General features: G+C 41.4%; 35 protein-coding genes and 1 tRNA gene. 8 read left to right on the top strand and 28 right to left on the bottom strand.

Annotated elements, in window-relative coordinates; genetic code table 11:
- From H3V01_RS10125 to phoB, 5 genes are all read right to left on the bottom strand, one after another.
- On the bottom strand, positions 1-1666 hold a 1666-nt coding region (locus H3V01_RS10125), incomplete at its 3' end, for an ESPR domain-containing protein (protein WP_198186720.1).
- A gap of 1670 nt (positions 1667-3336) precedes the next feature.
- Positions 3337-3654, bottom strand: a complete 318-nt coding sequence (locus H3V01_RS10120) for a DUF3761 domain-containing protein (RefSeq protein WP_198186719.1) — start codon at positions 3652-3654, stop codon at positions 3337-3339.
- 1105 nt (positions 3655-4759) lie between these two features.
- Positions 4760-4835, bottom strand: a tRNA-Lys gene (locus H3V01_RS10115).
- A gap of 13 nt (positions 4836-4848) precedes the next feature.
- Positions 4849-6210, bottom strand: coding sequence for a phosphate regulon sensor histidine kinase PhoR (phoR, locus tag H3V01_RS10110; RefSeq protein WP_198186718.1), 1362 nt, complete (start codon positions 6208-6210; stop codon positions 4849-4851).
- Positions 6211-6248: 38 nt separating this feature from the next.
- Positions 6249-6935: a phosphate regulon transcriptional regulator PhoB gene (gene phoB / locus H3V01_RS10105; RefSeq protein ID WP_084552673.1), complete on the bottom strand. Its 687-nt coding sequence runs from the start codon at positions 6933-6935 to the stop codon at positions 6249-6251.
- An 823-nt stretch (positions 6936-7758) separates the two neighbouring features.
- Here phoB and H3V01_RS10100 point away from each other — a divergent pair.
- Together H3V01_RS10100 and H3V01_RS10095 are read left to right on the top strand one after the other, a co-directional pair.
- A complete protein-coding gene (locus H3V01_RS10100) occupies positions 7759-11367 on the top strand; it encodes an autotransporter outer membrane beta-barrel domain-containing protein (RefSeq protein ID WP_198186734.1) in 3609 nt (1202 codons plus the stop codon).
- 1538 nt (positions 11368-12905) lie between these two features.
- The gene (locus H3V01_RS10095; protein ID WP_198186717.1) at positions 12906-13319 is read left to right on the top strand and encodes a hypothetical protein; all 414 of its coding nucleotides are present in this window, start codon (positions 12906-12908) and stop codon (positions 13317-13319) included.
- Between the two features lie 307 nt (positions 13320-13626).
- On the opposite strand, the gene proB is transcribed toward H3V01_RS10095, so the two are convergent.
- The 15 genes from proB to H3V01_RS10020 form a co-directional block, all read right to left on the bottom strand.
- The gene (gene proB, locus H3V01_RS10090) at positions 13627-14760 is read right to left on the bottom strand and encodes a glutamate 5-kinase (RefSeq protein ID WP_198186716.1); all 1134 of its coding nucleotides are present in this window, start codon (positions 14758-14760) and stop codon (positions 13627-13629) included.
- 129 nt (positions 14761-14889) lie between these two features.
- A complete protein-coding gene (nuoN, locus tag H3V01_RS10085) occupies positions 14890-16332 on the bottom strand; it encodes an NADH-quinone oxidoreductase subunit NuoN (RefSeq protein ID WP_078474497.1) in 1443 nt (480 codons plus the stop codon).
- 10 nt (positions 16333-16342) lie between these two features.
- The gene (locus tag H3V01_RS10080; RefSeq protein ID WP_084550434.1) at positions 16343-17836 is read right to left on the bottom strand and encodes an NADH-quinone oxidoreductase subunit M; all 1494 of its coding nucleotides are present in this window, start codon (positions 17834-17836) and stop codon (positions 16343-16345) included.
- A 37-nt stretch (positions 17837-17873) separates the two neighbouring features.
- Positions 17874-19898: an NADH-quinone oxidoreductase subunit L gene (nuoL, locus tag H3V01_RS10075; protein ID WP_198186715.1), complete on the bottom strand. Its 2025-nt coding sequence runs from the start codon at positions 19896-19898 to the stop codon at positions 17874-17876.
- 26 nt (positions 19899-19924) lie between these two features.
- On the bottom strand, positions 19925-20230 hold the full coding sequence (gene nuoK, locus H3V01_RS10070; RefSeq protein ID WP_025329732.1) for an NADH-quinone oxidoreductase subunit NuoK: 306 nt from the start codon (positions 20228-20230) through the stop codon (positions 19925-19927).
- Positions 20227-20883, bottom strand: coding sequence for an NADH-quinone oxidoreductase subunit J (locus tag H3V01_RS10065; RefSeq protein ID WP_198186714.1), 657 nt, complete (start codon positions 20881-20883; stop codon positions 20227-20229). The genes nuoK and H3V01_RS10065 overlap by 4 nt, the downstream gene beginning before the upstream one ends.
- 9 nt (positions 20884-20892) lie before the next feature.
- Positions 20893-21372: an NADH-quinone oxidoreductase subunit NuoI gene (nuoI, locus tag H3V01_RS10060; protein ID WP_025329730.1), complete on the bottom strand. Its 480-nt coding sequence runs from the start codon at positions 21370-21372 to the stop codon at positions 20893-20895.
- A gap of 18 nt (positions 21373-21390) precedes the next feature.
- Positions 21391-22440: an NADH-quinone oxidoreductase subunit NuoH gene (gene nuoH / locus H3V01_RS10055; RefSeq protein ID WP_084547581.1), complete on the bottom strand. Its 1050-nt coding sequence runs from the start codon at positions 22438-22440 to the stop codon at positions 21391-21393.
- Between the two features lie 2 nt (positions 22441-22442).
- Positions 22443-24695 (bottom strand): NADH-quinone oxidoreductase subunit NuoG, encoded by a 2253-nt coding sequence (gene nuoG / locus H3V01_RS10050; RefSeq protein ID WP_198186713.1) that lies wholly within the window; start codon positions 24693-24695, stop codon positions 22443-22445.
- A gap of 32 nt (positions 24696-24727) precedes the next feature.
- Positions 24728-26023: an NADH-quinone oxidoreductase subunit NuoF gene (nuoF, locus tag H3V01_RS10045; protein ID WP_025329727.1), complete on the bottom strand. Its 1296-nt coding sequence runs from the start codon at positions 26021-26023 to the stop codon at positions 24728-24730.
- Positions 26023-26496 carry an NADH-quinone oxidoreductase subunit NuoE gene (gene nuoE / locus H3V01_RS10040; protein ID WP_025329726.1) on the bottom strand — a complete coding sequence of 158 codons (474 nt, stop codon included), beginning with the start codon at positions 26494-26496 and terminating at the stop codon, positions 26023-26025. Before nuoE ends, nuoF begins: the two co-directional genes overlap by 1 nt.
- Positions 26496-27749: an NADH-quinone oxidoreductase subunit D gene (locus H3V01_RS10035; protein ID WP_025329725.1), complete on the bottom strand. Its 1254-nt coding sequence runs from the start codon at positions 27747-27749 to the stop codon at positions 26496-26498. The genes nuoE and H3V01_RS10035 overlap by 1 nt, the downstream gene beginning before the upstream one ends.
- Positions 27742-28329: an NADH-quinone oxidoreductase subunit C gene (locus H3V01_RS10030; RefSeq protein ID WP_084552676.1), complete on the bottom strand. Its 588-nt coding sequence runs from the start codon at positions 28327-28329 to the stop codon at positions 27742-27744. Before H3V01_RS10030 ends, H3V01_RS10035 begins: the two co-directional genes overlap by 8 nt.
- A gap of 13 nt (positions 28330-28342) precedes the next feature.
- On the bottom strand, positions 28343-28822 hold the full coding sequence (locus H3V01_RS10025; protein ID WP_025329723.1) for a NuoB/complex I 20 kDa subunit family protein: 480 nt from the start codon (positions 28820-28822) through the stop codon (positions 28343-28345).
- Entirely contained in the window at positions 28813-29169 is a 357-nt protein-coding gene (locus H3V01_RS10020; protein ID WP_025329722.1) for an NADH-quinone oxidoreductase subunit A, read from the bottom strand. Before H3V01_RS10020 ends, H3V01_RS10025 begins: the two co-directional genes overlap by 10 nt.
- A gap of 475 nt (positions 29170-29644) precedes the next feature.
- On the opposite strand from H3V01_RS10020, the gene H3V01_RS10015 reads away from it, so the two are divergent.
- Positions 29645-29911, top strand: a complete 267-nt coding sequence (locus H3V01_RS10015; RefSeq protein ID WP_198186712.1) for a chorismate mutase — start codon at positions 29645-29647, stop codon at positions 29909-29911.
- A 45-nt stretch (positions 29912-29956) separates the two neighbouring features.
- Here the strand turns inward: H3V01_RS10015 and murJ are convergent, their stop codons facing one another.
- Positions 29957-31495: a murein biosynthesis integral membrane protein MurJ gene (gene murJ, locus H3V01_RS10010; protein ID WP_084561948.1), complete on the bottom strand. Its 1539-nt coding sequence runs from the start codon at positions 31493-31495 to the stop codon at positions 29957-29959.
- Between the two features lie 248 nt (positions 31496-31743).
- On the opposite strand from murJ, the gene asd reads away from it, so the two are divergent.
- Positions 31744-32859: an aspartate-semialdehyde dehydrogenase gene (gene asd / locus H3V01_RS10005; protein ID WP_198186711.1), complete on the top strand. Its 1116-nt coding sequence runs from the start codon at positions 31744-31746 to the stop codon at positions 32857-32859.
- Between the two features lie 227 nt (positions 32860-33086).
- Here asd and H3V01_RS10000 read toward each other — a convergent pair whose 3' ends face one another.
- A complete protein-coding gene (locus tag H3V01_RS10000; RefSeq protein WP_198186710.1) occupies positions 33087-34475 on the bottom strand; it encodes an L-cystine transporter in 1389 nt (462 codons plus the stop codon).
- A 395-nt stretch (positions 34476-34870) separates the two neighbouring features.
- Here H3V01_RS10000 and thrB point away from each other — a divergent pair, with 395 nt between their 5' ends.
- On the top strand, positions 34871-35791 hold the full coding sequence (gene thrB, locus H3V01_RS09995) for a homoserine kinase (protein ID WP_110413736.1): 921 nt from the start codon (positions 34871-34873) through the stop codon (positions 35789-35791).
- A gap of 28 nt (positions 35792-35819) precedes the next feature.
- On the opposite strand, the gene H3V01_RS09990 is transcribed toward thrB, so the two are convergent.
- Entirely contained in the window at positions 35820-36572 is a 753-nt protein-coding gene (locus tag H3V01_RS09990; protein WP_110413735.1) for an SDR family oxidoreductase, read from the bottom strand.
- An 88-nt stretch (positions 36573-36660) separates the two neighbouring features.
- On the opposite strand from H3V01_RS09990, the gene H3V01_RS09985 reads away from it, so the two are divergent.
- Positions 36661-37002, top strand: a complete 342-nt coding sequence (locus H3V01_RS09985; RefSeq protein WP_084561953.1) for a winged helix-turn-helix transcriptional regulator — start codon at positions 36661-36663, stop codon at positions 37000-37002.
- Positions 37003-37364: 362 nt separating this feature from the next.
- Here H3V01_RS09985 and H3V01_RS09980 read toward each other — a convergent pair whose 3' ends face one another.
- Complete coding sequence (locus tag H3V01_RS09980) at positions 37365-39962, bottom strand: autotransporter outer membrane beta-barrel domain-containing protein (protein WP_198186709.1); 2598 nt, start codon at positions 39960-39962, stop codon at positions 37365-37367.
- 761 nt (positions 39963-40723) lie between these two features.
- Between H3V01_RS09980 and H3V01_RS09975 the strand changes: the two genes are divergently transcribed.
- Complete coding sequence (locus H3V01_RS09975) at positions 40724-43102, top strand: membrane-bound PQQ-dependent dehydrogenase, glucose/quinate/shikimate family (RefSeq protein ID WP_198186708.1); 2379 nt, start codon at positions 40724-40726, stop codon at positions 43100-43102.
- 109 nt (positions 43103-43211) lie between these two features.
- Here the strand turns inward: H3V01_RS09975 and leuS are convergent, their stop codons facing one another.
- From leuS to H3V01_RS09955, 4 genes are all read right to left on the bottom strand, one after another.
- Positions 43212-45851 (bottom strand): leucine--tRNA ligase, encoded by a 2640-nt coding sequence (gene leuS, locus H3V01_RS09970; protein WP_198186733.1) that lies wholly within the window; start codon positions 45849-45851, stop codon positions 43212-43214.
- A 344-nt stretch (positions 45852-46195) separates the two neighbouring features.
- Positions 46196-47953: a phosphoenolpyruvate--protein phosphotransferase gene (gene ptsP / locus H3V01_RS09965; protein ID WP_037391768.1), complete on the bottom strand. Its 1758-nt coding sequence runs from the start codon at positions 47951-47953 to the stop codon at positions 46196-46198.
- Complete coding sequence (locus H3V01_RS09960; RefSeq protein ID WP_198186707.1) at positions 47953-48222, bottom strand: HPr family phosphocarrier protein; 270 nt, start codon at positions 48220-48222, stop codon at positions 47953-47955. The genes ptsP and H3V01_RS09960 overlap by 1 nt, the downstream gene beginning before the upstream one ends.
- Position 48223: 1 nt before the next feature.
- Positions 48224-48628 (bottom strand): PTS sugar transporter subunit IIA, encoded by a 405-nt coding sequence (locus tag H3V01_RS09955; RefSeq protein WP_198186706.1) that lies wholly within the window; start codon positions 48626-48628, stop codon positions 48224-48226.
- 406 nt (positions 48629-49034) lie between these two features.
- Between H3V01_RS09955 and H3V01_RS09950 the strand changes: the two genes are divergently transcribed.
- Positions 49035-49279 (top strand): tRNA (cytidine(34)-2'-O)-methyltransferase (locus H3V01_RS09950; RefSeq protein ID WP_304944970.1); only part of this gene is annotated, 245 nt, incomplete at its 3' end.

Genomic DNA, 49279 nt, shown 5'->3' with positions numbered 1-49279 from the left:
ATACTGTTTCAGTACTGGTTGCCTTTACCTTTCCGTTAATTTCAATATTAGTAGCACCTGATCCATAATTATTAACTTCAATACCACTATTAAAACCAGTTATATCTCCATCTTTATCTTTATCTTTATCTTTCTGGATAACATTAATCCCCTCAGATGAAGCCAGACTACTATCTGCAATGTTTTTGCCAGCTAATTTCTGACTATTGTACCAATCATCTATGCTTACATCATCTGCATCAGCTGTACCTGAAACCGCCAGAATACCTGCACCGGCATTACCTGTTACCTGACCGGATGTTTCCACTGATACTGCTCCGCCGGTCGTATTTATTGCACTGATACCATCAGTACCGCCTGTAATGCTTCCTCCGGTCTGATTTACTGCTATACCTCTTTTCTCACCAGAATCCGCCCAGTCAATATTAGTTGCCTGTATACCAGCACCACTAGTACCTGTTACATCACCTCCGGTTGTGATTTTGGTATCACCTTTACCTAAATTTGTCGCAACAATTCCGGTTTCCTTACCTTTAATACTACCTGTTTCCTGAGTGATATTGATTGCATTCGCTGTTTCACCATTGAAAACAGAAATGCCGGTACCATTCTTCTCCGGTCCATCTGCAATCACCGTACCCACTGTGCTAATAGTTGTAGATCCGGTACCGGAATTTACCGCACTGATGCCTGTTGCTGTACCCTGAATTCTACTGCTTTCTTTTAATTGCTTAATATTGATATCAGTCGCATTTTCTTGATTTTCAGCAATAATTCCACTACCAGTATTAAATATGTCACCATTCGGATTCATCGGATCTATGGGATCATCAGTATCCACAGGTACTGATCCGGTTCCCGTTCCTTCACCTGTAACATTTCCGCTAATATTGATATTGATAGCATCAATACCCTGATTATTCACCACGATTCCATTAACTGAACCTTCAATATTGCCTGTTTCAGCCTGATTAATATTAATTGCTTTTGAGTTTTGCCCATTATCTGCATAAATACCCACCTTAGCTTGTACCGTACCAGCAACATTTATATTGGTAGATCCTTTATCGCTATTATTAGAAGTTGTAATACCAATATTTTCACCCTTAATAGTACTGCTGCTTGCAGTCTGGTTTACAGTCAAATTGGTAGCATCTTCAGAATTGGTTATTGAAACAGCATCGTCAAATTTTGGCGTATCTGTATCACCAGGTATCATTTCATTTCCTGACGAAATGACATCCCCAGAAATATTGACTGTTGTTTCGCCTGTTCCGGAATTTATTCCCCAAATACTGCCTTTCTGTCCGGTACGCTCGCTTTCAACTTTTATATTTTGACCATCTGCCAAGCCAAAAACTTCAAAAACCTCTACCTGTGAAATAGTTGGATCATCAGAAGGAATACCAATGAATGCAATATCCTTGCCATCAGGTCTGTCCCGATCTGAAATGACAACTTCCTTAGCTGCATTAGTACATATTTGATTTTGCTCCGAAGTAGAAACACACTGAGCCTGAGCTACATTTGCAGTTAAAGCCAGTGCACCAATCACTGTTGTGACAACCTTGGCTCCCACTACTTTCCCGCTTTTGCGAGCCAACTCAGAAGTCACAACATAAGCCTGTTCTCTGGCATTCCAAATCAGTTTGTATATTTTATTCATTTGGCAATCAATCTTTAATATTAAGTTAACTTAAGTTAATGCTTATCACATTTAATGCATTTGATATTAACATGCTATAACCTTAATAATCAATTGTCTTATATAGATAAAATTAGATTATTTTTTGTTATAAATCAAATTAAATTATTTTAGATTATTTATATTTATTAAATAATATGTTGCTTAATATCAAATGACTTTACATTTATCTCATTCAAAATAATTTCATCTAACAAAGCATGAAAATAGCGAAAAGTAGAGGATAAAATATAACTTTAAATCATTAATTTAATTATAAATTTTGAGATTTTATGAGCAGAAAAATAAAATATTGTGTTGAAATAGTTAGAAACGATTTTAATAAATCTAAATATTCTATAATATATAGAATAAATTTAATAATAATTACAAATACTATAATTAAGTATATAAATTTTGACAAAAAAATGACCAATCATCAAACTGATAATTTAAAGAATAAATAGTCATTGATAAATTAATAAAATTATAATAATAAATTTATATTATAAAATATTTAGTTAAATTTTTAATATAACAGATAATTGATGGGTTATGAGCGATTCGAACGCTCGACCAACGGATTAAAAGGTATACATAATCAACTCACTTGCACCAGCCGGAACAATGAAGCAGACGTGGAAAATTAGAATGAAAAGAAACTTCAAGATAAAAGAAATACGTCGCCAGATAAATAATTTATTACAGGAAGCAACCTAAAAGAACGAGCTCAGCAAAAAGCGTGAAGTACTTAATATTGTACTCTCTATATCCGCCAGAGCACTGCCAGATACCTCAAGAATGGCAGTAAAATAATTTTACAGTTAAAGATCATCAGTATTTATTTACCTTACATATGTAGGAATATCGAACAGATGAACTGCCATTTCACATATACATCATTGTAATTTTATGGTATATGAATTTTATTTATATGTTTAATCTACATAAAAATGATTTATGTGTATAGCATTTTCACTTTGCAGAAAAATGCGTGAACAAGTTATACCCTGTGCGACTACGCACTGCCAGCATAGAGAAGTAATCATTAAAGAAAAGAATCTATATCATATTCCATGCATAAATATGGATATGTAAGCAATGTTTCTAAATAAATAGTAAAATAGCCTATTGAGGCGATACAACGCAATGAAAGACCAGCTCACACATTCTAAAGGAAGCTGTCACAATTCAAACTTAAATCGTCAGCAACGATCTGCCCCAATAGCCAGAAAATTGTATAAGAATTAATATAGAACAGATCAAGAATTATCAGTAAATTAACATCTAAAACCTCTAATATTGAATTTACTACACGGGCGCAAGCAATTTTTGATAAATTTGTGCAATGATTTAATTCAACACCAATCACACAATAATATCGTTTATGATATTGAAGGCTAAAAATTAACAATGATATTTATTTACCTGGCAGTCAATGGTAAAAATGAATCCACATTAAATCAGCTTCAAATGTACTTTTAATTAAACTTATCAGGATTTAAATCTCATTATACTTTTACTCATTACTTTGGTTGCACAGACAACCAAAGTAATTGTATAAAAGCGGCAGTAGCCTTTCTTAAAATTAAATATTTTTAAGTGCAGAGTACTACTTTAAAAATATCATTCTCACACTATTGCTTAAATTTCTATCGTGCTATTCCACCATGTCGCGAACAAGTCCCTTTTCCTGCTTTAGTTGAAGTTCCATCTTTACATTTAATAGTATTTTTTGGTTGTTCAGTTTTAGGTTTTTTATTTGATTTTCTTCTTGTTGGCAAATCATCATAAACAACCCCGCCATGATGAGAACATGTACCCCTTCCAGTTGAAGTTGAATATGTGCCATCTGCACATTTTGACTTCACTTCCGGATCATTTGCATTAGTTATGATTCTTGCAAATCCTGATTGTGAGAAAAAAAAGCATAAGAAAAGCATGGCAAATCTGCTACTGATTTTTATCATAATTTCTCCGTAATTTACATAATTAAAATATAAATAATTTCTAACATATGTTTATTATAAAAATCAAATTTTCAACCAAATTATTTATATAATTTCAAATTTTAATTATTAAGAAATTATTTATACAACATTCAGTCTATACTTGGTATATTTAATATTATTCTTATTAATAAATTTTACGGTTCTACTGCTCTGTAACAACGGTTCCAATTTTCTAGTCAAAGTAGTAGCTGATAAAATTAATCATTCTTAATCATTTCAACTACTGTATTAATCAAATCAGAACCATATTCCAGCAGAAACCTTCAAATAATAAAAAACCAGTAACTTAGCCTTCTCCGGCTCTTCAGCATAAGCAGTATCTGGCAAATAGCTCTGCTTTACTGGCTGTTGCCTATCTGGAGCGGGAGCGAATTTAGTTTAAAAGTCCTTATTCTTAATTTGTTTTTTAGTCATTTTTCAAAATACTCAGGAAATAAAGACTTAAATCAGCAAATTTTTTGAGTTCAAATCAATTTAATTATCTTATCTATTTTAAGGATATATTTTTTAAATTTTTATAACTGAGAATTAGGTTATGGGGATTTCAGCTGAAGAATTTATAAAATTACTATGGAAAAATCTTTTAAATTTTAGCGATTTAAAAGTAACATTATTAAATTGATACAGGCTAAAGTATCTAATGTAAACATATTTGGAATTAAACGGCCTACAAACAAGTGTAGTGAATTTTAATTATTACTTAAAAATACAATATGGGCTTAAACAGCTCGGATCTAGAAATACTATTACTGGTAGCACTGAAATCAGGAATACATGACCAGCAGAAGCTTTGAGTGAAAATTCAACCGGCATGATTCATGACATACATGGGCTACTAGGCTAGTTGAAGATGGTGTTTCAATGCATGGCATTAGATATGAGTGGCTGGAAATCTCTAGAGATAGGTGCAAAGATATGCTCATTTAGTACTGAAGCATTTAATCCAGCCTGCATTAAAGATTAACAATATCATGACATCAAAATGGCACAGTTTTGTCACAACAGATAATACAAGGGAAGAAATGATAAAATGCGTAGAATATTAGAATATATGGAGGAAAAATGGTGGGTCGTGAGCGATTCGAACGCTCGACCAACGGATTAAAAGTCCGCTGCTCTACCGACTGAGCTAACGACCCAAGAGCGCGCATTTTAGGCAGGAGTGCGGCTGCTGTCAAGTATTTTGCTATTATTCATTTGCGGTAATATGGCACTAAAAGTGCTGCCTTTCCCGGTAATACTTTCAATCTGTAATTTACCGCCATGTTCTGCCAGAGCGTGTTTAGCAATGGCCAGCCCAAGACCTGTACCACCGCTCTCGCGTGAGCGGCCTGAATCTACACGATAAAAGCGTTCGGTAAGATGAGGAATATGCTCCGCAGCGATACCATGACCCGTATCGCTCACTTGAAATACAATTTGCTGACTACAATCCGGCACATTCTGTTCCATATAGAGCCGGATAGTAATAGTTCCATATTGCGGAGTATAGCGTACAGCATTAAACAGAAGATTACTGAATGCATTATATAAATCCTGCTGAATTCCCTCTACCCAGATATCTGCAGCTATTTCACAGATAAAACGATGTTTATTTTCAGACAAAATTTCAGCTTCATATACCACCTGCTCAACCAGAATACTCAGGCACAACGACTGTTTACATAAAGATGCAGTAACCTGATTTTCCAGTCGTGATAAGGTTAATAAATCTGCCAGAAGATGATTCATGCGGGTTCCTTCTTTACTCATCAGTGCAATAAATGACTGACGCTGTTCCTGCGGCAAATCCGGCATATCAGTTAAAGTTTCCAGAAAACCATTGATTACAGTTAAAGGAGTACGCAGTTCATGTGAAACATTGGCCACAAATGCTGTTCTGGTAGCATTCAATTGTTCGGCAGCAGTAATATCCTGAGTAATAATCAGTGTTGCCTGTTCATCAAACGGAGTACGGATAATATTTAATACACGTGGTAATCCGCTATTTATATTTTCAAGTGTAAGCTTTCTATTCACCGATTCTGTTACCGGCTCATCCAGAAATCGCCGGAAATCACTATTTTCAATCAGATCAGCTAGCATACTTTTATTGTCTTGTTCAGCAACCAGATTCAGATGGATTGCGGCCAGATGGTTCAGCCACTGAACATGTCCATCCTGCCCGAGGATTAATACGCCCTCTGGTATGGTTTCAGCAATGCGGTTAAAGCGTAACAAGGCAACACCCAGTTTCTGTTTGCGCTTTTTACGGCTACGTGCCTGTAGCATCAAAGTATTGAAAATATTGTTCCAGATCCCGATCCCCTGTGGCACATTACGTAATTTCGGTCTTTCCAGCCACCGAACCAGTTTAAATAAATGATACCAGTAACCCGCCAACCACAAAAAAAACAGGCAGCACAAGCTGATCAGCATGAATTGCAGGCCGCCAGCCAGCAATGACGCTACGACAACCACTATCAAGGTTGCCAGTATTAAATATAAATGATGACGCAGTTCAGACAGAAGCATATCATTTCACAGAAGATAAATTTAAGAAGTATTTCCGGCTATGGTGAAAAGCGATAACCGCTGCCACGCACTGTTTGTATAAGGTGGTCATGCCCCACTGTTTCAAGTCCTCGTCTTAACCGGCGAATATGAACATCTACCGTACGCTCCTCAACAAACACATGATCACCCCAGACAAGATCAAGAAGCTGGCTGCGGGTGTATATACGATCCGGATGTGTCATAAAGAAATGTAATAACTTAAATTCACTGGGGCCGAAGGGAATGGTTTGTCCGTTTACTTGTACACGCTGCTCCTGCGGATCGAGTTCCAGACCATAAATACGCAGTGGTACACTGGTTTTTTGCGGTGCACGCCGGCGCAAAAGTGCATTAATTCGCGCAATCAGTTCTCGTGGTGAGAAAGGTTTAGTAATGTAGTCATCTGCACCTAGATTCAGCCCCTGCTCTTTATCTGTTTCTTCACCTCGTGCTGTTAATAGAATAATGGGTAAATCACGGCTGCGAATATCATTCCGCAGCTGCCGAATAAAATCAAGACCGGAAAGTCCGGGTAACATCCAGTCCACTAGCAGCATGTCAGCCAGCCTGGATTGCAATAACGGCTGTGCTGCTTCTACACTAGATACACATTGAACAACAAAGCCGGCCTGCTCGAGAGTAAATTGAATCAGGGTAGAAATTGCAGCTTCATCTTCTACAACCAATACCATAACTTCTGCCATATATATTTCCTGACCAGATTAATTATCTATTGTGACAGATTAAGAAAATATAAAGCCAGCAACTCAGCCAAAACCTGTGCCACAACATTCTGTTGCCTACATTGAGTGCCGGACTGACTATTGCAAGGCTAGCAATACAATATAAGCTTACAATACATTAAGAAGCAATATATCCACAGCCATCCCATATTAATTGTATTGAGCAAACTCCACCATTTAATTTCTTATTATGAACATCAGTAATTAATAAATTTTGATTTATCGTGATTAATAGTATGATTTTCTCAATCAGTTTACTATAAATCTTCAGCCGTCTGCATTTATTAAATAATATGTAACCGGTTACGTTGTTCTACGGGTATAACGATAACGTTATTAAAAATACTGCAGATACTTTTGAAACCAATTTACAACAAATCAAAGATTTAAATTACCTGATTATTATTTTAATCTAATTCCATATTCATAAAATATAACTATTTACTCCCAAATCTGCTTACTAAAAAATACATTTCAACAAATATATTAATATAGATAAATATACCATAAACATAAAATATCAGACTAAGGCTTCAGTTATCTGCCATACCTCATAGAAATCCTAATTTTTTTATTTTATTTAATCATTATTATTATTTATATAACTAACAAATAATAACATTTTTTTATTAACTATCAAATAGTTAAATTTTTGACTTAATTGATTTTTTATTGTCGAATTAATACTGGATATGTCTTATTTCTTAATGTCCGATTAAATGATTGTGTAACTAATTGCTGTAACTAAAGCATTATTATTTTTTAACCTGACTATTTTATCAATATGAATAAAATCTACAAACTTATCTGGAGTGCACAAGTACAGGCATATGTTGTTACCTCAGAACTAGCCCGTAAAGTGGGTAAAGCAGCACAGCTCAGGCTGGTAAGCATTATAGGTATCGGCATAGCAACCTCTGGTCTGACTTACGCACAATGTCCACTTTCGTTTCAAAACAGCAAATTTTGTACAACATTCAGGTCAAATACACCTGGTATCAGTACATATGCGGATACCACTATCAGCAATAACCGTATTGAAAACCGGGATCCTTCCAGTCAGACTATCAATACATCTACCGATGAATTAAATCAGACACTTACCATCGTTAATCAAAATGGCGCAGGAAATTTAACCGTAAACGCAAACAATAAAAACATCACCAATATTGATGCAACAAATAATAGCCAGACAGGTGCGATTATCATTAATGCCACCCAAGATATGTTATCTGACTCTGTCAGTGGTATTTATATTAATAATGCAGGCACCGATGCTAAACTTTCAACAGCCTCTATTCATAGCAAACAGCGCAAAGGTATTAGCATTTATAACGGAGGCAGCGGTTCCACACAAATAACAGCTAATGGCACCATTATATCTGATAATGATGATGCCATTTATGCTATGAATAATACTGCAGCAAAAGATTTATTTATTACTACCGGAGCTGTTATTGGTAAGGCACATGGCATTTACGCATACAACAATGGTACAGGATCAGCGACACTTATCGTTAACCAAGTTATTGAATCAGGCACTACCGATGCTATCTGGGTTAATAATGCGAATGTATCAGCCAAAAACATAGCTATTACAACCAAAGATACCGTAAAAGGCAATACCAACGGTATTTATGCATACAATAGTGGTAAAGGTTCTACAACCATTACCACTAACAGCGATGTATATGCAAATAATGGTAATGGTATTTATACAGAAAATCATGGTGAGAAATTAACTGTTATCAGTAAAAGTGTTCAAGGTACAAATACCGGTATTTTCGCTATCAATTCTGGTACAGATTCTACTGAAATTACATCTGAAGGTAATATTTCCGCTACATCTGGTAACGGAATCTTTGTTAATAATGGCAATAATACAAAAGACCTGACTATTAATACTCATGCTATATCAGGTGCTGATAATGGCATATATGCAACCAATAATGGTACAGGCGCAACTACAATCCACAATAAGACATCCGTAACAGCAACCCGTAATACCGGTATCAGTGTAGTAAATGCAAACCAGGCTACGGGATTAAATATTGAATCAGCGGATATCAATGCCGGAACTAACGGTATTTATGCAATGAATCATGCGTATGGTGCAACAGAAATTATTTCTAACGGATCAATTACAGCTACAAACGGATATGGAATCTGGGCTGAAAACGGAGAACAGGCCACGGATGTCAAAATTACTCAGTTAGATGGAAGAATTAGCGGAGGAATCAGCGCAATTGAGATACACAATTCTGGTTCAGGTAGTACTACACTTACCCTGGCCAATCAAATAAGCGGAGGTACGGAAGCAGGTATTGTTGTTCTGGATAAACCAAACAGTACAACAACTATTACCCTTAATACCGGTACCAGTGTTTCAGCAACTTCTGGTCGGGCTATTCGTGATGGTGATGGTAATGCCAATGTTACGCTGAATAGCGGTTCAAACGTCATCGGGAGTATTGATCTGGGTAACGGTAGTGACACTCTTTCTATCAATCGCGGAGCCATTATCAGTAATATTACTGTAGTCGATGGCGGGGACGATACCAGCAGTAATGACGGAATGACTGATATACTGAATATTAATCAGTCTCTGACTGGTTCTACCACGGGTAATAATAATGGTATTGCTGGAAATATTGCTATTCGTAACTGGGAAAAAATAAATCTGGCTCAAAACAGTACCCTCAGCCTGAGCGGAGATTTGAATACTAATCAGCTTAATATCGGGAATGGTACCACAGTCAATCTTATCGACTCTCTAAGACAGGCACAGATTAATGGCGATGTGTTTAACTCAGGCAATATTAATCTCCATAGTAATTTCACCGGAGACAATTTAACGATTAACGGAAATTATCAGGGTAATGGCGGTAAACTGACTCTGGATCTGAAACTTAATTCTGCTTTAAAAGATAATGACAGCATTGCTGACAATACTGCCGATAAACTGACTGTTCAGGGTAATGTGACAGGTAAAACCACCATCAGGTTTGCAAGCATTGATGGTCTTGGCGGCGATACCGGAAATACTAATGGCATTGAATTAGTCCAAGTTAACGGTAACAGTACTGGGGATGCTTTTGCACTGGAAGGCGATCATTTAGACAGAGGTGCATATGAATACCATTTGTTTAAAGGTGATTTGCAGCAAAACGGGAATAACTGGTATTTACGCTCTCAAAAGCAAACAGACCCTGGTGATGATAATTCCGGTGGCGATAACTCAGGTGGCGATAACTCTGGTGGCGATAACTCAGGTGGCGATAACTCAGGTGGCGATAACTCAGGTGGCGATAACTCAGGTGGCGATAACTCTGGTGGCGATAACTCTGGTGGCAATAACTCTGGTGGTAACAACTCCGGTGGCAATAACGCCAGTAACGGCAGCTCTGGCAATAGTGGTACGACAACTAAACCATCAAAACTCAGACCGCTATACCGTAAAGAAGTACCATTATTTGCCGCAGTTGCCTCTCAGTTACGACAGGCTGACAGCCTTATGCTCGCTAATATGCATCAGCGTATCGGATCTACTCCTCTGCCTGATGAACGTATGAGCTGGGGCAGAGTGATTGCCAGCCGTACTGATATTCAGCAAAACGGGCCGGCCAATGCCCGTACTACCGGTAATTATGCCGGTTTACAACTGGGCAGTGATATCTGGAGCAGCAACGGCTGGCGTGCCGGCGGATATGTCGGCTATCTGCACGGTAATCTCGATGTTGACGGCTTTACCAGCGGTATTAATACCAGAGCAGGTAAAAACACAACCAAATCTTACTTTATCGGCGCATATGGTAATTACACCCGTGAAAATGGTGCTTATGCAGATTTTGTAGTACAAGGTGCCCGCCATCATGTTGATATTAAACCGGATAACAATCCGTCCAGTAAACAGAAAGGTCATGGCGTTACGGCTTCAGTAGAAATAGGTCAGCCGTTTACTCTGGGCAGCAGCAACTGGAAGCTTGAACCGCAGGCTCAGATTATTCATCAGTGGCTGGATTTAAATGATTCTGATATCAGCGGACGTACTACAGTCAGTCACTCACACAATAATGCCTGGCTCTTCCGCCTTGGCGGAAGACTCGAAGGCAACTATCAACTGAATAAAGGAAGTCTGCGACCCTATGCCCGGGTAAATTTCTTTTACTCACCTGATGGTGCCGACCATACCAGTTACATTACTAATGTAGCCACAACCAGATTAAATGCAGGTGCCTCTCATGCCAGCACTGAGCTGGCAATTGGCGGTACTTACGATATTACAAACAAAGTAAAAGCTTATGGTGAAATCGGCCATACATGGTCTAATGGTGGTGATGCACATACTAAAGCGCCGGTAAATGGTTCTGTCGGATTAAAGATTAACTGGTAAGGCTTAATAAATAAAGAAACTGGTAATTATTTCCAAACTGAATCTTTTTTCTTTGTAAAAAAACAATACAAATCATATTGGTTATTCTGGTATATGCAGAATAACCAATATGCATTATTATCATCTTTTTCATTTTATATTACTTAAAACAATTCAATACTATGCATTATTCCGTATCTAATATTAATTCATAATTTCAGCATCCGCCGGTTTTCTTTTAAAGAAGATATTTACTGCTTAGTATGAATTTATTTTAAATAATTTATTTACAGCCCTAATTATATAAGCGCCGGTTTAGTTGATCAGGCACAACATTTCATTAATTTTAATGACAATTGTGGCAAACTCATTTTTGTTAATGATATATTATCTATTTGACAATAATTTACCAATATATATGAATAAGCAGAAATCTAACAGAAAAAAGTATATTATAAATAAGTTACTTTATATCCTGCTTATAGCTTTTATTTTATTCCTTCCTTTGACATGTACCTCGAAACTTGCTAAACATTATTTATATGATTTAAATTATCAGAACATATTAATGAAATTTGACTGGGAATTCGATAGGTGTATTTTACAATCTGGAAAAAAATGGGAACCATCTGGAAAACCGGATTCTAAGTGTTCATGCGAGAAAATAATTTTTAAATACATCAATACTGAGCATAGTCAGTTTGACAAAGTTACTAATGATGGATATTTATATTTCGAATCTGAGCTAGTGGGTAAAATTGTGCTAATAAATAAACCTAGCTTCTTCAATGAAGAATCGTGGCGACTCGGTACAGGAGGTGGAAATTTGGCAATTATTGATTTAAAAACAAGGGACATTTGTTACTATTATTAAGTAGCCGATAGGTATAGCGATAAACGCAGCATCCATAACCTGAGAAGATATTTACTACCTATATAGTGGCAATCTGTCTACATGGCAGATTATGCTCAGATATCCATAAATTTACCTGATACTGAAAACGGCACTTTCTGATCGCACAGACAAATTTAATGATGGTATATGTATTTATCAGGCCACTTTAATCTGTTTTATTAAAAACAAATTGCCCTATACTATATCTTAGATTGGTGGCTATTTAAGCTTACAGCCTGCTGGTAAATATTATCTTCTTTATTGGATTTGGCAAATTTTTTCAATATCTGCTTCGGCCACAGCGTAATACCATATTATCCCGATAGATCAGTTCCTGTTCTGCCATATAGCCCAATAATTCTTCTATATATGCAGAAACACCATCTTTTTCATTTTATATTACTTAAAACAATTCAATATTATGCATTATTCCGGATTTAATATTAATGCATAATTCGAGCTTCCGTCGGCTTTCTTTTAATGTAGAAAGAAGAAATTTACTACTTAACATAAATTTATTCTAAATAATTTATTTATAGCTCTAATAAAATCAGCACCGGTTTAGTTGATCAGGCGCAACACTATATTAATTTTGATGGTAGTTATGACTAATAATTTTTTATTAATGATATATTATCTATTTGACAATAATTTACCAATCTAGATGAATAAACAAAAATTTAACAGAAAAAAGTATATTATAAAAAAGTTATTTTATATCCTGCTTATGGCTTTTATTTTATTTCTTCCTTTGAAATGTACCTCGAAACTTGCTAAACATTATTTATATGATTCAAGTTATCAAAACATATTAGTGAAGTTTCATTGGAGACTCAATATTTGTGACTCACCTTCTGAAAAATCGAAAGAAGAGTGTTCATGCAGAAATATGATTCATAACTATAAGAAAATTACTAATGATGGATATTTATATTCGGATACTGAGCTTGTGGGTAAAATGGTGATAATAAATAAACCTATTTTTTTCAATGAAGGAACAACATCTACAGGTGGTCGAATATCAATTACTGATTTAAAAACAAAAGACATTTGTTACTTTGGATCAATCAATATATAACTGCACCATAGCGATAAACGCAGCATCCACAGCCTGAGAAGATATTTTCTACCGATATAGTGGCAATCTGTCTACATGGCAGATTATGCTCAGATATCCATAAATTTACCTGATACTGAAAACAGTACTTTCTGATAACACAGACAAATTTAATGATGGTATATGTATTTATCAGGCCACTTTAATCTGTTTTATTAAAAACAAATTGCCCTATACTACAACTCAGATTGGTGGCTATTTAAGCTAACATCCTGCTGATAAATATTATCTTCTTTATTGGATTTGGCAGAATTTTTCAATATCTGCTTCAGTCACGGCGTAATACCATATTATCCCGATGAATCAGTTCCTGTTCTGCCACATAGCCCAATAATTCTTCTATAGCCTGAGACGGCTGCCGCAATAAACGCCCAATTTCATGGTCATTATAATTAACCAGTCCGCGGGCAATTTCTTTACCGGTCTGATTACATACTGCCACTAATGCGCCACGATCAAAATGACCACTGACAGCAACACAACCGATAGCCAGCAGACTGGAGTGCTGTGTTTTCAGTGCCTGTTCTGCACCCTCATCAACGGTTAGCTTACCAGCCAGTTGTACCTGCCCAAGTAACCATTGCTGGCGTGCGCTCAACCGGCTACCGGCCGGGGTAAATAAAGTACCCGTTTGTGCGCCTTCCAGTAACCGGACTAATACATTTTCAGCATACCCGTTGGCGATACAGGTTGCAGCACCGCTTAAAGCAGCCCGTCTTGCAGCCAGTACTTTGGTATACATACCTCCGGTGCCCACGCTGCTGCCTGCACCGCCGGCCATACTTTCCAGGTCTGGATGATTGGCAGCAATTTTATGAATCAGTCTGGCTTCAGTATGCTTACGCGGATCTTTGTCATACAGACCATTCTGATCTGTCAGAATAATCAGTACATCAGCTTCAATCAGGTTAGTTACCAGAGCACCAAGGGTATCATTATCGCCAAGTTTGATTTCATCAATGGTAACTGTATCATTTTCATTAATAATCGGTACTACTCCCTGCTCCAGCAGAGTGCGGATAGTACTACGGGCATTTAAATAGCGGGTACGGTGACTCAAGTCATCATGTGTCAGCAGAATCTGTGCTGTCCGGATACGCAGTGATTCAAACGCAATCTCATATGCCTGAGCCAGTCCCATTTGTCCCACTGCGGCGGCAGCCTGTAATTCATTAATTGCTTTGGGACGTACCTGCCAGCCCAGCCGTTTCATACCTTCTGCAATAGCACCACTGGATACCAGTACTACCTGAATACCATTTGCACGTAATTGCGCAATCTGCTGTGCCCAGTTTTTCAGAATATTCTGATCTACCCCATGTCCGCCATTGGTCACCAGACTGGAACCTACTTTTACTACCACACATTCAGTCTGGCAGATATCAAATTCTGAGTTATTCATGCTTATTATGCAGTTGTTATGTCAACGGTTGAACAGTTATTTTACCTGTGCGCATTTGTTTTGATAAGTGTGTACGGCTGTTATAAAAACAGCAGCCGTAGTGGCTGCTGTTGAAGGACTAAATTCAGATTAACTATGCAGTAATGCCTGTACACACCAGTTCATTACACCATCAGGCAAAATACCCCATAACAGCAATAATAAACCGTTAACAGATAAAACGATTTTACCGAGAAAAGTCATATTGAATACTGGTTCGGCAACAGAATCCGGATTATCGAAATAGATGGTTTTAACCACACGCAGATAATAGAAAGCACCAATCAACGACATTATTACTGCATACACAGAAACCCACAGATAGCCGCTGGCCAATAACGCTTTAATAACGGCCAGCTTGGCATAAAAGCCCATCAATGGCGGAATACCGGCCATTGAAAACATCGCCAGCAGCATTAAAAATGCATACCATGCATTTTTCTGGTTCAGACCGGCAAGATCACTGATATTCTGGCATTCAACATCCTTGCCGGAGAGCAGAACCAGAATAGCAAACGCTACAGAGGCCATTAAAGCATAGGTTATTGCATAATACATAGCTGCAGCACAGCCAGACTGACCGGACAGAAGAGCCAGCATAATGAAACCCATATGGGCTACTGTTGAAAAACCAAGCATACGTTTAATGTTGGTTTGCATGATAGCAGCCAGATTACCCACAAACAGTGAGGCAATACCCAGCAGCAACAGTAATTCACGCCAGCTCTCCCACTGAGTCAGCAGACCGTAAACCAGGATACGGAAAGCGAAGACTGTAGCCGCAATTTTCGGTGCTGTACCCACCAGTGCAGCGACTGCAGTCGGCGCACCCTGATACACATCCGGCACCCACATATGAAACGGTACACCACCCAGTTTAAATACAATACCGGCAACAATAAATACCAGCCCGAGTTTCAATAACCACGGATTGGTTGTTTCCTGGCTGGCAGCAAGCACCTGCTGCAGCTGTAATGTACCTGTTGCACCGTATATCAGTGAAATACCGTATAACAGTAAACCTGAGGCCAGTGCACCAAGCACAAAATACTTCAATGCGGCTTCAGCAGCACGGCCACTATCGCGCTGCAGGGCAATTAAAGCATAAAGCGCCAGCGAAAGCAGCTCCAGCCCGACATATAAAGTCAGGAAGTGGCTGGCTGAAACCATAATATTCATGCCCAGCAGTGCAAACAGGGTTAGCGTATAGAATTCACCCTGATAAATATGTTTAGCACGCAGATAAGTCTGGCTGTAAATAAACAAGGCAATAACCAGTACATACATGCATAACTTGGCCAGTTGAGCCATGCCGTCCAGTACAAACATATCATGGAAGGCATATTGCGGCTGTTCTTTCCATACCAGACACTGTACCGCTGCGGTCAGTATCAGACCGATAACTGACAGGGTACAGGTTATCCAACGTTGCCGGTCATTAAGCCATAAGTCCACCAGCAATACTGTAAACAGTACTACGGTCAGCACCATATCCGGTGCAGCGGGAAATATTGTTAAATCTGTCCAGTTCATTCACATTTCCTTACAGTTTGCTTTGTGCCGCTTGGACTATCAAATCATTTGCTGCCTGATGCACGACAGCAATAAACGGTTCCGGATACAAACCAAATCCCAGTACCGCTACAGCCAGAATCACCAGAATTAGCAGTTCGCGTTTGTTTACATCTTTTAATTGCGCAACTTCCGGATTTTTGATGGCACCAAAAACAACCCGTTTAAACATCCACAAGGTATATGCTGCACCATAAATCAAGGTTAACGCCGCCAGTGCACCAACCCAGAAATTGGTTTTTACTGCACCGACAATGACCATAAATTCGCCCACAAATCCTGATGTACCGGGCAAACCGGCATTAGCCATAGCAAAGAACAGCATGAAAGAAGCAAATACCGGCATACTGTTTACGACACCGCCGTAAGCTGAAATATCGCGGGTGTGCATCCGGTCATACATCACACCGATACTCATAAACATAGCGGCTGAAACAAAACCGTGCGAAATCATCTGCATAATGGCACCTTTAAAGGCCCAGTCGTTCAGATAGCCGCCGGTAAACAGGAAAAAGCCTAAAGTGACAAATCCCATATGGCTGATAGAAGAGTACGCCACCAGTTTTTTCATATCAGTTTGTACCAGTGCCACCATACCGATGTAAATTACCGCCACCAGGCTGAGCACGATGATTACCGGCGCAATATAACGTGCTGCATCCGGTAAAATAGGCAGAATAAAGCGCAGGAATCCGTAACCACCTATTTTCAGAGTAATTGCCGCCAGTACCATTGAACCACCGGTCGGCGCTTCTACGTGAGCATCCGGCAACCATGTATGCACCGGCCACATCGGCACTTTAACCGCAAAAGACAGGAAAAAAGCGATAAACAGCAGAATTTGCGCCGTCATCGCAAGGTGCTTGATATTGTGCCATGCTTCAATAGAAAAACTGCCGGTCTGATTAGACAGATAGACAAAACCAACCAGCATCAGTAATGAACCCATTAAGGTATACAGAAAGAATTTGATTGATGCATATACCCGTCTCGGACCACCCCAGATACCGATAATCAGATACATCGGAATCAGCATGCCTTCGAAGAATACATAGAATACGATGGCATCCATCGCTGCAAATGCGCCATTAATCAGTCCTGACATAATCAGGAAAGCGGCCATATACTGCGCAGGCCGTTTCTGGATTACCTGCCAGCCGGCCAGAACAACCAGTAAAGTAGTAAAACTGTTCAGAATCACAAACAGAACTGACAATCCATCCACACCTAATGCATAGTTGATGTTGAGACTCTCAATCCAGACATGAAATTCTTTAAACTGAAATCCGCCATTTAAACGGTCGAATTTAAAAAACAGCGGTAAGGTTATGAGAAAAGAAACCAGCGCCCCGATTAAGGCCAGCACTCTGGCTATACCTGCGTGCTTGTCTGAGCCGGTAGCCAGCACTGCGACGCCAGCCACTACAGGCAGCCAAATCGCCAAACTGAGTAAGTTATCGTACATATTTATAGCCTAAAGATACCAAGTTGAATGCCCGCAATTAACCGCCAAACATTGTTTTAAGCAACGGCCAGAAAGTCCATGCCACCAGTACAAATACACCCACAACCATTGCTGTAGCATAGGTATAGATGTATCCGGTCTGAATACGCCGTATCAGCGCTGCTACAGCAGCGACAACGCGTGCAGCACCATTAACAATTAATTTATCAATAATGAAAACGTCGCCAACTTTCCAGAACAACGTTCCCAGCAGACGGCTGCCTTTGGCAAACACGTTATAGTAAATAGTATCCAGATAATATTTATTATCCAGCAGGGTATAAACCGGACGTATAGATGCAACAATTCTGGCCGGAATCTGTGGTTTTTTCATATAGAAGAACCACGCCAGTACAACACCGGCAATCACCAGCCATAACACAGGAGTTGTCAGACTGTGCAGAGCCATGGCAAATATGCCGTGGTACTCTTCTTCTACGGATGCCAGTGCAGGATGTGCAGCACTATTAATAAAAATCACATGCTGATAAAAATCACTGAACAGCATCGGCTTCATTGTCCACATACCTACAAATACTGAAGGGATGGCCAGCAGAATCAGCGGAATGGTTACCACCAGCGGGCTCTCATGCGGATTATCCTGTGGTTTCAGTCCATGATGTTCTTCTGAATGATGATGTTCGCTATGTTCGGCTTTGCGCCATTTTTCTTCACCATGAAATACCAGGAAATACAATCGGAATGAGTAGAATGCGGTGACAAACACACTGGCTACCAGAGCTACATAGGCCACACTGCTGAATGGCAACGTTGACGCTTTTACTGCCTCAATAATTGAATCCTTGGAATAGAAACCGGAGAAAAATGGTGTGCCAATCAGCGATAATGAACCAATTAGCATACAAATCCATGTTACCGGCATGTATTTACGCAATCCGCCCATATGACGCATATCCTGATCATGGTGCATACCCATAATCACACTACCGGCGGCCAGAAATAACAGTGCTTTGAAGAAAGCATGGGTCATGACATGGAAAACAGCAATATTATAGGCAGAGGCACCTAAGGCTACCGTCATATAACCTAACTGTGACAAGGTTGAATAAGCAATCACCCGTTTAATGTCATTCTGAATCATACCCAGAAAGCCCATAAACAGCGCAGTAATGGTACCGGATACCATAATCACACCCAGAGCAGTATCAGACAACTCATACAGGGGTGACATACGAGATACCATGAATATACCGGCTGTTACCATGGTTGCAGCATGAATCAGAGCTGAAATCGGTGTCGGACCTTCCATTGAATCCGGTAACCAGACATGCAACGGAAACTGTGCCGATTTACCCATTGCGCCCACAAACAGCAAAATGCAGGTAACGGTAATCAAAGACCACGGATGACCGGGAATCAGTTCGATAGTGGCATTTTTAACCTGATCAATATGCTGAAAAACATCAGCATAGCGAAGGCTGCCGCCGAAATAAGCCAGTACCAGACCAATACCCAGTACAAAACCGAAGTCGCCGACACGATTAACCAGAAATGCTTTCAGATTGGCAAAAATAGCACTGTCACGTTTAAAGTAAAAACCAATCAGCAGGTAAGACACCAGCCCTACAGCCTCCCAGCCGAAGAACAACTGAATGAAGTTATTACTCATTACCAGCATCAGCATGGAGAAAGTAAACAGTGAGATATAGCTGAAAAAGCGCTGATAGCCGTCATCATCACTCATATAGCCGATAGTATAGATATGCACCATCAGCGATACACTGGTCACAATCACCAGCATAGTGGCAGTAAGGGTATCAATCAGAAACCCTACTGAGAAGTCCAGACCGCCCATAGTCAGCCATGTATACACATTTTCATCAAAGGGCTGACGGGTTCCGGTCATAAAACCATAGAGTACCCAGGCAGACAGTACTGCCGAAACGGCTACGCCTGCTATGGTAACGCTATGCGCACCTTTACGGCCGATCAGCTTACCGCATAAACCGGCCAGTAATGAACCGATGAGCGGAGCCAAAGCAATAATCAGATAAACACTCATAATTTTTCTCTCGTTCCTCTCACCTGTTAGCCTTTGAGGCTATCCAGATCCTGTACATTAATGCTCTGACGGTTACGGAAAATCAGAACCATAATTGCCAGACCAATAGCAGATTCGGCCGCAGCAACCGTCAGAATAAAAAAGACAAAAATCTGTCCGGCGGTGTCGCCGAGATAACGGGAAAAAGCCACAAAGTTAAAATTTACCGCTAATAGCATTAACTCGATTGACATCAGTAATACGAGTACGTTTTTGCGGTTCATAAATATACCCATGGCAGAAATAGCAAACAGTATTGCGCTGAGCACCAGATAATGGGTTAAGGTAATCATGCTTTCTGCTCCCCTTCAGTTGCTTCTTTACTTGCTTCTTCAGTTACCGGTGTAGCGATTTCAGGCTGCATTTTCACCATACGGAAACGATCTTTTGCCTGTACTTTAACCTGTTCGGCCGGATTGGTACGACGAGGATTGTATGTCTGCCGGTGAACCAGAGCTATTGCGGCCACCATCCCCAGCACCAGCAATACAGCCGCCAGTTCAAACGGTAACAGATAGGTTGTGTAAATCTGCATCCCCAGATCATGCACATTGCTGTAATCTGCAGGCAGCGGAGAATCCTTACCCAGACTCGCCAGATGCAGTTGAGGATTTACCAGAATAACAATCAGTAAGGCAGCAGTCAGGATACCCACCAGTGCTGCAACAGGTGCATGCCGCCAGAAGCCGGCGCGCATCTGCTCAACATCAATATTGAGCATCATGATGACAAACAGGAACAGTACCATCACCGCACCCACGTACACCACTACCAGTACAATGCCGAGAAACTCAGCCTGCATCAGAATCCACATCATGGCACTGGCACAGAATGTCAGAACCAGAAACAAAACCGCATGTACCGGATTTTTGGCAATAACTGTATTTATCGCGCCAAACAAAATCACGGCGGCAAATACATAAAACAGAATTAATGGTAAATTCATGACCACCTCTTAACGATATGGCGCATCTGCGGCTTTGCATTTAGCGATATCTTCTTCATAGCGATCGCCAATAGCCAGCAACATGGGTTTAGTGAAATATAAATCACCGCGTTTTTCACCGTGATATTCGAAAATCCGAGTTTCAACAATAGCATCAACCGGGCAAGCTTCCTCACAGAAACCACAGAAAATACATTTAGTCAGATCAATATCGTAGCGTGTGGTTCTACGTGTACCATCCTCACGTTTTTCAGATTCTATATTGATTGCCATGGCCGGACAGACAGCTTCACACAGTTTGCAGGCAATACAACGTTCTTCACCATTGGGATAGCGCCGTTGTGCATGCAAACCACGAAAACGAACTGATTGCGGAGTTTTTTCTTCAGGAAAATATATGGTTTCCTTGCGCGCAAAGAAGTTTTTCAGAGTTACTTTCATACCCGAAAGTAACTCGGTCATCAGAAAGGTTTTAATTATATTTGCCATATCAGAGCCTTTCCCTGCTTAATGCCATAAATTCAGGGGTGAAATCATCCACAAACCCAATACAATTACTGCCACAATGGTTACCGGAATCAATACTTTCCAGCCAAGACGCATAATCTGGTCATAACGGTAACGCGGGAATGTTGCACGTATCCACAGATAAAAGTACAACACCAGTGCCATTTTCAGAAACATCCACAATACACTCGGGGTACCAATGAAACCCCAGCTTTGCGGAAAGGGAGATAACCAGCCGCCAAAGAACAGCAGAGCCGTCAGAGCAGCTACCAGAATCATGAAAATGTATTCGGCCAGAAAGAATAGCGCAAAAGCAAAACCGGAATACTCTACATGGAAACCGGCAACAATTTCCGACTCACCTTCGGCTACGTCAAATGGCGCACGGTTGGTTTCGGCCACAGCGGAAATCAGATACACCACAAACAGCGGAAATAGAGGCAGCCAGTTCCATGAGAAAATGGAACCACCGGCATAACCTTTTGCCTGAGACATCACAATGTCATGAAAATCCATACTTCCGGAAACCATAATCACACCAATCAGCGCAAATCCCATGGCAATCTCATAAGAAATAGTTTGCGCAGAAGCTCGCATGGCACCGAGAAAAGCATATTTAGAATTGGAAGCCCAGCCGGCAATGATGACACCATACACAGACAGTGAAGTAATCATCAGAATATAAAGTAGACCGGCATTAATTCGGGTAAGAAACCATGTTTCACTGAACGGGATAACTGCCCAGGCAGCAAAAGCCGGCATCAGTGACATCATCGGTCCGATATAGAACAGTGCCTTATTAGCCTGTGACGGACGGGTAACTTCCTTGAACAGCAGTTTTAATACATCGGCAAACGGCTGGATTAAGCCATACGGTCCGGTAACATTCGGACCAACCCGCAGCTGCATATAACCGATAACTTTACGTTCGAAATAAGTCAGATAGGCTACGGTAATAATCAGCGGCAGCATGATGATGACAATCTTGACGATGACAGACACCAGTAAACCGAAGTCGTTGCCCAGTAAGTGTTGAAACCACGCTTGCATGATTATCCTTTACTCAATTCAACAGTGGTCAATAAAGCGCCTAATTGCCAGTTACTTTGATGTAATGGCAAAAACAGTACATTTTCCGGCAAGTTATCATCCGTAGTGATGGTAATCGATACGGTACTATTGCCTTGTTTAGCCTGTGCAGTATCACCATTAATCAAACCAAACCGGGCCAGTGTCATACTATTGGCACGTGCAGCCGGAACTGCGGCATGAACTGTACTCTGTAAGGGTTTGGAGCGGCGCACAATCGCATCAGTTGCGTACAGACTAACGCCGCCAACACGTACCAGACTGATATCGGGATCACTGGTAGCGACTGGTTGAATACGATTGTTCAGCAAAGCCGGTATCTGATCCTTGGTAACCGCATCAGCCAGAATCTGTTGGGTATTTTCATATTCAAAGCCCGGTAATTCCAGCACATTACCCAGTACGCGTAATACCTTCCATAAAGGTCTGGCTTCTCTGTAGGCCTGTACAACACCATGAAAAGACTGTAATCGCCCTTCCATGCTGATAAAACTGCCTGAGGTTTCTGTGAATGGCGTAATTGGCAATAATACGTCTGCAACTTCACGCAATACGTCACTATCGTAAGCAGTGAATGCCATTACTGTCTGAGCCTGTTTCAGGGCTGCAATGGCCGCAGCTCCGTTGGCTACATCCATATCCGGTTCAACATTGAGCAGCATTACTGCCTGTTTAGGCTGCTTAATTTGTGCAGCAATGGTATTTGTTGCTTTTCCGGCCGCCACGCCTACGATTTCAGCACCAATGCTGTTGGCCGCCTGCGGCAAGACGCCCAGTATACTGTCGGTGGCTTCGGCCAGATCCTGTGCCGCGGCATAAACTGCCGCTGCATCCGGATGGTTCAAAACATCCGCACCAAGAATAATGCTGGCTTTTTCAGCTTTTAATAAGGCCTGACCTACTTCGCTGTTAAGCGCATCACTAAGCCAGTCAATCCATTGATAAGGATGCAGGCTAAGCTGCGCCAGTAACGGCATAAACAGCTCTTCAGCAGCAGCAGCCACCACTGCTACTTTAGTTCCGTTTTTAGCCGCCTGACGGATACGGGCTGTTAATAATGGCTGTTCCTGCCGTAAGCGTGCGCCTACCAGCAAAATCACCTCATTCTCTGCCAGCTGCTCAATACTCTGTCCCAGCCACTGGGCGCCTTCAGCAGCAGCACCAAAACGCTCATCAAGCTGACGCAGGCGACTGTCAACGGCATTCACACCCAGCGCATTAGCCAGTTTACGGGTCAGGTACATTTCTTCAACAGTATTGGCCGGATTGACCCACATACCAATTGCATCGGTACCGAAATCATGGCTGACACCATGCAAACCTTTAGCCACATAATCCAGCGCAGTTTGCCAGTCAACCGTATGCCACTGGTTGTCCTGTTTAATTTGCGGCTGAGTTAAACGCTGCTGATACAAACCTGCATAGGCAAAACGGTCACGGTCACTGAGCCAGCACTCATTGATGGCTTCGTTTTCCAGTGGCAGCACCCGGCGCACGGTATGGTCTTTAGTTTGCACTATCAGATTACTGCCCAGTGCATCGTGAGCAGACACAGATTTACGCCGGCTTAATTCCCATGAACGGCTGTCATAACGAAATGGTTTGCTGGTTAGTGCGCCCACCGGACACAAATCAATCACGTTGCCAGACAGCTCGGTTTCCAATGTTTTACCGTTAAACGGTGTAATTTCAGAGCATTCACCACGATTCATCATGGCCAGCTCCTGCTTACCGGCAATTTCTTCAGTAAAGCGGATACAGCGGGTACAGTGAATACAGCGGCTCATTTCAGCAGCAGAAACCAGTGGCCCCATTTCTTTACCGGCTACAGCATGTTTGGCCTCAGTATAACGGCTGGCACCTTTACCATAGCCCATTGACAAATCCTGCAACAGGCATTCACCACCCTGATCACAAATAGGACAGTCCAGCGGATGGTTAATCAGCAGGAATTCCATTACCCCTTTCTGGGCATCTTTAGTCATGGGCGAATTGGTTTTAACAACCATACCATCGGTGACCGGCGTAGCACAGGCAGGTAATGGCTTGCGCGATTTTTCCACCTCAACCAGACACATACGACAGTTGGCGGCGATGGACAATTTTTTGTGATAGCAAAAGTGCGGAATGAATGTACCGGCCTTATGGGCGGCTTCTATCACCGTACTGCCCTGCTCGACAGAAAGTTGTTTACCGTCAATTTGAATTTGTAACATAGGTTCGCAATCCTAACTAAGCAGATAGTGCCTTAGCACCAGCGATGTTCTTTCATGGGTTTGCCGTGTTCGATGTAGTGCTCAAATTCGGGGCGGAAATGTTTCATAAAGCCCTGTATCGGCATAACAGCCGCATCTGCCAGTGCACAGATGGTACGTCCCGAAATATTGCTACCTAGTGATTCCAGCAAATCCAGATCCTCCGGCCGGCCTTTGCCGGAGGTAATACGGTGAATAATGCGATACAGCCAACCGGTTCCTTCACGGCACGGCGTACATTGCCCGCATGATTCTTCAAAATAGAAATAGCTCAGTCGTTCCAGTGCTCTGACCATACATACATCTTCATCCATGACAATGACCGCACCGGAACCCAGCATAGAACCTGCCTTGGCTATGGCATCATAATCCATGGTTAGTTCCATCATGATGTCTGCCGGTAATACCGGTGCAGAAGAACCTCCGGGAATAACCGCCTTAAGTTTTTTGCCATTTCGCATTCCACCGCACATTTCCAGCAAATCCTTAAACGGTGTCCCCAGCGGAATTTCGTAGTTACCCGGGCGTTCTACGTGACCGGATACTGAAAAGAGCTTGGTACCACCATTATTAGGAATACCTTTATCAGCAAACAGCTGACCGCCGTCGCGGATAATGAACGGTACAGAAGAAAAAGTTTCAGTATTGTTAACTGTTGTTGGCTTACCATATAAACCATATGAAGCCGGAAACGGCGGTTTGAAACGCGGTTGTCCTTTTTTACCTTCCAGAGACTCTAACAGAGCAGTTTCTTCACCACAGATATAGGCACCATAACCATGATGAGCATGCAACTCAAAGCTGAAATTACTGCCCAGAATATTTTGTCCGAGTAATCCTGCTTCGCGCGCCTGCTGTAAAGCTGTTTCAAAACGCAGATAGCTCTCGAAGATTTCGCCATGTATATAGTTATAGCCGACAGCAGCGCCCATAGCGTAGCCGCCGATAATCATGCCTTCAATCAGGGCATGCGGATTGTAGTCGATGATATCGCGGTCTTTGAATGTGCCCGGCTCACCCTCATCCGTATTACACACGATATATTTGGTACCCGGAAAAGAACGGGGCATAAAGCTCCATTTCAGCCCGGTAGGAAAACCGGCACCGCCACGACCGCGCAGACCGGAAGTTTTAAGCTCAGCAATTACATCATCCTGCGATACATTTTCGCTGATAATTTTTTTCAATGCCTGATATCCGCCGCGAGCAATATAAGCTTCCAGTGTCCAGCAATTAGGGTCTGAAGTATCAACCTGATCAAAAATCACGCCATTCTGGTACATTGCCATTAGTTCAACTCCGCCAGTTTTGCTTCAATGGCTTCTTCGCTCATAAAGCTACACATTTTATGATTATTGACTAATATTACCGGCGCATCGCCACAGGCACCCATACATTCGCCTTCAACCAGAGTATATTTACCATCGGCTGTGGTTTCACCATAGCGGATACCCAGACGTTTTTGCAGATACTCACCTGCATTTACTCCGCCACGCAGAGCGCAGGGCAGATTTGTACACACAGTAAGTTTATATTTACCTACCGGTTTCAGGTTATACATATTATAAAAAGTAGCAACTTCTAACGCCTGCGCCGGCGGAATACCAATGTAATCAGCCACTTCTTCAATAGTTTCCGGCTGAAGCCAGCCCAGCTCGGTCTGCGCAATACGCAAGGCAGACATAATGGCACTACGGCGCTGATCGGCCGGATATTTTGCCAGTTCTATATCAATCTGTTTTAAGCTGTTAGGGGACAACATTATCTATCCACCTCCCCGAATACGATATCCTGTGTACCAATAATAGCCACCACATCAGCCAGCATGTGACCGCGTGCCATTTCATCCATCCCTTGCAAATGAGCAAACCCCGGAGCACGAATCTTCATTCGGTAAGGTTTATTGGCACCATCAGAAATCAGATATACCCCGAACTCACCTTTAGGATGCTCGGTAGGCACATAAACTTCACCCTCAGGTACATGCATACCTTCGGTAAACAGCTTAAAGTGATGGATTAATTCTTCCATCCCGTCTTTCATGGCGGTACGGTGTGGCGGCGCCACAGTATGGTCATCAATAATTACCGGACCGGGATTGGCTTTAAGCCAGTCAACACACTGACGGATAATACGGTTGGCCTGACGCATTTCATGAATACGGCACAGATAACGGTCATAGCAGTCACCATTAATCCCTACCGGAATATCAAAATCTACCTGAGCATAAGCATCATAAGGCTGTTTCTTACGTACATCCCACTCAATACCGGAACCGCGCAGCATCACACCGGTAAATCCTTTTTGCAGAGCACGCTCCGGGGATACTACACCGATACCGACTGTACGCTGCTTCCAGATACGGTTATCCGTGAGCAGATTTTCATATTCATCCACACAGGCGGGAAAGCGGTTGGTAAAGTCTTCAATGAAGTCCAGCAAAGTACCTTCACGACTGGCATTCAGTTTTTGCAGAACTTTGGCATTACGGTATTTACTGGATTCGTATTTCGGCATGAAATCCGGTAAATCCCGGTATACACCACCCGGGCGGAAATAAGCTGCATGCATGCGCGCACCTGATACCGCCTCATAGATATCCATCAGGTCTTCCCGCTCGCGGAAAGCATAGAGAAATACCGTCATGGCACCAATATCCAGCGCATGAGAACCGACACCCATCAGATGATTAAGAATACGGGTAATTTCAGCAAACATCACACGGATATACTGAGCGCGAACCGGCACTTCGATATTCAGCAGGCGCTCCACTGACAGGCAGTATGCCTGCTCATTACACATCATGGATACATAATCCAGCCGATCCATATATGGCAATGCCTGCAAATAGGTGCGTGATTCAGCCAGTTTTTCTGTGCCGCGGTGCAACAGACCGATATGCGGATCGGCACGAACGATATTTTCACCGTCCATTTCCAGAATCAGGCGCAATACGCCGTGTGCTGCCGGATGCTGCGGCCCGAAGTTAATGGTGTAATTGCGTAACTTAGACACCGTACTGCTCCTCTCTCACCACGCGCGGTGTAATTTCACGCGGTTCAATCGTTACCGGCTGATAAATTACGCGGCCTTCGGCCTCGTCATAACGCATTTCAACATAGCCGGAAACAGGGAAATCTTTGCGAAACGGATGACCGACAAAACCGTAATCAGTCAGAATACGGCGCAAATCAGGATGGTTGTTAAACAGGATGCCAAACATATCGAATGCTTCACGCTCATACCAGTTGGCTCCGTTATAGATATCAACAACAGAATCTACTGTAGGAAAATCTTCAGCCTCAGCCCAGACACGCACACGCACACGCCAGTTATTGGCTACTGATAGCAGATGACTGACTACAGCAAAACGCTTGCCTTCCCATGGCTCATTTTTATAGCTCTGGTAATCGACTCCGCACAGATCAATCAGTGTTTCAAATTTCAATTCATTGTGGTCACGCAGCGTTTGCATAAGCTGATGATAATCAGCTGCTGCACAATCTAGTGTCAGCTCACCACGGTCAAGACAGTAACGTACCTTATCGCCGAAAGTGGCTTCGCACACGGCTTTCAGTATTGCCAAATCTGCCATATTTCCCTCACTTTCATACACGCGCGATAGTGGCGGTACGTTTAATTTTCAGCTGCAATTGCAATAGTCCGTATACCAGCGCTTCAGCAGTTGGCGGACAGCCCGGTACATATACGTCAACCGGTACAATCCGGTCACAGCCGCGAACCACAGAATAAGAGTAATGATAATAACCGCCGCCATTGGCACAGGAACCCATAGACAGTACCCAGCGCGGTTCGGCCATCTGGTCATAAACACGCCGCAAGGCGGGAGCCATTTTATTGCACAGCGTACCGGCGACAATCATCAGATCGGCCTGACGCGGTGACGGGCGGAAAATAATACCAAAGCGGTCAAGGTCATAACGGGCAGCACCAGCTTGCATCATCTCTACGGCACAACAGGCCAGACCAAAAGTAGCCGGCCACAACGAACCGGTACGCACATAATTGAGTACGGTATCAGCAGTGGTTGTGACAAATCCTTTTTTTAAAACGCCTTCTATTCCCATTCCAGAGCGCCTTTTTTCCATTCATAAATAAAGCCGATAACCAGAATCAGCAAAAACACCATCATTGACCAGAATCCGTATGCGCCCAGCTCTTTAAACACAACAGCCCAGGGCACCATAAAGGCAACTTCAAGGTCAAACAGGATGAATAAAATGGCTACCAGATAGTAACGCACGTCGAATTTCATTCGTGCATTTTCAAAAGCTTCGAAACCGCACTCAAACGGTTCCTGTTTCATTTTGTATGGCCGGTTCGGTCCTAGCAATAAACCGAGAGAGATAAATAGAACACCAGCGGCAAAGCCAACCAGAACAAATATTAATATGGGGAAATAATTCGCCAACATAACTGCGCTGACCTTATGCAAATATTGGTAAAATTGATGTATTGTAACTAATTTCAAACGTTATTAAAAGCGCGTATTACATTAAAAAAAAATAAAAAAATAATGTTTTCAATAGGATATTGATAATTATTATCATTAGCATTAATGCAATATTACTTTTGGCTGATAAATTTTGTTTTACTCTCAGAAAGACTAAGCCATATTATAAAATTTTTTCAATAATCCCTGTCAGTTACAATCATCATGGTTAAATATCCATTTATAATAATGTTATATGCATAAATATATTCTTAAATTTATATATATTAATTCAATATTTTTTTCTTAATTTGTATTAATATATTTTTTTGTAAACTTATCATTTTTTAACTGTACAGCTTTTAGTATCGGTTTTAGAATACAGCCATCCCAAGAATAAATATAAATAAATTCAATGACATATAATCAGATATACAAGCCCGAAGAATGCCACGACATGAATGACATTCGTACAGAAATAGATCATATTGATTATGCGGTAATTCAGTTACTTTCCGCCCGCTTTGAATATGTCAAAGCGGCCAGTAAATTTAAAATGAATGCTAAAGACGTACAAGCGAATGAACGTTTTAACAGCATGCTTGAAAAACGAAAACAATGGGCAGATGAGCAGGGACTGAACGGAGATGTAATCAAGTCCCTGTTTTGCGAACTGGTGAAATATTTTATCGCAGAAGAATTAAAAGAATTTGAACACAAATAAATTTGCATGAATTCTTTTCATTTTCAGTATGAGGCTGAAATACCACTATTCTGCTTCAGCCCGCCGGAAATCGCGTACGCGGAAACCCAGAGCAAATAGTGATCCGAAATATAAAATAATACCGGTAACAATCAAAATACTTAATTGCCCTACTTTTGCCAACCCGCTACTGTGCCAGTTAAACGGCAACCAATGCTGTAATAACCATAACCCCAGACCCATAACAACAAGAGCCACCGTCAGACGCAATAGAAAACGCAGCCAGCCGGGGCTGGGGGTATACAATTTCTGTCTCCGTAACAGAGTAAACAGTAATCCGGCATTAATACATGCGCCAAGACTGATAGCCAGAGCCAGCCCGACATGATGCAGCTTCCAGACAAACAGCAAATTCATCAGCTGAGTCATACATAAAGTAAAAATAGCAATTTTTACCGGCGTTTTAATGTTCTGGCGCGCATAAAATCCCGGTGCAAGTACCTTAATCAGAATCAGACCAATCAGACCAACAGCATAAGCAATAAGCGCACCCTGAGTCATTATTGCATCATACTCATTAAACTGCCGGTACATAAATAAAGTTGCCACCAGAGGAAATGACAGCACAGCCATACCCACAGCAGCCGGTAAAGTTAACAGCATGCACAGGCGTAATCCCCAGTCCAGCAATGCAGAAAAACTGGCTATATCATTAGTAGCTGAGTGTTTAGACAAAGTAGGCAAAAGAATGGTTCCCAGTGCCACACCAAGCACACCAGTCGGTAATTCCATCAGACGGTCAGCATAATACATCCAGGATACTGAACCGGATTGCAAATAAGAAGCAAAAATCGTGTTTATCACCAGCGATATTTGCGCTACCGATACCCCCAGAATAGCCGGTGCCATTTGTCTGAGTACCCGGTTAACTGCTTTGTCCTTAAAGTTGAGTCTGGGCATAGTCAGAAAACCCAGTTTAAATAAATAAGGCAGCTGATACAGCAACTGTAATAATCCACCTACAAATACTGCCCAGGCCAGCGCCAGAACCGGAGGATGAAAGTAAGGTGCCAGCCACAGAGCAAATACGATAAAGGAGATATTCAGAAAAGTCGGCGTAAAGGCCGGAACAATAAACTGATGATAAGTATTCAGAATACTGCCAACCAATGAAGACAGCGATATCAGAAAAATATATGGAAAAGTAATCCGTAACAGTTGTACCGACAGAGCAAATTTATCGGCATCCTGCTGAAAACCGGGAGCAGAAATATAAATCACGACAGGTGCGGCCAAAATTCCGATCGCCGTTACAATAATCAGAACAAATGAAAGCAGTCCGGCCACATGCTGCACAAAAGCCCGGGTAGCTTCTGGTGATCGTGTTTCCCTGTACTCAGCCAATATCGGTACAAAAGCCTGTGAAAATGCGCCTTCTGCAAAAATACGCCGTAACAGATTAGGCAGTTTAAATGCTACAAAAAAAGCATCAGTAGCCATCCCCGCACCAAAACTGCGGGCAATAATGGTATCGCGGATGAAACCCAGAACACGCGACAGCATAGTCATGCTGCTGACTTTAGCCAGAGTACGCAGTAAATTCATCAGAAATGCCAATTAAAAAAACAAAGGCGAAAGTGTACACCGGAATGTCAGCTGATTCTATATAATGGGATAACAGTATTGAATTGACACTATAAATCCGGCAAAAGATAAGCTGTACAGCCTGAAATTTACCAGAATGGTAATTATCTGTTTACAAACAGCCGTGATTATGGTTAAAAGACCGGATAGTATTCTGGTATCTGGCAACAGAAATTTTAATTAAATTGAATTGTTTTAAGGAGCACCCGGTGAAAGTAGGTTTTGTTGGCTGGCGCGGTATGGTAGGTTCAGTATTAATGCAGCGCATGCAGGAAGAAAATGATTTTCAAACTATTGCAGATGCGTATTTTTTCACGACATCAGCAGCCGGTGCAGCCGCACCTGATTTTGGTCAGACAGCAAAAACACTGCTGGATGCCCGTAATCTGGATGCTCTGGCTCAAATGGATATTATCGTTACCTGTCAGGGTGGCGACTATACCAAAGCAATCCACCAGCCGCTGCGTGACCAGGGCTGGCAGGGGTACTGGATTGATGCTGCATCCACTCTGCGCATGAGCGATAAAGCAGTCATCGTACTTGATCCGGTGAACCGTGCAGTGATTGATAGCGCCCTGTCAAACGGTATCAAAGATTTTGTTGGCGGTAATTGTACAGTGTCACTGATGCTGATGGCTCTGGGCGGCCTGTTTGAACAGGATTTAGTGGAATGGGCGACCAGCATGACCTATCAGGCAGCATCTGGTGCCGGTGCCCAGAATATGCGTGAACTGATTAGTGCAATGGGTGCCATTGAAAATCAGGTTAGTGCAGAACTGGCCGATCCGGCCAGTGCTATTTTAGCCATAGACCGAAAAGTTGCCGATTTTTTACGCAGCGAAGCATATCCGCAGGCTCAGTTCGGCGTTCCTCTTGCCGGCAGTCTGATTCCATGGATTGATGCTGATCTGGGTAACGGTCAGTCTAAAGAAGAATGGAAAGGTGCTGTAGAAACCAATAAAATTTTAGGTCGCAGTGCACAGCCAATCGTTATCGACGGCTTGTGTGTCCGTGTCGGCGCAATGCGCTGCCACAGTCAGGCACTCACCTTAAAACTGAAACAGGATTTACCCGTAGCTGAAATTGAGAAAATTCTTGCTGCTGCCAATGACTGGGTAAAAGTTGTACCTAATGAAAAAACCGCATCTATGCATGAGCTGACACCCGCAGCAGTAACTGGCACATTAACTGTACCAGTAGGGCGCATCCGCAAAATGGGCATGGGTGGAGAATATATCAGTGCCTTTACCGTAGGTGATCAGCTTTTATGGGGTGCCGCAGAACCTATCCGGCGTATGCTACAAATCGTTTTACAAAGCAGATAAATCTTCAGCAAAAGCCTGACAGGCAGCCTCTACCACCTGATTACTTGCGACATCATCATAGTATTATCCAAACAGGACAGTTAAATGATTAACTGTCCTGTTTAATTACCTGTCTGTAAACCTTAATCCGCTCATGCCCATATTAAGAATTTAAACGAAAAAAGCAGCCGCTCTGCTGACACAGACCGGCTGCTAATTATGACAAATAGTTTTAAGAACCTACTGCATTAATGTACTAGTCTGCCGTGCTCCGTACTATTTAATATTTTTTTATTAGTCTGATGCAGCCACTGGCTGGTTAACGTACCTGCTGTCATCGCACCGCTGACATTCAATGCTGTACGCCCCATATCAATCAATGGTTCTACAGAAATCAATAAAGCCACCAGCGTAATCGGCAAACCCATTGCCGGCAGCACAATCAGCGCCGCAAATGTAGCTCCGCCGCCAACACCAGCCACACCAGCAGAACTGATAGTCACCATCCCAACCAGTGTTGCAATCCACCATGGATCCAGAGTATTGATACCTACAGTTGGCGCAATCATGGTGGCGAGCATAGCCGGATACAAACCGGCACAACCATTCTGTCCGATAGTTGCACCAAAAGAAGCAGCAAAACCGGCAATAGTTTTCGGTACACCAAGACGCTGCGTCTGAGCCTCGATATTAAGCGGAATAGAAGCAGCACTGGAGCGACTGGTAAATGCAAAAGTCAGTACCGGCCATATTTTCTGAAAATATTTACCCGGATTGATCCCAAATATGCCCAGTAACAGACCATGTACCCCGAACATCAAAGCCAGTGCCAGATACGAAACCAGTACAAAGCCTCCCAGCTTAATAATCTCCTGCATATTTGAAGAAGCCACTACTTTAGTCATCAGTGCCAGGACACCATAGGGAGTTAACAGCATTACTATCCGTACCAATTTCATTACCCAGCTTTGTAAGGTATCAATTGCCCGTAACACCCGCTCACCCTTAGCAGCATCATCTTTTAATAACTTTAATGCGGCCATACCGAGAAATACAGCAAAAATAACCACACTAATAATAGAGGTCGGATTGGCTCCGGTTAAATCAGCAAACGGATTTTTTGGAATAAAAGACAGTAATAGCTGCGGTACATTTAAATCTGCTACCTTGCCAACATAATTAGCCTGAATTGCATTAAAGCGCGCAGTTTCAGCTTCTCCCTGAATCAGACCGTTGGCAGTCAGACCAAACAGGCTGGTCAGCAAAGTACCGATCAGCGCAGCCATCGCCGTAGTAAACAGTAACACGCCGATAGTCATCAGACTGATTTTGCCTAGCTGAGCAGCATTATGTAATCGCGCCACAGCACTCAGAATTGAGGCAAACACCAACGGCATAACGACCATCTGCAATAACTGTACATAGCCGTTGCCGACTACATCAAACCATTGTACAGAAGTACGGATTACCAGGCTGGATGCTCCGTAAATCAGTTGCAGCCCTAAACCCAATCCAATACCAAGAATCATACCCAATAATACTTTTTTGGATAAACTCCATTGGGTTGAATGCGTACGGCTCAGTATCCATAATAACAATGCGAACATCATAATGTTCGCGAGCAAAGATAAATTCATTTTATACTCCTGCGCTGGCAAGCTTTCTGCCCGCATTTGATACCTAGTGCCAGCTAAGAATACGCAAAAGTAAATAAGTTGTGAAATAGCCCTTATGCATTCACTTATTCTATTTTATTATATGCAATAAAGATAAAATACTTTCCGATATAGTTGTACCGTCTGGAATATTGGCTTACAAATTACCCAATTCCTGTTTCAACCCTTTATACGACATACACATCATTCAATTTAAACATCATCAGATAACAAGTTTTCTATAAACTACCGTTCATAAGCAATCATTTGAATAAATACTTGACATCAGCCCTTTATTGCCATCATGCTTGCAATTTGTTTAAACATCCTGTCTCAGGTTTAAACTTTTCGTTTAATTCTGTTTATTGGTTACATTTATGTCGGTTTACACCAGCGTTAGCGACGATGAAATGCGCAGCTTTCTGCGTGATTATCACTTAGGTCGGTTTATTGGTTTACAAGGTATCGCTCAGGGCGTTACTAACAGCAATTATTTTGTAACCACCACACAAGGGCGCTATGTACTGACTGTTTTTGAGGCCATGACACAGGATGAGCTGCCCTTCTTTTTAGATTTAACCCGGCATCTGAGTGCTCACGGCGTAGCCTGTCCTGCTCCTATTGCCCGAACTGACGGTCGTCTGGACAGCACTCTAGTTGGCAAACCAGCCTGTCTGGTAACCTGCCTGACCGGCAGCGATACCAGCAGCCCATCCGGACAGCAATGTTTCAATACCGGAGCGATGCTGGCTAAAATGCATCTGGCCGGTAGCGAATTCACGCAGAAAATGCACAATCCGCGTTACACTGGCTGGTGGCATGAGGCCAGCAGCCGTTTATTACCCTTTCTGGATCCGGAAGATCAGCAGTTATTACAAGCAGAAATTGCTTTCTTTGATGCACATGAATGTACAAATCTGCCTGCAGGTATCATCCATGCCGATTTATTCCGCGATAATGTTTTGCTGGATGGTGAACAGGTAGCCGGATTTATTGATTTCTATTATGCATGTAACGGTAATTTCATGTATGACCTTGCCATCGCCGTTAACGACTGGGCACGTCGTGCAGACAATCATATCGACCAAAATCTGCAACAAGCATTTATACACGGCTATGAAAGCATACGCCCGCTGACTTCCGCAGAACAAGATTACTTTCCGATTGCACAGCGAGCTGCATGTATTCGTTTCTGGGTTTCCCGCCTGCTTGATTACCATTTTCCGCAGGCAGGAGAAATTACCTTTATTAAAGATCCGAACGTCTTTAGAGATTTACTACTTAATTTACGCAAATAACATCATTATTTTTATCAAAAAACTAAAATTAGATATTACCTACCCCGCCATCTACCAGTATTTCCGCACCGAGCATAAAAGATGATTCATCCGATGCCAGAAAAACAGCGGCTTTAGCCAGCTCTATCGGTTTGCCCAAACGTCCTAACGGTACCAATGCCTTAATTTCCTGCTGTAAATGTTTGACAGCATCCGCGTCAGTGGTATTTAAATTCATATGCGCCGGCGTGTCTGTCGGGCCGGGGACTAAACAGTTGAAGCGAATATTTCTGGATAACAGCTCTCCCGACAGTGTTTTGGCTAATGAACAGAGAGCAGCTTTACTGGACGCATAAATACTGCTTTGCGGTAAACCGATTTTGGTACTTACCGTACCGCACAAAATAACTGAACAGGGATCAGCCAGCAAAGGTAACAGCACCTGTATCAGAAAAAACGGCCCTTTGAAATTAGTATTCATTACCCTGTCAAAAGTATTTTCATTCCAATCAGTTACCGGCAGATGAGTGACATCGGCCGCATTAATATATACGGCATCCAATCTAGGCCACATTTTGGTTAACTGTGCAGCCAGAAGCTTTTGTTCTTCAACATCAGAAGTATCACTTTGCAATATTATTACATCTGCACCTAATTCCTGCTTTGCTGCCAGTAATCTGTCTTTATTTCTGCCGGTTATGGCTACTGTCGCACCTTCGGCAATAAACTCTCTGGCAGTTGCCAACCCTATTCCACTGCTTCCGCCTGTAATCAGTGTATATTTACCCGCTAACCTGTTCATAGATTCCCTTTCAAAAATAAAATTCAGTATAATTTAACCGGTTTACTTATGAAAGTAGGTACCAAATAGATACTAATGGAAAATAGTTATGCACACTGAAAAAAATACCCCTGATATTTATCATTGTCCTATGGTTAAATTTGTTAATTTAATTTCAGGAAAATGGGCTATTCCTATCCTGTATCGCCTGATTATTAATGATCAACCCATTCGTTTTGGCGAGTTAAGGCGAGCCATCGCACCAATTACTCAGAAAGAATTAACAAAACAGCTAAAGCTGTTTGAACAAAAAGGATTAATTACCAGAAAGCTCTACCCCGAAGTACCGCCTAAAGTTGAATACCAGATAACAGCGCTGGGAAAAACTCTAAAACCGGCTTTGGTTTCCATCGCAAACTGGATGGAGCAGCATGAAAAAGATTTACTCTGAATACTATTCACCTATTCAGACAGGCTGTAACTTAAACAGCAACAGGTATCCGGCAACAGCTGATAAGTATCAATCAAAGAAAAATTAATTATGCATTTGAAATAATTAAATTGTTTATACTCAACCATTGATATCACTACTAAACGCATCCATTTAAAATACATAACTGCGTATTCTCTGACTAATTCATAATTACATTCAATAAATTAATATTAATAGCCATATTTCCTATATACATTGACCAATAATCAACTAAACACCAAAATGGTGGCACCGGAATTATCCGGCACCACCATGATTAAACCTGCTTTTAAACATCAGTCTTTGCTAAATTTTAGCTTTAGTCAGCAATAACATTCTGGTTAAAAGTTGTAACGATATCCCGCATTAATCTGCTTCTGATTAAATTTGTTTCCTGCAGAATAAACCATATCACCATAAATATGATGTTTCCCATTCAGCCGCACATTAATTCCTATACCGTTATCCCACCAGTTACCACCAAAATCATATTTTTCTTTTGCAACACGATTAAAGGTATAAGAAGTTTTTCCATCAAACTCCCTCAGATAACCTGTTTTAAAATAAATATCTACCGGATTTTTATTGTTTTGAATGTTATAACCTAAAATAAGGCTCGCCCGCCCTATTAATGAATTATAACTACCCAGTCTGGTTCTTAACCCATTGGTCGCATTAATGGTGGCTCCATCCTGATGTGAATAAGTAAGCTGGGCCTGTGGTTCTAAATACCAACCCTCATCCGCGTTTCCTGCACCGGATAAATGAATACGTTTGCCTACTTCTGCTCCTATGGAAAAGCCATTGGTATTGCCATCTCCTTTAACATGATAGCCTCCTGCGGTCATACTATTGAACTTGTTGGTCATATGCATATACTTGACTAAACCATCAAGATAAAAACCATTCTGACTTTGTAACGTACCATATAATCCTAGTGAATAACTTTTAGTACTGCCGTCACCAACGTTGTGATCAACTTCACCACGGCTTAGTCCGCCCATTAAACCATAATATAGGTTCACTTTATCGTAATTCAGTTTACGGTCCAGCCCCATCTGTAATCCATAATAATCCATATCAAAACCAGACAACCGATTATCATTAAATGAGTTCAGTTTCCCTGTATATATACGCCCCCATACTTTACCGCTCGCTGTATCATCGGTACGGATTTGTCCCATACGCTGCAATAAAGTTTGTGTTTCAACATAACTCATTAAATAATTTGAATTAAGAATATTGGCCGCATTTTTCGCTGTATTAGTTAAATTCGGTTTGGAATCTGGTTTTGGTTTTGGTTTCATACCTGAACCTGAATCTCCTGCTGACCCGTTGTCATTATTGCTATCTGAGCCGCCTGATGTCTCCCCACCTTGATTGCCATCAGAATTTGAAGATGCAGACAATATCCAATCTTTACCGTCAGGATTAGAATTGTCAAATTCGTCTAAAGTATTAAACTCATAGCCACCAATATCTACTGCTGAGGACGATAAACTAAATTTAGCATCGCCACCATTGGTTTCAACCAGTTTAATTTTTTCTTTGCCAGTTACTGTAGCGGAGCCAGTTTTAGCATCAATAACAGCAATTTTATGATTACCCTTTGCCTGTTGTAATCCGGTTATTTTCAGCAAATCATTATCTATATTTTTACCAATCGCTGCTCGCATTTTAAATACGCCATTATTACCCTTTAACGAATCAGTTTCTAATACCATTGCGTTGTTCCCGTTAAGGCTGGTAACAGCATCGGGAGTAGCATAATCATAACCAAAACTGACTTTGGCATCATCACTGAGTTCCAGAGAGTTAATATTTGAGCTGCCGGTCATTTTCCACTGGCTGTGACTACCGGAAAGGCCAAGATTAATCTCACCTGCACCATTATCATTGTCCAAAGAGCTTAATAACATTGAACCGTCAGCCAGAGTTAATTTAACTACTCCTTTATCCCGAAGCTCATCATTTTCACTTGAAACAATATCTCCAATAATTTCCGATTTACCATCAATAATCACTTTGCCAGCTATTGCTTGTATCGCATTAAAGCCTTCAGGATCCTTAACAACAATACGGATATCATTTGAACCATCAGGATCCCTAATCTCTAATTCACCCTTGTGCTGGTTCATTGAAATTGCGGTACCACCATCAACAGTAAGTTTAAGCCCTTTATTGAATTGTATAAAATCGCCTTTGCCGGTGAAGGCGCCTGGTTTTGGTGGTAATTGATCTACATAAATTCCAGCAGTATTAGGATTTGAAGAAGAATCTTTTACATCAATCACCGCTTTATTGTTAAAAATTAGTTCATTTCCTTCTGCTGTTAGACTCTGAGTTCTCTGAGACCAAATACCCCGACTTCCCTCACCATTGGTATTTATTTTTACTTCATTCTTAAATAAACTTTTTGTACGGCGTGGGACTGAACTGGTATAAGAATGTATTCCTATACTTCTGTTTCCAGTTTCTATATTTACTTTCCCTCTAAACTCGCCCATTGCTCCATCAGCTAGATAAATACCTTTACCACTTCCAATATTTATGTCAAGATCAGTTTCTGAAACTAAATTAGTTTGATTTCCTAGGTGAATACCATAAAAATCTGTATAACTCTTAGATATCTGACTTCTAATTTTAAATGAGTCACCAGTAATAGTTGTTTTTTTGTTGGAAGACGATCGAATACCAATCCATGCTCTACTATTCTGATCAATATCAATATGTGGTTCAGAGTCGTTTGTTTTACTTATATTTATTTCTACATCGTCGAAGATATCAATTCCAGTTTTTTTGTAATTCCCGATATTAGCATCATTAATCCATGTAGTTGCATTTACTGATATTGGAAGTAGTGCCATGGTTCCTAGTGAAAGTTTAAATACTAATGTATGTATAATTGAATTTAATTTTTTCTGCTTAAAGTTATTCATTCTTATTCCCCAAATCAATTTTTTACATTGTTCATAATTAAAATTCTTGAAAAGAATAAATCTATTTCTACATATTAATTTATATTTTTAATAAAAAAATTTACTTTATTAATCAATAATTAATATATATATATTATGCAATATTTAGCCCCAAAAAGAATATAAATTTTATCCTTATATATCAGTAATATAAATATATTATTCTTATTATAAGTAAACTTTTATTAATAAAAATACAGCAAAGCAATTTAATAAGCCTTAGAAAATTATATATATATTGCATAATCGCAAAAATAAAATTAAAAATTCAAGTAACCGCAAGATAAAAAATTCAAGCAAAAGTAATTACTCCGTTTATTTACTAATTATCCATACAATAAATTAATCATTATTTGATCTAAAATTTATTATCTGAACAGATAAATCAGATTATTCGGAATTAATTACGCCATATTATTTCTTAGTTACAGCAATTTAAATATTGAAAAGCCATTCTGAATTCACTTAGACATTACAATTTACACTGATTGAAAAAATAAACTAATTTTTATTGCTTCCTAAAAATTACCCGTATTTGCAATAAAATCTGCTAAAAATATGACTGTATTTCTAAAAACTGTTTGCTGATTCAAGATCAGATTCGAAATTTTCCGACTGTAAATTTTTTAATCATTAATATATACATTTGCATCTTATATATTGTTTATTATAATAATTTTTATCTTTAATTTTTATTATAAAAATAAGCTAACAGACACATTATGAAAGCATATACATCGTTTTCTCTCGCCAGAATAATGACTTTGATAGTACTTTGGCTAACTGTTATCTATCTGCTTATAGGAGGTATATGGTTGATATGGCTGGGCGGTTCAGCATTTTATGCCATTATTGCCCTAATTCTATGTTTGTTTACAACTCTATACCATTATCAGCGCAGTAGCTGTCTGTGGCTATATGCAATTACTCTATTTATCACACTAATCTGGGGTTTATGGGAGTCCGGCACCGATTTCTGGGCATTAGCACCACGTTTTGACTTGCTATTTCTGTTTGGATTATGGCTTTTAACTCCGTGGCCAACACGGCATATATCAGCTTCACGAAGTGGAAAATTAATTATTACAATAGCATTAATTGCGATACTAGGTGTGATGTTCTACAGCATCAGTCATGATCCGCAGCAAATTAATGGCACCATTACTCGCCTCCAGCCGGCACCAGCGGCAGACGATAATGGTGTAGCAGCAGAAGACTGGCCGGCGTATGGTCGTACTCAGGGCGGAACACGTTATTCACCATTAACTCAAATCAATACCACTAATGTTAAACAGCTTAAAGTAGCCTGGACTTACCGTACCGATGATTTCAAAACTGCTAATGATTCAGCAGAAACCACTAATGAACTAACACCGATCAAAATCGGCAAGAAACTCTTTATCTGTACACCACACCAGTTTCTGGATGCTCTGGATGCCACTACCGGCAAACGTTTATGGCGTTTTGACCCTGAATTGCGCAGCAACAGAACTTTTCAGCATCTGACTTGTCGTGGTGTCAGCTATTATGATGCTACGACAGCACATAGTTCTGAGACCACCGCATCCGCTATTTGTCCGCAAAAAGTTTTATTACCGGTTAATGATGGCCGTTTAATTGCCGTCAATGCACAGACTGGTCAGAAATGTCCGGATTTCGGTCATAACGGTGAAATTAATCTGCAAGCCAAAATGCCTTATGCTTTTTTAGGAGGATATAATCCGACCTCACCGCCTGTTGTAACACCTAGCACGATTATTATCGGTGGTTCGGTAACGGATAATCTCTCAACTAAAGAACCTTCCGGGGTAATTCGTGGTTATGATGTCAATAACGGGCAATTAAAATGGGTATTTGATACTGGTGCGGAAAACCCGAATGCGATGCCGGGTGAAAAGACCAATTTCGTGCATAATTCACCCAATGCATGGGCACCTCTGGCCTACGACCAACAGCGTAATATTGTATATATACCCACCGGAGTAAGCACACCGGACATCTGGGGCGGTCACCGTGATAAGTTAAAAGAACGTTATGCCAACTCTCTTGTGGCACTGAATGCCTCCACCGGTAAACTGCTATGGCATTTTCAGACTACTCACCATGATCTTTGGGATATGGACGTACCGGCTCAGCCTTCACTGATGGACATTACAACATCATCCGGTAAACGGATTGCTGCTATTTATGTGCTGACCAAAACCGGTAATATTTTTGTCCTCAACCGTGAAACCGGCCAACCTATTGTGCCAGTTATTGAACAGCCGGTACCACAGACTCTGAAACATGGTAAACCGACACAGGGTGAACATTATGCCGCTACTCAGCCTTTCTCAGCTTTAAGTCTGATGCCGAAAGACAAACTGACTGATAAAGATATGTGGGGAGCAACCATGTTTGACCAGCTTCTGTGCCGCATCCAGTTTAAACGCTTAAATTATAATGGCATTTATACACCACCTTCTGAAAATGGCACACTGGTATTTCCTGGTAATCTGGGGGTATTTGAATGGGGTGGTATATCTGTCAATCAGGATCGGCAAATTGCTCTGATGAACCCAATCGGACTGCCCTTCGTTTCCCGCCTGATTCCGGCTAACCCCGACAGAGCTCAACAAAAACAGGGCGCCGGTACTGAGAATGGTATCCAGCCGATGTATGGCGCTCCTTATGGAGTAGAAATTAACCCTTTTCTGTCACCAATAGGTTTACCTTGTAAACAACCGGCATGGGGATTTGTAGCTGGTGTTGATTTGCAGACTAACCAAGTGGTGTGGAAAAAACGTATTGGCACTATTCGTGACAGTCTGCCAAAATTATTTGAATTACCACCATTGAAAATTGGCATTCCGGGTCTGGGTGGCTCAATATCCACAGCGGGTAATATTATGTTTGTCAGTGCAACGCAGGACAACTATCTGCGTGCATACGATACCAGTAACGGAGATTTATTATGGCAGACACGTTTGCCTGCCGGCGGACAGGCTACACCAATGACGTATGCCGTTAATGGTAAACAATATGTAGTACAAATGGCCGGTGGTCATAGCTCATTCGGTACGAAGATGGGAGACTATCTAATCGCCTATACTCTACCCTGAATTATTTGCGGTACAGGCGCCAAATAATCTAGGCGTATTTCGCAGTAATTGATTTATGTAATAAAAAAAAGACATGTTAATAACATGTCTTTTTCATCGGATTATGCGATCAGATAACAATATTGACTAATCGTTTTGGCACAACAATAACTTTTTTTGGTGTTTTGCCATCCACAAATCGTTGTATGGCCGGATCAGCCAATGCTGCTGCCTGTACTTCATCATTACTACTATCGGCAGAAACTGTAATCTGTCCGCGCAGCTTACCATTTACCTGAACCATCAGGGTAATTTCATCCTGTACCAGTGCGGCTTCATCAACACATGGCCATGCAGCATCCCACAGCGTTTTTTGCGGAGACAGCTCATTCCATAATGTTTCACACACATGAGGCACAATCGGCCATAACAGACGCAATACGCACTCCAGCACTTCCTGTGCCACGGCTCGCCCAGCTTCTGTAGTGCAATCAGTCCGGTCATACTGATTCAGCAATTCCATAACCGCAGCAATTGCGGTATTAAATTGCTGCCGGCGACCATAATCATCGGTTACTTTGGCGACTGTGCTATGCAGTTTCAACCGCAGCGCTTTCAGGTCGGCAGACAAATTATCCTGACTGCCGGTAAATGCGGTTACACCTGCACCCTGCTGTAAATAATCATATACAGTACGCCACAAACGGCGCAGGAAGCGATGCGCACCCTCTACCCCGGCATCTGACCACTCTAGTGATTGCTCAGGCGGTGCGGCAAACATCATAAACAATCGCGCAGTATCCGCACCATAGCGGTCAATCAGCTCTTGCGGATCCACACCATTATTCTTGGATTTAGACATTTTCTCAATGCCACCGATACACACCGGTTTACCATCTGCTTTCAGGGTTGCAGCCAGAGGCCGGCCTTTATCATCCCGCTGCAAATCCACATCTTGCGGAGCAATCCATTCTTTGCTGCCATTAGCACCTTCACGATAATACGTTTCACATACCACCATACCCTGAGTAAGTAAGCGGGCAAATGGCTCATCTACATTCAGCAACCCCTCATCGCGCATTAACTTTGTAAAGAAACGGGCATAGAGCAGATGTAAAATAGCGTGTTCAATACCACCGATATACTGGTCTGCATTCATCCAGTAATTAGCAGCCTCTTTATCCACCATTGCAGTATTGCAATGTGGTGATGCATACCGTACTGCATACCAGCTCGATTCAACAAAAGTATCCATAGTGTCGGTTTCCCGACGAGCCGGTTTACCACAGCATGGACAGGTAGTTTCGTAAAATTCCGGCATTCTGGCTAACGGAGAACCGGCACCATCCGGTACCACATTTTCCGGTAATACAACTGGCAACTGTTCTTCCGGAACAGTGACATCACCACAATCATCACAATGTATAATCGGAATCGGGCAACCCCAGTAACGCTGCCGGGAAATACCCCAGTCACGCAGGCGATATTGTGTTTTCGGTGCACCGGCATTTTTAGCCTGTAAAATCTCACCAACACGCTCAAATGCCGCATAAAAATCCAGACCATCCAGTTCACCGCTGTTAACACACTGTGTCTGCTCTTTACTGCCATACCATTCCTGCCACGCGCTTGTATTAAAAATATCTGTATTCTGCGTAGAGGCAATTACTTGTTTTACTGGTAGCTGATATTTAGTGGCAAATTCAAAATCACGTTCATCATGCGCCGGAACAGCCATTACCGCACCATCACCATATCCCCACAGCACATAATTAGCCACCCAGACCGGCAGCACATCGCCATTAAGCGGATTGATGGCAAAGCGTCCGGTAGGCATACCTTTCTTCTCCATCGTGGCCATGTCTGCTTCAGCCACAGAACCGGCCTTGCACTCAGCAATAAATTGCTGTAACTGATGGTTATCAGCAGAGGCAGCTGTCGCCAGCGGATGTTCTGCAGCAACAGCAACATAAGTTGCTCCCATCAGTGTATCAGGACGTGTGGTATATACCTGTACAAAATCTGCATACTCACCGGTTAATCCTGCTTTACTGTCTTCAGCCAGTGCAAACCGTACCTGCATGCCGCGTGACTTGCCAATCCAGTTGCGCTGCATGGTTTTTACCTGCTCCGGCCAATGTTCCAGTGTATCCAGACCATTGAGCAGTTCTTCAGCATAATCCGTAATCCTGAAGTAATACATCGGGATTTCACGTTTTTCTACAATGGCACCGGAACGCCAGCCACGACCGTCCACAACCTGCTCATTGGCCAGTACAGTCTGATCCACCGGATCCCAGTTTACTGTTCCGTTTTTCTTATAAATAATGCCCTTCTGGAATAAACGCACAAACAGCCACTGTTCCCAGCGATAATATTCCGGTGTACAGGTCGCTATTTCCCGCTCCCAGTCAATCGCAAAACCCAGACTCTGCAACTGCTTTTTCATATAAGCTATGTTGTCATAAGTCCATTGTGCCGGTGCTACCTGATGTTTCATCGCAGCATTTTCAGCAGGCAAACCAAATGCATCCCAGCCCATCGGCTGCATCACATTAAACCCATTAAGCAAGCGATAACGGCTCAGTACATCACCAATAGTGTAGTTTCGCACATGTCCCATATGTAACTTACCCGAGGGGTAAGGGAACATCGACAGACAATAATATTTAGGTTTCGGGCTAAAATCTTTAGCGTTAAATAAACGGTATTCCTGCCAGCGCGCTTGTGCAGCCAGCTCAATCTTTTCGGGACAATAATGTTCTTGCATCATGAATTATCAGTTTATTGTATAAAAATAGACCACTATTATAACAGTTTACTCAAGACACAAACTTGCAATTAATCATTCTGGCAATACAGTTATTGAGTTTAGTCCATCAATACTACAATATCATATTAATTGCATAAATCAGTTTAATATTTATATAGCATATATAAAAATAAATAAAAAAAACCACCGATACCAAGGGAGGGAATATCGGTGGACAATTTGCGGGAAAATACTACTTACTCAATACTGATTGTCAGGCAAAAACAATACTGACAAAAATATTATAGAAAAATCATCATTAAACGCAGTTAAACTGTGCTAAGTCAGACAAAACAATTTATTTAATCCGCACTTTCAGATAATTCATGTGAAGAATTTAATTTTTTCAGTAATTTTAATGCCTTATCTGGATCATCATTACGTAATATTTTCTGTACTTCGGTTTCAAGCATTAGCAGATCACTTTGAATAATCTGATTTTTCACCGCCAGAATATTATTTGCATTCATCGAAAACCGGCGCAGCCCCATCGCCATCAATAACCGTGTATATTGAGCATCACCAGCCATTTCTCCGCACACAGATACTGGTTTATTCAGACGTGCAGCGGTACGGATAACATGCAACAGTAACTTCAGTACCGCAGGATGACCCGGCTGATATAAATAACTCACACTTTCATCATTACGGTCTGCCGCCAGCGTATACTGAATTAAATCATTAGTACCGACTGAAACGAAATCAATCATCTTCAAAATAGAATTAACTGTTAGTGCAGCTGACGGAATCTCTATCATCGCCCCAACCTGAATATTTTCATCAAAGGTTTCAAAGCGATCATGTAACTGTTGTTTGGCTGTATTTAAATGAGTCAAACACTGCTGTATCTCTGTTACTGATGAAATCATTGGCCACATCATGCGCACTGGTCCCAAAACCGCGGCCCGCATAATTGCCCGCATCTGGGTACGGAACATCACAGGTTCAGCCAGACACAAACGAATACCGGTCAATCCCAAAGCCGGATTCATCGTGTGACTGGGACCAAACCAGCGCGGATTTTTATCTACACCTAAATCAATTGTCCGTATGGTTAAAGGTTTACCCTTAAGCTTTTTAACCACATCAGCATATTCGGTATACAGTTCATCTTCTGTAGGCAGAGCATCACGGTTCAGATAAAAAAACTCACTGCGATATAGTCCGATACCATCCATACCCAGACTATGCAGTGCTTTTATGTCATTAGCACTTTCAATATTACCCAACAACTCAATATTGATTCCATCTAATGTTGTTGCTGCCGTATTCTTAAGTTTATTTAACTGCCGTCTTAAGCTGCGAAATTCCCGCAAACGCCGGCGATATTCCTTTAAAATAACATCATCAGGTGCAATAATAACTACACCCATTGTGCCATCTACAATAATCAGCTCATCTTCATTAATTAATTCCCGCGCATAGCCCAGGGCAATCACAGAGGGAATATCCAAGCTACGCCCCAGAATCGCGGTATGACTGGTTGGCCCGCCGGCATCAGTAACAAATGCAGCAATACGGCTGTCTTTAAAAAAAACCGTATCTGCCGGCGATAAATCATGGGCAACAAGAATCGTATCTTCTTCAAAATCTTCCGCTTCAGTAACGACTTCTGTCGATAAACCAATCAGATTTTTAAAAATACGCTCAACTACTTGCAGCATATCCTGCTTGCGTGCCCGTAAATAATTATCTTCAATTGCATCAAACTGATCTGAAAGTTTATCCGTTTGCAGTTTTAATGCCCATTCTGCATTAACACATTGTGCTTCAATAATATCAACAGGCTCTCTGGACAGACTTACATCACCTACCAGCATCAGGTGCAGAGAAATAAACGCTCCCAGTTCTGAAGGTGCATTCTGCGGAATATCTGTACGCAACTGCTCTAACTGACGGCGAGTTGTTTTGATGGCCTGCTCATAACGGGCAACTTCTGCGGGCACTTCTTCAATCGACAACTCCTGATGTGGCACATCGTCCATACCGCGCACCACCAGATGAGCACGACCGATAGCAACACCAGCCCCCACTGCAACACCATGCAGGACGATACTCATTATTCGTCTTCACCAAAATAATTATTAATCAGCTCAACCAGCGCTTGCATTGCCTGACTTTCATCAACACCGTCGGTTTCCAGCTCAATTACACTACCTTGTGCAGCAGCCAGCATCATTAGTCCCATAATGCTTTTACCATTAACGCGGCGATCTTTCCGAATTACCCATACTTCGCACTGAAACCGGCTGGCTACCTGAGTAAATTTATTCGATGCCCGTGCATGCAAACCAAGCTTGTTAATAATCTCAATTTCCTTTTTTACCATTTCAAAGCTCATCCTGATTAGAAATAGTCATAATGCCGGCAATAGCAGCAGCTTTAACTTCATCTGCAAATTTATGTACATCATCTGCTTTAGTAAAATGTTGAAGTGCCTTAATCAGCATCGGAGCATTAAGACCAGTTAGCAGAATTACATTGTCACTCTGAATTAACCGACGCACCAGATTACAAGGTGTGGCACCGAAAATATCAGTGAGAATCAATACACCGTGACCATAATCCAAAGAAGCCAGTTTTTCTACAACCTCAGCATGTATACTTTCAACTGAATCACTACTACCTACTCCGATTAAAGTAACATTATCAGGTACAGAACCAAAAATATGCCGAATTAATTGCATATTTGCCTGCCCTACTGTCTCGTGGGTAACAATCATCAAACCTATCATTGTATTACCTATTACCATTTGGGTATTAAATGTACTGAATAAGCTCATTCAATGAGAAATAATCGTACTGACTTTTACTACCCGACAAACAATTGGCTTAGAATTTCTGCCTATAAATCTCCCAATCAAAACTTATCATACTAATCACATAACAGGAAGAGTCTGTCAAAAGAAAATACAGAATAAACAATATGCATATTAATGCTACAGGGCAGCACAATAATTATATAAATGAAACAATATTTAAGTCAGACCAGAATCTATTTCAGAACAGTTAAATAGTTATCGAATCGTTTATGGAGCGATCATCTATATAAACTATAACCAAAAGTTTTTCATTTTTCCTAAACTATATTTCAACCACTAAAGTTTGTATCCAAAGCTATAGTACATAGTACTTATAGCAATGAAATTTAAAATGTTCATTGGGATAACCGAAACCCAAACTAATGCACAAGTCTACCTGATAGAAACCTACGGCACACGCAACTACACTCAGTTCGACTACAGCGACCGCAATCAGCATATCTACTTTCTCTTCGGTCGCGAAACTACCGGATTGCCACAGGCATTCGCACAGGCACGCGCCGAGCAGTGTCTGCGAATCCCGCAGTCAGAGCACATCCGCTCACTGAACCTGTCCAACGCCGC

The organism is Snodgrassella sp. M0351 (assembly GCF_016100575.1).
Classification (GTDB): domain Bacteria; phylum Pseudomonadota; class Gammaproteobacteria; order Burkholderiales; family Neisseriaceae; genus Snodgrassella; species Snodgrassella alvi.
The sequence above is the reverse complement of the archived record's forward strand: the minus strand, read 5'-3'. Positions and strand labels throughout refer to the sequence as shown.

Coding starts and splice junctions, on each gene's coding strand:
- H3V01_RS10120 (WP_198186719.1), bottom strand. CDS start 3,654: ATGATAAAAATCAGTAGCAGATTTGCCATGCTTTTCTTATGCTTTTTT.
- phoR (WP_198186718.1), bottom strand. CDS start 6,210: ATGCTTCTGTCTGAACTGCGTCATCATTTATATTTAATACTGGCAACC.
- phoB (WP_084552673.1), bottom strand. CDS start 6,935: ATGGCAGAAGTTATGGTATTGGTTGTAGAAGATGAAGCTGCAATTTCT.
- H3V01_RS10100 (WP_198186734.1), top strand. CDS start 7,759: ATGAATAAAATCTACAAACTTATCTGGAGTGCACAAGTACAGGCATAT.
- H3V01_RS10095 (WP_198186717.1), top strand. CDS start 12,906: ATGAATAAACAAAAATTTAACAGAAAAAAGTATATTATAAAAAAGTTA.
- proB (WP_198186716.1), bottom strand. CDS start 14,760: ATGAATAACTCAGAATTTGATATCTGCCAGACTGAATGTGTGGTAGTA.
- nuoN (WP_078474497.1), bottom strand. CDS start 16,332: ATGAACTGGACAGATTTAACAATATTTCCCGCTGCACCGGATATGGTG.
- H3V01_RS10080 (WP_084550434.1), bottom strand. CDS start 17,836: ATGTACGATAACTTACTCAGTTTGGCGATTTGGCTGCCTGTAGTGGCT.
- nuoL (WP_198186715.1), bottom strand. CDS start 19,898: ATGAGTGTTTATCTGATTATTGCTTTGGCTCCGCTCATCGGTTCATTA.
- nuoK (WP_025329732.1), bottom strand. CDS start 20,230: ATGATTACCTTAACCCATTATCTGGTGCTCAGCGCAATACTGTTTGCT.
- H3V01_RS10065 (WP_198186714.1), bottom strand. CDS start 20,883: ATGAATTTACCATTAATTCTGTTTTATGTATTTGCCGCCGTGATTTTG.
- nuoI (WP_025329730.1), bottom strand. CDS start 21,372: ATGGCAAATATAATTAAAACCTTTCTGATGACCGAGTTACTTTCGGGT.
- nuoH (WP_084547581.1), bottom strand. CDS start 22,440: ATGCAAGCGTGGTTTCAACACTTACTGGGCAACGACTTCGGTTTACTG.
- nuoG (WP_198186713.1), bottom strand. CDS start 24,695: ATGTTACAAATTCAAATTGACGGTAAACAACTTTCTGTCGAGCAGGGC.
- nuoF (WP_025329727.1), bottom strand. CDS start 26,023: ATGGCAATGTACCAGAATGGCGTGATTTTTGATCAGGTTGATACTTCA.
- nuoE (WP_025329726.1), bottom strand. CDS start 26,496: ATGTTGTCCCCTAACAGCTTAAAACAGATTGATATAGAACTGGCAAAA.
- H3V01_RS10030 (WP_084552676.1), bottom strand. CDS start 28,329: ATGGCAGATTTGGCAATACTGAAAGCCGTGTGCGAAGCCACTTTCGGC.
- H3V01_RS10025 (WP_025329723.1), bottom strand. CDS start 28,822: ATGGGAATAGAAGGCGTTTTAAAAAAAGGATTTGTCACAACCACTGCT.
- H3V01_RS10020 (WP_025329722.1), bottom strand. CDS start 29,169: ATGTTGGCGAATTATTTCCCCATATTAATATTTGTTCTGGTTGGCTTT.
- H3V01_RS10015 (WP_198186712.1), top strand. CDS start 29,645: ATGAATGACATTCGTACAGAAATAGATCATATTGATTATGCGGTAATT.
- murJ (WP_084561948.1), bottom strand. CDS start 31,495: ATGAATTTACTGCGTACTCTGGCTAAAGTCAGCAGCATGACTATGCTG.
- H3V01_RS10000 (WP_198186710.1), bottom strand. CDS start 34,475: ATGAATTTATCTTTGCTCGCGAACATTATGATGTTCGCATTGTTATTA.
- thrB (WP_110413736.1), top strand. CDS start 34,871: ATGTCGGTTTACACCAGCGTTAGCGACGATGAAATGCGCAGCTTTCTG.
- H3V01_RS09990 (WP_110413735.1), bottom strand. CDS start 36,572: ATGAACAGGTTAGCGGGTAAATATACACTGATTACAGGCGGAAGCAGT.
- H3V01_RS09985 (WP_084561953.1), top strand. CDS start 36,661: ATGCACACTGAAAAAAATACCCCTGATATTTATCATTGTCCTATGGTT.
- H3V01_RS09980 (WP_198186709.1), bottom strand. CDS start 39,962: ATGAATAACTTTAAGCAGAAAAAATTAAATTCAATTATACATACATTA.
- H3V01_RS09975 (WP_198186708.1), top strand. CDS start 40,724: ATGAAAGCATATACATCGTTTTCTCTCGCCAGAATAATGACTTTGATA.
- leuS (WP_198186733.1), bottom strand. CDS start 45,851: ATGCAAGAACATTATTGTCCCGAAAAGATTGAGCTGGCTGCACAAGCG.
- ptsP (WP_037391768.1), bottom strand. CDS start 47,953: ATGAGTATCGTCCTGCATGGTGTTGCAGTGGGGGCTGGTGTTGCTATC.
- H3V01_RS09960 (WP_198186707.1), bottom strand. CDS start 48,222: ATGGTAAAAAAGGAAATTGAGATTATTAACAAGCTTGGTTTGCATGCA.
- H3V01_RS09955 (WP_198186706.1), bottom strand. CDS start 48,628: ATGATAGGTTTGATGATTGTTACCCACGAGACAGTAGGGCAGGCAAAT.